Origin of the sequence: Ancylobacter sp. VNQ12 (genome assembly GCF_049445835.1) — a bacterium.
GTDB lineage: Bacteria > Pseudomonadota > Alphaproteobacteria > Rhizobiales > Xanthobacteraceae > Ancylobacter.
Map to the genome: position 1 here is coordinate 1 of NZ_JBMSDU010000009.1, position 56,771 is coordinate 56,771.

A 56,771-nucleotide genomic window follows, 5' to 3' on the forward strand; every position below is an offset into this window, starting at 1 on the left:
GGCTTTCCGGCAGCAGCGCCGCCCCGGCAATGTCGGCAACGACGGCCGAGAGGTCGCGAAGAACCCCCGCCCCATCAACCAGCCCGGGCTTCTCCGAACCGAAAGACCCATAGCGCACGAGTTTCATTCCAGTCTCCTTCGAGGCGCCCTCGTGGGCCTCGGCATTCCGCACTCCCTGGCCGGGTGGGGAGGCCGCGAGGCGCCGCCAAATGCGATTTATAAAATATGATTTATTGTGCTAGGTCTGTCCATATCGTTCTTCACGGTGGATGTAAAACGGTTTAAAAATATGATTTATATGGGTATAGCGTAGAGCTGATGGCGACCGGATCGCGCGCCGCGGGGCGCTTTGCGCGGACTCGAGCGTCAAGTGCCTGTGCCCGGACGCGAATGGTGAGATCATCTCGCCCGTTCGGCCCGACCGAGAGATCGATCGGGTGGTGCGGGTGACCGATGTCGTGGAGAGGGAGATCAGCTTGGTGGAACGCTCATCTACGCCGCGCCGGCGCGCGGAGGAGGCGGATTCTCCCTCCGCGGTTGCGGAGGAGCGGGCCGCGCGCCAGATGCGCCCCTCGGGCTACCGGATCAGCGGCCTTCAGGGCCATGTGATCACCGAGCTCGGCCGCGCCATCGTCTCCGGACGCTTTGCGCCGGGAGAGCTGCTGCCGCGCGAGCCGGAACTCATGGCCGAATTCTCCGCGAGCCGTCCTTCGCTGCGCGAGGCGCTCAAGGTGTTGGCGGCCAAGGGTCTCATCGAGATGCGCCAGAAGGTGGGCACCAGGGTCCGTCCGCGCGATCTGTGGAACACGTTCGACAGCGATGTGCTGGGCTGGCACCTCGGCGAGGAGGGCACCAGCCCGGCGCAGCGCGACGGCATGCTGCGCGATCTCATCGAGCTGCGGCAGGTGATCGAGCCCAATGCCGCCCAGCTCGCCGCCGGCCGCGCGACCATGGAGGACCTGCGCCGCATCCGCACCGCTCTCCAGGCGATGGAGGCTGCGACGAGGGACATGGCGAGCTATGCCCGCGCCGATGTCGAGTTCCATATGGCCGTGTTCACGGCGAGCCACAATGTGCTGCTCGCCCGCTTCGCGCATCTCGTCGCCGATTTCCTGCGGGTGAGCTTCTCGATCCAGCAGGAAGCCCTCAACGAGCGCGACAACCGCATCGAGGACGATGTCGCCCAGCACCGGCTGGTGTTCGAGGCGATCAATAGCGGCGAAGGCGAGAGCGCCGCGCGGGCGATGCGCAACGTGATCCTCAACGGCAAGAACTCGCTGCTCGCGGCACTCGACTGAGCCTTGAGTGGCGCCTCCGCGCGTCCTTCCGCGCCGGCGGCGCGCCCTAGAAGGTCGCGGAGAGGCCGCCGTCGACGGGCAGGATCTGCCCCGTGACGTAGCGGGCATCGTCCGAGCACAGGAAGAAGGCCGGCCCGGCAATGTCGACGGGCTTGCCGGGCCGGCGCAGCGGAATGCGGCCGTGCTCGATATAGATGTCGCGAAACCAGGCGGCGTCATGCTCATGGCCGGCGCCGTCCGGCAGCTGCGCCATCCGCGTGTCGATGTAGCCGGGCGCCAGCGCGTTCACCACGATGCCCTCATCGGCGAGATCGCAGGCGAGCGCGCGGGTGAAATTGACCAGCGCACCCTTGGCCGTGGCGTAGGCGAGGGAATCGCGCGTGCCGCGCAAGCCCTGGATGGAGGCGATGTTGAGGATGCGCCGTCCCGGCCCCGCCTTGCGAATGAGCGGCAGCAGCGCCAGCGTCATGCGGATCGCGCCATCCTGGTTGATGTCGAGGATGGAGCGATAATGCGTGAAGGTCATTGTGGCGATGCCGGCGACGTCAAGGATCGCCGCATTGTTCACCAGGATCTCGCAGCGGCCATGGCGCGCCTCGATGGCGTTGGCGAGGGCGGCGACCGACGCCGGATCGGCGATGTCGACGCGCGCGGCCGTGGCGCCGTTGCCGAGGTCGGCGGCGACCTTGCCGGCGCCCGCCTCGTCGATGTCGGCGATCACCACATGTGCGCCCTCGGCGGCGAGCCGCTCCGCAATGCCGCGACCGATGCCATGGGCGGCTCCGGTGACGACGGCGACGCGTCCCTCAAGGCGACGGGCGAGCGGCGCGGGGGCAGTGGCATGGGTGTTCATGGGGATTCCGATGGGTGGAGACGTGTGGGTGGAGACGTGGGCGGGAGGAGCGACGACCGTGCGATTGCAGGGGCGAGTTGCGCCCCGTGCCGGCGGAAGGCCGGCGATCGACTTCAGTGCGCCATTATAAAATATGATGTTTTTGTCGGTCAATCGGCGGGCAACCACCAGAGGCGCCGGAGCCGTTGGAATGCAACGAAAATATGTCCTCCAAACGTCCGCGGGGCGTCGCGTTGCGATTGACGTAAAATATAAAATATGATTTTTTAATCGCAACGACAAAAACGGCTCTGACCGGCACCAGACGGAGAACGGACGATGAATTGGACGTCGAAGGCAGTCGCGGCATCGCTGGCCGCAGTCACTCTTCTCGCATCGGCGGCGGCATTTGCCGGGCCGAAGGGGGAGGTGCGTCTTCTTGCCTATGAAGGCTATGCCGACCCCGCCTGGACGGAAGAGTTCGAGAAGGAGACCGGCATCACCGTGAAGGTGACCTATGTCGGCGGCGTCGACGAACAGATCGCCAAGATGAAGGCGTCGAACGGCAAGGACTACGACGTCGTCACGGTCGACACGGCGAGCCTCAAGGCCTTCGCCGACCAGAAGCTCATCGCCCCGATCGACAAGGACAAGCTGACCAGCGCCAAGAACCTGCTCCCCGAGTTTCGCGAGATGAGCAACGCCACCTTCGGCGGCGCCACCTATGGCGTGCCGTGGGCCTGGGGCTCGCTCGGCATGGTCTATGACAAGAAGACCTTCCCGACGGCGCCCGACAGCTGGGAGGTGCTGTGGGACCCGAAGTTCAAGGGCAAGGTCATCGCCCTCGATGACGCCAATAACGACATCAATTTCGGCGCCATCGCGCTCGGCATCAAGGATCCCTTCAATCTCACGGACGCGCAGTTCGCCGAGGTGAAGGCCAAGCTCATCGCGCTCAAGAAGAACCTGCTGACCTATTTCGCCGGCTTCGACGAAGGCACCACCATCTGGAGCGAGAACGATGTGGTGCTCATGTTCTCCATGGGCGAACTCGCGGCGATCAATCTCCAGAAGAAGGGGTTCGATGTCGGCTATGTCATTCCCAAGGAGGGCGCGGTCGGCTGGCTCGACAACCTGACGGTGAGCGCCGGCACGGCCAACACCGACGCCGCCTATGCCTGGATGAATTTCGCGCTGCAGAAGAAGATCGGCGCCGACATGGCCAAGAAGTTCGGCTATGGCGCGACCACGGACGCGGCGCAGGGCATGGACTACGCCAATCGCCTGATCTGGGCGCAGAATCCGGAAGATTACACGCGCCGCCAGGCCATCTGGAACGAGGTCAAGGCCGCGAACTGAGCCGGCCTGCTCCAGCTTCCGACGGGATGCTCCCAAGCTGAGGCGCGGGGCATCCCGCCTACCTCCGGCGGCAATGATGGCTGCCGCCCCTTTTGGACCATTCGGCGGGACGACACGCGTGCAGCCTCTTCTCCATCTCGAGAACATCTCGAAGCGCTATGGCAGCGTGCGTGTGCTCGACGGCATCGACATCACCGTTGCCGACAATGAGTTCCTCACCATCCTCGGCCCCTCGGGTTCCGGCAAGACGACGATCCTGCGCATCATCGGCGGGTTCGAGAGGCTGGACGGCGGCCGGCTCATGTTCGAGGGGCGTGATCTGGCCTCGGTGCCGATCAACCGGCGGCCCTTCAACACCGTGTTCCAGGACTACGCGCTGTTCCACCACATGAACGTGGCGGAGAATGTCGGCTACGGCCTCAAGGTCCGTGGCCGGCCGCGTGCGGAGATCGCCGCCAGGGTCGCCGAGGTGCTGGAGACTGTCGGCCTCGGCGCCTTCGGCGCGCGCTACCCCGCGCAGCTCTCCGGCGGCCAGCGCCAGCGCGTGGCGCTCGCCCGCGCCATCGTCTGCGAACCTCGCCTCATCCTGCTCGACGAGCCGCTTTCCGCGCTCGACGTGGAGTTGCGCGGGCAGATGCAGCGCTTCCTGAAGTCGCTTCAGCGCCGGCTCGGCATCGCTTTCGTGTTCATCACCCATGATCAGGAAGAGGCGATCGCGCTGTCCGACCGCATCATCGTGGTCAATCGCGGCCGGATCGAGCAGGAGGGGCCGCCGGAACAGCTCTATCGCCGCCCGCGCACGCCGTTCACCGCCGGCTTTCTGGGCGAGAACAACCTGATCGCCGGCACGCTGGCCGGAGCGGATGAAGCGCTGTGCCACGTCGACACCGCCGTCGGACGTCTCGCCGCGACGGTGGACGGTGCCGCGCCGCCGACCGGCAGCATGGTGCTAGTCGCGGTGCGGCCCGAGCACATCACCCTCGCGCCCGTGGGGGATACGACCTCGGGGGCACTGGAAGCCGAAGTGGCGGACATACGTTTCCTCGGCGCCAACATCGTCATCGAGTTCCGCCATCCGGCGCTGCCGGGCACCTTGCTGAAGGTGCGCCGGCTGGCGGACGGCTCCACTACCGGCCTTCGGGTCGGCCAGCGCCTCGCGCTCGGCTGGCCGGCGGCCGATGCCGCGCTCATCGCGGCGAATGTCGAGGGGGCGAGGGAATGAGTACCCGCCAGCCGACCGCCTCCGATGTCCCGCGCCGGCGCGGTGCCGCGGCGACGGCCGTGCTGTGGCACGGGCTCAATCTCGGCCTGCCGCTGATCTTCGTGGTGATCCCGATCCTGTCCTTCGTGCTGGTCAGCTTCTGGACGCTCGAGGACGGGCAGATCGTCCATACGCTGACCCTGGCGAATTATCGCGCCTTCTTCACCGAGGGCAGCTACCTCCCGGTCTATCTGGCGACCGTCGGGCTGTCGCTGCAGGTGACGCTGGTCAATGTGGTGCTGGCCACCGCCATCGCGGTGTTCATCTTCCGCCGGACGCCGCGCGTGCGCTTCCTCATCCTGATGAGCTTCATGCTGCCGCTGTTCATGAGCTACATCATCAAGGTCTATTCGATCCGCAGCATTCTCGGCCAGCGCGGCCTCCTGAACGAGGGGCTGATGGCGCTGGGCCTGGTGGACCAGCCGATCGAGGCGCTGCTGTTCTCGCGCACCGCCATCTTCATCGCGCTCGCGGTGCTCTATCTGCCCTACGCGATCCTGCCGATCTATCTGGCGCTCGACCGTATCCCGGCGAACTACCTCGCCGCTTCCGCCGACCTCGGCGCCACCTCCTACCAGGCGCTGCGCGATATCGTGCTGCCGCTCGGCCGGCCCGGCATCGCGGCGGCGACGGTCTTCACCTTCATCCTCACCTTCGGCGACTTCGTCACCCCGCAAATGGTCGGCGGTACGCAGGGCTTCACCTTCGGCCGCATCGTGTTCAGCCAGTTCGGGCTGGCGCTCAACTGGCCGCTCGGCTCGGCGCTGGCCGTCATCCTGCTCGCCACCACGCTGCTCGCGGTGGCGCTCGCCGGCCTCACCCTCAGGCGGGAGCATGTGCGATGAAACAGCGGGCGCCGTTTATCGACACGCTGCTCGGCCTCACCGCCCTCACCGGCCTCATCGCGCTCTACGCCCCCCTCCTCGCCGCCACCGTGCTGTCGTTTTTCCAGATCGTGCGGGTGCGGGGGAAGCTGGGCTTCGCGCCCTTCTCGCTCGAGCCCTACACCGCGCTGCTCACCAATGGTGAGATCCTCTCGGCGCTCGGCACCTCGCTCATCGTCGCCGTGGTGGCGAGCTTCGCCTCGCTGGTGCTGGCGCTGATGTTCGCGTTCTATTTCGTCTCGGCGCGGCGCGGGCTGGGTACGCTGATGCAGGTCATGGTGTTCCTGCCCTTCCTGCTGCCGCCGATCATCACTGGCCTGTCGCTGCTGATCGCCTTCCGCGAGGCGGAGTTCGCTCGAGGGCTCGCCACCATCATCATCGGCCACATCGTGTTCATCGTGCCGGTGGTCTACCGCACCGTGCTGGTCCGCCTGCAACTGCTTGGCGGCAGCCTGACCGAGGCGTCGCTCGATCTCGGGGCCTCCCATGTGCAGACGCTGTTCCACGTGATCCTGCCGCAGATGCGGCCGGCGCTGATTTCCGGCGTGCTGCTCGCCTTCGCCATCTCCTTCGATGAGACGCTGATCACGCTGTTCGTCGCCGGGTCCGAGACGACGCTGCCGATCCGCCTGTGGGCGATGATGCGCGTCGGCTTCGTGCCGGAAATCAACGCGCTGGCGACCCTCATCCTGCTGTTCACCGCCGCCATCACCTTCGCCATCGGGCTGATCCAGCGCGGCCAGGCGGAGCGTGCCTGAACGCTCCGCCGCCGGACTGCCGACGATCCAGTTCCAAACCCCCTTTCGGGAGAAGACGCGTTCCCATGAAAATCGAGACCGTCGATTTTTTCTATCTGGCCATGCCCGAGATCACGACCGCAGCCGATGGCAGCCAGGATGCGCTTATCGTGCGCGTCACGGCCGGCGGCTTCAGCGGCTGGGGTGAGTGCGAAGCCGCGCCGCTGCCCTCCATCGCCGCCTTCATCTGCCCGATGTCGCACGGTGCCTGCCAACCGGTGCAGAATGCCGTGCTCGGTCAGCGGCTCGATACGCCGGCCGACATCGCCCGCATCGCCCATCAGGTGGAATATGACTGCATGGACCTGCTGCAGGCGGCACACACCTGGTCCGGCATCGAGATGGCCTTGTGGGATCTGCTGGGCAAGGCGCGGGGCGAGCCGACCTGGAAGCTGCTCGGCTATGACCGCTCGTTCCGCAAGACGCCCTACGCCTCGCAGTTGTTCGGTGACACGCCGCAGGGGACGCTGGAGCGCGGGCGTCGTGCCCGTGCCGACGGCTTTCGCGCGGTGAAGTTCGGCTGGGGTCCGATCGGTCGCGGCGCGCTCCGGATCGATGTCGACCATTTCGTCGCCGCTCGCGAGGGGCTCGGCCCCGACGGCATCCTGCTGGTCGATGTCGGGCAGATCTTCGGTGAGGATGTCGAGGCCGCCGCGCAGCGCGTGCCGGCGCTGGAGGCGGCGCGGACGACCTGGCTCGAGGAGCCCTTCGTTGCCAACGCCTATGGCGAATATGCCGCTCTGGCCGGGCGCACCCGCGTGAAGATGGCCGGCGGGGAGGGCGCGCACAATTTCCACATGGCGCGCAACCTCATCGACTATGGCAATATCGGCTTCGTGCAGATCGACTGCGGGAGGATCGGCGGCATCGGTCCGGCCAAGCGGGTCGCCGACCACGCGCGGGCGAAGGGCGTCACCTATGTGAACCACACCTTCACCTCCAATCTGGCGCTCAGCGCCTCGCTGCAGCCCTTCGCCGGCGTGGCGGAAGCGACGATCTGCGAGTATCCGGTGGCGCTACAGCCGCTCGCGGTGGAACTGACCGCCAATCACATCTTGCGTGACGCGGATGGCGAGATCGCCGCGCCGGAGGCGCCCGGCCTCGGCATCGAGATCAACCCCACCGCACTGGAGGTCTACCGGGTCGAGGTCGAAATCGCGGTCGGAGGACGCACCGTGTTCCGCTCGCCGGTTGCGGCGTGAACGAGCGGGCGTGGAGGCGCGAGTGAACACGGCCGAGCCATCGACTTCCGCATCCCTCCGGCCCGCCATTCGTGTGATTGCGCAGACCGATGATCTGCTGGGCGAGGCCCCGCTCTGGCATCCGCTGGATGGCTGCCTCTATTGGCTCGATCTTGCCGGGACCCGCCTGCACCGTATCAATGGTCATGGCGGCATCACAACACGCCGGATCGATCGCCCGGCCCCGCTGGGCGCCATCGTGGCCGGTCCTGCGGTGGGATGCCTCGTGCTCTGCGCCCTTGACGGGCTGTCGCTCTACGACTGGTCCAGCGACACGCTGTCGCCGCTGTGCCATCCCGAGGCGTCACGCAACGCCATCGGCTATAACGACGCCAAGGTGGATCGCTCCGGCCGGCTATGGATAGGTACGAGCGATCTCGCAGAGCAGGAGCCGCGCGGCGCCCTGTGGTGCTGGACGCCGGGCGCTGCGCCGGTACTGGCGGATGCCGGCTTCACGGTGGTCAACGGGCCCGCCTTCTCCCCGGACGGGGGTACGCTCTATCTGAGCGACAGCGTCGGCCGGCGCGTTCTGGCTTATGACGTTGCGCCCGGTGAGTCGGTGCTCACCAATCGCCGGGTCTTCGCCACAATGGCGGTCGACGAGGGCTATCCGGACGGCCTGACCGTCGATGCCGAGGGCGGGCTCTGGGTGGCGCATTGGGATGGCTGGCGCATCACCCGGTTTTCGCCGGAAGGCGAGCGCACGCTGGTGGTTCCGATGCCGGTGCCGCGCATCACCAGTCTGGCCTTTGGCGGGGAGGGGCTGGCGACGCTGTTCGCGACCAGCGCCCGGCTCGAACTCGCCGAGCCACTGCTGTCCGCCGCGCCGCTTTCGGGCGCGCTTTTCGCCGTCGATGCCGGGGTGCCCGGCGCGGCGGAGCGGGCGTTCGTTCCGGTGTAAATTCCACGCCGGCAGTAGCCGGCTCACTCCGCTGCAAGCGCGGTCTGAAGGGCGGCGCGTGCCGCCCTTATATGGCGGCGCATGAGGATCTCGGCGAGCTCGCCATCGCGCTGGCCGATCGCCTCGGTGATGCGCAGATGTTCCTTCCAGGCCTCGCGCCCGCGGCCCTGCACGGTACGGTGCAGCCGCCGGCACAGGCGCAGGCGGGGGTAGAACTGTTCGCAGAGCAGGTCGGCGAGAATGGGGTTGCCGCTGCCACGGGCGATGCGCCGGTGGAAATCGGTCTCCGGATCGTCCTGCAGATAGGCGCCGAGCGGGTTGCGCTCGATCTCGCCGCGATGACCGGCAACCAGCGCTTCCAGGGCGGCGACCTCACTCATTTCCATATGGGTCGCTGCCAGCCGCGCGGCCATGCCCTCCATCGCCTCGCGCACATCGAGCAAGGCGAGAAACTCGGCGGCGCTCGGCTGGGCGACGCGGGCGCCCTGATTAACCGCGTAGGTGACGAGCCCGCGCTCCTGCAGGCGGCGGATCGCCTCGCGCACTGGCGCCCGGCTGGCGCCGAAGGAGCGGGCGATGGCGGGCTCGGATAGCTTCTCGCCGGGCGCGAGCGTGCCGGCGAGAATGGCGCGCGTCAGGTCGTCATAGAGACGCGAGGCGAGGCCGCTGCTGCCGAGCGGATCCCCTGTCGCTTCCGTCTGATCCGCGTTCAACATGTCGACACCTTTTCGTCGTCGCTCCTGTGCCGGCGCGCAGCGGCCTTCCTTATAGCTGATTTGCCGCGCGGCGCGCGCTTGCTCGTGTCGCCGGGTGCTCGCTAGCGCCTCCACCTCCAGAGTGTCGACATAATATGGGAGTGATTGCAAATTTTGTTTGTGTTTTCCCGGCTGGCGACTAGAAATGTCGACATAACGAAGAATGAGGCGGCGAAAATCGCCTTGGAAGCGCGGCAAAAGGAGACGTCGGGAACGCCATGTCCAGCCACAACAACAATGAACGTCCCGCCCCCGATGGCGTCCTCGTCGATATCGCCGACTACGTTCTCAACTATCGTGTCGACAGTTCCCTCGCTTATGAGACCGCCCGCAACTGCCTGATCGATACGCTCGGCTGCGGGCTCGAGGCCCTGGAATATCCCGCCTGCACCAAGCTGCTCGGGCCGATCGTGCCCGGTACGGTGGTGCCGAACGGGGCAAGGGTGCCCGGCACGCCGTATCAGCTCGACCCGGTGCAGGCCGCGTTCAACATCGGCACGATGATCCGCTGGCTGGACTTCAACGATTGCTGGCTGGCCGCCGAATGGGGCCACCCCTCCGACAATCTCGGCGGCATCCTCGCCGTCGCCGACTGGCTGGCGCGCAACGCGGTGGCCACCGGCCGCACGCCGCCGACCATGCGCGACGTGCTGACCGCCATGATCAAGGCGCACGAGATCCAGGGCTGCATCGCGCTGGAGAACGCGTTCAACAAGGTCGGTATCGACCATGTCGTGCTGGTCAAGGTGGCCTCGACTGCCGTGGTTGCCGGCCTGCTCGGCCTGACGCGCGAGGAGATCATCAACGCGCTGTCGCTCGCCTTCGTCGACGGGCAGGCGCTGCGCACCTATCGCCACGCCCCGAATGCCGGCTCGCGCAAGAGCTGGGCGGCGGGTGACGCCACCAGCCGGGCCGTTCGTCTCGCCTTGATCGCGCAGACCGGCGAGATGGGCTACCCCTCGGTGCTGACCGCGCCGACCTGGGGCTTCTACGACGCCTCGTTCCGCGGCAAGCCGTTCTCCTTCCAGCGGCCTTACGGCTCCTATGTGATGGAGAATGTGCTGTTCAAGATTTCCTACCCGGCGGAGTTCCACGCCCAGACGGCGGTGGAGGCGGCGATGAGCCTTTATCGCACGCTGGCGGATTCCGGCCGCAGCGCCGCGGACATCGCCGCCGTCCGCATCCGCACCCATGAGGCGTGCATCCGCATCATCGACAAGAGCGGGCCGCTGCACAATCCGGCCGACCGCGACCACACCATCCAATACATGGTCGCCGTGCCCCTGCTGTTCGGCCGGCTCACCGCCTCGGATTACGAGGACGCGGTCGCCGCCGATCCGCGCATCGATGCGCTGCGGGCCAAGATCACCTGCGTCGAGGACCCGGCCTTCACCCGCGACTACCACGACCCGGAGAAGCGCTCGATCGCCAATGCCATGACCATCGAGCTCACCGACGGCACGGTGCTGCCGGAAGTGCTGGTGGAATATCCGATCGGCCACAAGCGCCGGCGCGCGGACGGCATTCCGCTGCTGGAGGCGAAGTTCCGCACCAACCTCGCCCGCCGCTTCGTGGAGAAGCGCCAGCGCGCCATCCTCGATGTCTCGCTCGACCAGGGGCGGCTCGAGGCGATGGCGGTCAACGACTATGTCGATCTGTACGCCAACTGAAGGCCGTGTCCCATGCCCTATCTGGTGAACACTGATCTTCCCACGGAGCCGGCCGGCCGCCGGTTCCGCGCGTTGGTGGAGGCGGGCGGCGTCGTCGAGCTTCCCGGCGCGCATAACGGCATGGCCTCATTGCAGGCCAAGGTTGCTGGCTTCAAGGGGTTGTATCTCTCCGGCGCGGCGATGACCGCATCGATGGGCCTGCCCGATCTCGGCATCATCACCGTCGACGAGGTGGCCTTCTTCATCCGACAGATCGCCCGGGCGAGCGGCCTGCCGCTGCTCGTAGATGGCGACACCGGCTATGGCGAAGCGCTCAACGTGATGCACATGGTGCGCACCTTCGAGGACGCCGGCGCCGGGGCGGTGCATATCGAGGACCAGCTGCTGCCGAAGAAGTGCGGCCATCTCAACGACAAGAAGCTGGCCGACGCCCACGACATGGCGGCCAAGGTCGCGGCCGCCGCCCGCGCCCGGCGCGACCTCTACATCATCGCCCGCACCGATGCCGCCGCCAGCGAGGGCATCGACGGGGCGTTGGCCCGCGCCCGGCTCTATATCGAGGCCGGAGCGGATGCGATCTTCCCGGAGGCGCTGACCACGGCGGAGATGTTCCGCACCTTCGCCGAGCGCATGCCGCGCGGCGTGCCGCTGCTGGCCAACATGACGGAGTTCGGCCGCACGCCCTTCTTCACCACCTCGGAATTCGGGGCGATGGGCTATCGCATGGTGATCTGGCCGGTCTCCGCCCTGCGCGTCGCCAACAAGGCGCAGGCGGCGCTTTATCAGGCGATCCGCAGGGATGGCGGTACCCACCGAATGCTCGACGCGATGCAGACCCGTGCCGAGCTCTATGACCTGATCGGGCTGCACGACTACGAGGCGCTCGACGCCTCCATCGTCCAGACGGTCATCCCCACCGGCGTGCCCCAGCGCGGAGGGGCGGCCTGAAGCGAGACGTGCCCGCACCATTGCTCCACCGCCACGGCGGAATCTGAAAGCCGGCAGCCCGGATCCTCCGGGCAAGACACGGCGAAACCGAACGAGGAAACGACATGTCCAACGCCAAGACGACTGACGCACCCATGAGGCGGCACCTACGCCGCGCCACCCTCGGACTGGCGGGCGGCCTCGCCCTTGCCCTGTCCGGCGGTCTCGCTCTCGCCGACCCGGCCAGGGTGCTGATCCCCGCCAATCCCGGCGGCGGCTGGGATGGCGCCGGCCGCCAGACCATGGCGGCGATGAACCAGGCGAAGATTTTCACCGATGGGGTGAGCTTCACCAACAAGGGCGGCGCGGCTGGCACGATCGGTCTTGCCGAATTTGTGCGCACCGCCAAGGGCGACGACAACGCCCTGCTGGTGACCGGTGTGATCATGGTCGCCGGCATCATCACCAACAAGACGCCGGTGTCGCTGAACGACACCACGCCGCTGGTGCGGCTCACCAACGAGTACAACGCCATCGCCGTGCCGGCGGATTCGCCGATCAAGACGCCGCAGGACTTCATCGCGGCGCTGAAGGCCGATCCGGGTGCGCTGTCGGTGGGCGGCGGCTCGGCGGGCGGCGCGGACCACGTAATGCTCGCCATGCTGGCCAAGCATGCCGGCGCGCCGGTGAACAAGATCAACTTCGTCGCCTTCTCCGGCGGCGAGATCCTGGCCGCGCTCGGCGGCGGCAAGATCAAGGCGGCGATCTCCGGCGCCTCGGAATTCCGCCAGTTCGCTCAGTCCGGCCGCATTCGCATCATCGCCGTGTCGGGCCCCACCCGGCTCGAAGGGCTCGACGTGCCCACGCTGAAGGAGTCCGGCATCCCGGTCGAAATCGGCAACTGGCGCGGCTTCGTCGGCGCGCCAGGCATGAGCGAGGCCGGCAAGAAGACCTGGCTCGATCGCTTCGCCAAGCTGCACACCAGTGACGTTTGGAAGACCACCCTGAAGAACCAGGGCTGGGAGGACGCCTATCTCGCCGGTCCCGACTTCGTCAGCTTCCTCAAGGCCGAAGAGACCAACTGGGCGCAGGCGCTCCGGGAAGTCGGCATCGTCCAGTGACGCCCGGCCTATGACCCCTTCCTCGACGGGGACAGGGGTGGGTTGAGGGGTCTTCAACGCCCCTCAACCGTGTAGTCGCTCATCGACCCGTTTCGCGGGCCGCCTCTCCGCCGAAGCCGGATTTGTCCGGCTTCGGCCTCGCCAGAACCGAATTCGGCGACAGCCGGGTTCGGGCGGGGAGAGGGAATGCCGACCCGCCACATCACGTCATGGAGCCAGCCCATGTCCCCCATTGACGAACCTCGCGCCGGCGGGCCACCCGCCCGGCCGTGGTGGATCGGCCTTGCCGTGCTCGCCATGGGCCTCGTCTGGATCTATGGCGCCACCAGCATCCAGTCGACCACGGCCTTTGTCGGCATGGGGCCGGAGATCATGGTTGCCGCCGTCGGGGCGGGCCTGGTCGTGCTCGGCGTGCTTCTCTTGGTGCAGATCGCCCGCGGCGAGACCTTCCGCCCGCAGGAGGAGGAAAACGCCGACGCCGACGCCCCGCCGTCGCGCCGCGCCTTCCTGCTGTCGCTGGCCGGCGTCGCGCTGCCGCTCGCCACCATACGCTGGCTGGGCTTTCCGCTGACGGCGGCGATCGGCTTCACGCTGGTGACGCACGCGTTCGGCTCGCGGCGCACCCTGTTCGATCTCGCGGTGGGCGCCGCTGTCGGCGTGGGGGCGTGGTTCATGTTCTCCAAGCTGGGCATCGACCTCGGCCCGTTCCTGCCGCTGATCCGGTGACATCATGGACACGCTGACCCAACTCGTCGCCGGCTTCGCCATCGCGTTGCAGCCGATCAACTTGTTCTGGGCGCTGGTGGGCTGCGCGCTCGGTACGGCGGTGGGCGTGCTGCCCGGCATCGGGCCGGCGCTGACCATCGCGCTGCTGATGCCGGTCACCGCGCAGGTGGCGCCGGAATCGGCGTTCATCATGTTCGCCGGCATTCTCTATGGCGCGCTCTATGGCGGCTCGACCACCTCGATCCTGCTCAACACGCCGGGCGAGAGCGGCTCGGTGATGACCGCGCTCGAGGGCAACCGCATGGCCCGCACGGGGCGCGGCGCGGCGGCACTGGCGACGGCGGCGATAGGCTCCTTCGTCGCAGGCACCTTCGGCACGCTTGCGCTGACCTTCCTGGCGCCGGCCATCGCCGAACTCGCCTTCATCTTCGGCCCGGAGGACTATTTCGCGCTGATGATCCTCTCCTTCACATCCGTTGCTGTGGTGATGGGGACCTCGCGCGTGCGTGGCTTCACCGCGCTGTTCTTCGGCCTTGCGCTCGGTACCATCGGCATCGACACGCAGACCGGGCAGAGCCGCATGGTGTTCGGCACGCTGGAACTGCTCGATGGCATCTCCTTCACCGTCGTCCTCGTCGCCTTGTTCGCCGTCGGCGAGACGCTCTATGTCGCCAGCCGCAGCTCACAGGTGCAGGCGGTGATCAACCCGCTGTCGGGCGGCATCTGGATGACGAGGGAGGACTGGGCACGCTCGTGGAAGCCGTGGCTGCGCGGCACCTTCATCGGCTTTCCCATAGGCTCGCTGCCGGCCGGCGGCACGGAGATCCCGACCTTTCTGTCCTACACGCTGGAGCGACGGCTGAGCCCGCATCCGGAACAGTTCGGCGAAGGGGCGATCGAGGGCGTCGCGGGGCCGGAAGCGGCGAACAATGCCGCCGCGGCCGGCATATTGGTGCCGCTGCTCACCCTCGGCCTGCCCTCGACCGCGACGGCGGCGGTGCTGCTGGCGGCCTTCCAGAATTACGGGCTACAGCCGGGGCCGCTGCTGTTCGCCACCAATCCCGGCCTGCTGTGGGGGCTCATCGCCTCGCTCTATATCGGCAATGTCATCCTCTTGGTGCTCAACCTACCGCTGGTCGGCATCTGGGTGCGGTTGCTGCTCATCCCGCGCCCTTACATCTATGCCGGCATCGTGGTGTTCGCGCTGGTCGGCGTGTGGGGGCTGTCGACCTCGTGGATGGATATCGCGCTGATGTGCGGGCTCGGCCTCATCGGCTACATGGCGCGGGTCTACGACTTCCCGATCGCCCCGGCGCTGATCGGCCTCATCCTTGGCCCGCAGGCGGAAATCCAGCTGCGCCGGGCACTGGCGGTGAGCCAGAATGACTGGACGGTGCTGGTCTCGACGCCGATCTCCGCCGGCCTGCTCGCGGTTGCCGCGCTGGTGCTGGTGCTGCCGCTGCTGCTCCGGCGCATGCGGCGGGCCGAGCGGAGGATCGAACAGGAAGTGGCGACGAAATAGCCGATCCTCCCGCCGGACGCGGGTCTCCGGCGGGGGCATTTCTGGCTTCTATACTTCCGAACGGCTCTGTCTTGGTCTTCTCCTTGGATATGGGAACGGCCGCATTCAGGCGATGCCGCGCTCGAACAGCCGGCCGGCGGCGGGCTGGGCGTCGTCGATGCCGGCGAGGCGCAAAGCGTGCCAGGCCATGGCGTGGTTGGACGAGGTGATGGGCAGTCCGGTGCGCTCCTCGATACGCGCGACGGCCTCCGCCACCCGCAGGCTGGTACAGGAGACGAAGATCGCTTCGATGCCAGGGGCCTGTTCGGCCAGCCGTTCCGCCGCCGCTACGATTGACTCCACCGAGATGCGTGCCGCCTCGCGATCATCCTGCCGGTTGAAGGTGGCGTAGGCGTCGACCTGCACGCCGCGGGAGACGAAATAATCCGCCATGCCCGCCGTGATCTCCGGCGTATAGGGCGTCAGCATGGCGATGCGCCCGACATTCAGTGCGTCGAGGGCGGCGAGCGTGGCGGTGACCGGCGTGGTGCAGGCGGCCCCCGGTCGGGCCTTTCTGATCTCGCCGAACACATACTCCTCGCCCAGCAGCATGGTCGCCGAGGTGCAGCCGAAGGCGACGACGTCGAGCGACAGGCCGGGCAGGATGAGGTCGGTCGCCGGCGCGATGCGCGGGCCGATGGCGCGCAACGTGCTGGGAGTAATGTCGAAATCGCTGTGCAGCCGCGACTCGTAAAGTGCCACGCCCGGTATCGTGAGCAGGTTGCGGAATTCGTACTCGATAGTCTGGTCGGTGCCGAGCACGACGAGGCCGATATTGGCCCGCTCGCCGATGCGCGGGGCGAGATCGGAGGGCAGCACGCCGAAATCGATGGGGGCGATGAGAGACTCGATTGGGGGCATTGAGGAACTCTCCCGAGATGCGTCAGGCGACAAGGCCGTCCATGGGAATGGCCGGTGTGCGGCCGGCGATGAGGTCGGCGGTGATGCGCGCCGATCCGTGCGACATGGTCCAGCCGATATGGCCGTGGCCGGTATTCAGATAGAGATTGTCGAGCTGCCGCCGCCCGAAGAAGGGCAGGTTGGTTGGTGTCATCGGACGCAGGCCCGCCCACATCTCGGCGCGGTCATAATCGGCGCCCTCTGGGTAAATCTCCTGCGTCACTTTCTTCATGAAGGCGAAGTCGGCCGGCTTGTGGCTCTTGTCGTAACCGGCGAATTCGGCGGTGGCGGTGACGCGCAGCCGGTCGCCGAAGCGCGAGATAGCGACGAGGTTGTGCTCGTCCACTGCCGCCACGCTCGGCGGTTTCGGTTGGTTGCCGACGGGAATGGTGAGCGAATAGCCCTTGATCGGATAGATCGGCAGCGAGATGCCGACCGTGCGGGCGAGCCCGGCACTGGAGGTGCCGAGCGCCAGCACATAGGCGTCGCCCGTCACCATGCCCTTGTCGGTTGCTACGCCGGTGATGTGGTCGCCGGCGGTCTCCAGCCCGATGATGGCCGTACCGGTGCGGACGTCGCCGCCGCGCCGGGCGACGATGCCGGCCAGCGCGTGGGTGAATTTGGCGGGATCGCCGGTCTCGTCGGTCGGGCACCAGATGGCGCCGACGATCTTCTCGCGCGCATGGGCCAGCGCCGGATCGAGCGCCATCACCTCGTCGCGGCCGAGCACCTTGATGAACTGCCCGTCGGATTCCAGCAGCCGCATATTGGCGATGCCGGCGTCGAGCGCCTGCTGGCTGCGGTGGAAATAGAGGATGCCGCGGTCGTTGCGGTCATAGGAAAGGTCTTCCTCGCCGATCACCTCCTGAAGCACGGCTTGCGAATAGGCGGCGAGCCGGTGCTTGAGCAGCGTGTTGCGCCTCGCCTTGTCCGCCGTGCACTCCATCAGGAACTGCCACGACCAGGTATAGAGCCGAGGGTCGGCCGAGAGCTTGAAGCGCAGCGCCTGATCCTTCAGCACCAGCGACTTCAAGAGCGTCATCGGCGCCTTGGGCGAGGACCACACGAAGGAGTGGCCGGGCGCGATCATGCCGGCATTGCCCCAGCTGGTCTCGTCCGCCACCTGCGCATTCTTTTCCAGCAGCACGACCTCGTGGCCGTCCTTCTGCAGTTGATAGGCGGTGGTGACGCCGACGACGCCGCCACCGAGAACGATGATCCTCATGCCAGCCCCGCATTTCCGCTTTACCCGGCGACAAAGTGAATACACTTTAGAATTCAGATGGAGCCGCGCAATCTCGAATATTGGGCAGGCGGCGCACACGCGATAAGCAGGCTCAGGAGAAGGTGCGGCGGATCAGCGATGACGAAGCAGGAATTCATGGAGACCGAAGGCCGGCGCGGGCGCGCCGCCGACAGCGTCGAGCGCATCTACGCCACGCTCAAGGAACTCGCCGCCGAATACGCATTTCGTCCGGGCGAGAAGATCAACGAGGCCGAGCTTGCCTCCCGCCTGTCGGTCAGCCGCACGCCGGTGCGCGCGGCGCTCAACCGGCTGGAGCGCGACGGTTTTGTCGTCACCGTGCCGAACAAGGGCTTTTATGCGCGCGAAATCAGCCCGGATGGAGTGCGCGAGCTGTACGAATTGCGCGCCGCCATCGAGCGTGCGGCCTTCGCGCTGGCCTGCCGGCGCGCCGGCGATGGGGAGATCGAAGCCACCATCGCCACGTGGGAGCGGCACAATGACCTCGCCGGGGAAGGCTCATGGACGCGGATCGCGCTGGCGGACGAAGCCTTCCACATGGCTCTGACGCGGCTGTCGGGCAACGGGCAGATGGCGCTTGCGCTGGAATCGGTGTCGTCGCGACTTCGCTTCTTCCGCCGCATTGCGCTGGAAGTGCTGACACAGCGCGCGCAGAGCTATCAGGAACACGCCGCCATCATCGACGCGCTGCGCCGGCGCGACGCCGCCGGCGGGGCGGAACTGGTGGAGCGGCACATCACGCTGTCTTCCGAGCATGCGGTCGAGGTCGCGACGCGCGGGCTCGCGCGCATCTTCTTCGGCGACGCGGCCTGAGGACGACCGCCTACCCCAGCGGCGCCGGCCCCTTCGGCCCGCCGACATATTCGGAAAAGCCGCGCGAGACGTAACCGCCGAGCGGGCGAGTGCCGACCATCTCTCCCTCGCGCATGACGATCTGCCCGCGTACCAGCGTCATGACCGGCCAGCCGGTGATCTGCATCCCCTCGTAAGGGGTGTAGTCGCAGCCATCGTGCAGCAGATCATGCGTCAGGGTAAGCCTGCGCGCTGGGTCCCAAAGCGCGATGTCGGCGTCCGAGCCGATGGCGATGGTGCCCTTGCGCGGGTGCAGGCCATAGATGCGCGCATGGTTGGTGGAGGTGAGCGCCACGAAGCGCTGCAGCGAGATGCGCCCCTTCACCACGCCTTCGGAGAAGAGGATCGGCAGCCGCGCGGCGATGCCGGGAATGCCGTTGGGAATCCAGCGGAACGAGGTTCGCCCGCGCGGGGTGAGCTTGCCGGCGGCATCGTCATAGCGGAACGGGCAGTGGTCGGAGGAGAACACGTCGAACGCGCCGTCCTCGATGCCCTGCCAGCATTCCTTCTGGCTGGCGACATCGCGCGGCGGCGGGGAGCAGACATATTTCGCCCCCTCCATGTTCAGCCCGTCGAGGTCGTCCGCGGTGAGGGTGAGATATTGCGGGCAGGTCTCCGACAGGATCTTTAGCCCGGCGCGGCGGCCGCGGCGGATCTCGTCCAGCGCCTCGCCATTGGAGACATGCACCACCATCAGCGGCACGTCGGTGATCTGGGCGAGCGAAATGGCGCGGTGCGTCGCCTCGCGCTCCACCGCGATCGGCCGCGAGGTGGCGTGGTGGCGCGGCGCGGTGCGGCCCTCGCGTTCCAGCCGCTCGGTGAGGAAGCGGATGGCGTCGTAATTCTCCGCGTGGATCATCACCAGCGCGCCAGTCTGCCGCGCGACTTCCATCACCTTCAGGATTTCGAGGTCGGTGAGACGCAGATCCTCATAGGTCATGAACACCTTGAAGGAGGTGTAGCCGTCGTCGATCAGCGCCGGCAGTTCCTGCCCGAGCACGCTCTCGGTGGGGTCGCTGACGATGAGGTGGAAGGACACGTCGACATGGCAGTTGCCTTCCGCCAGCGCGTGATAGGCGTTGAGCGCCTCGCGCAGCGACTGGCCCTTCTGCTGCAGGCAGAACGGCAGCACCAGCGTGTTGCCGCCGATCGCCGCCGAGCGGGTGCCGCTGGCGAAATCGTCGGCCATGACGATGCCGGGGCCGGAAGGCTGGGAGAGATGCACGTGGCTGTCGATGCCGCCCGGCAGCACATAGAGGCCGGCGGCGTCGATGACCTCCGAAGCATCCGTGCCGAGGTCCTCGGCCAGCGCCACGACACGGCCGCCGCGTATCCCGACATCGCAGCGGGCGACGTCGGAAGCGTTGGCGACGGTGCCGTTCTTGATCAGCAGATCGAAGCCGCTCATTCCACCTTTTCTCCCTGCCGTGCCGGCTCCAGCGCGAAGGGGCCGCCCCAGGCGCGCAATTCCCCAGGGTCGCGGCCGGCCAGAAGCAGGCTCTTCCACAGTGTGACCGAGATGGAATCGAGCACGGGGATGCCGATCTCCCGCTCCAGCACCGGCGCGATGGCCGAGCCCTTGAGGTTGGTGCAGACGATGGCGACGGCGTCGCAGCCTTCCGCCACCACCGCGCGTACCATGTCGGCGATTTCGCTTTCCGTCACCTCGGCGAAGGAGAAGTTCACGGAAAGCCCGAGATGGCGCTCGGCTGTGCAGGCGAAGTCCGACGTGTTCCAGTTGGAGCAGATGGCCGCCTGCACGTCGTCGAGATAGGGCGTAACCAGCCCGATGCGGCGGAAGCCGTGGGCGAGGAACAGTTCGCGATAGGCGAGGATGGAGGTCGAGGCGGGGATGCCGGTGCGCGCGGTGATTGCCGTGCACAGGGCCTCGTCCTGCTCGAAGCCCATCCACGCTGCCGAGGTGCCGTTCCAGGCGATGACGTCGACCTTGGCGTCGGCGAGCAGGTCGGCGGCGGCCAGCAGGCCCTCCGGCGCGAACTGCCCGAGGGCGGTCGGCGACAGGCCGATCTGGGTGACGCGGAAGCGCGCGAAATGCGCGCTCACATTGGTCATGCCGGCCACCATGGCGCAGGTGAGCGGTTCCAGCGCGGTATTCGAGGAGGGGGTGAGCATGCCCAGCCGGGCGGAGGAAGTTGCCGTCATGGCGTCAATCCCGTGCGGAGGCAGCGTAGAACGGGCTCGGTGGCGCGTCAGGCAGGTAACCCTCATAGAATTTCTTCACGTGCGGGAATACGGCGAGGCCGAGTTCGCGGCGCGCGACCTCGTCCGGGCTGCGGGGCTTGCCGAGCGCGTCGGCGATCTCGGCCAGCACGGCGTCGCGGTCGACCCTGGTGAAGCGGCCATCCTCATAGACCACCTCGCCATTGATGAAGACCGCATCGACTGCCCCGGTCTTGGCGCGCTGCACCAGCGCGTCGAGCATCGGAATGTCGGGATCTTGATAGGGGTAAGTGGATTTGGTCCAGTTGATCAGCACCGCGTCGAAGAAACGGCCCTCGTCGAGCCGGCCGATAGTGGCGCCGAAGGCAGTGGTCATGGCGCCGGCCTCCGTCGCCATTTTCACCACTTGCGGGCACGTGGGCACGTCCGCCTCGTCCATGCCGGGCTCGCGGTGGACACGCAAGGCGAGGCGCAGTTCCGAGAGCATGTCGCGGTCGTCATTGATGCCTGCCTCGTCGAGGCCCATGCCGACAGTGATGCCCTTGGCCTCCCAGCGGTTGAGCGGGGCAAGGCCCGAGCGCAGGCGGAAATTCGACGAGCAGTTGTGGCAGATGCAGGTGCCGGTGTCGGCGACGATGTCGATGTCTTCCTCGTTCAGCCACACGCCATGGCCAAGCGTCATGTGCGGGCCGAGCACGCCGAGGTCGTGCAGGTGGCGCAGCGCGGTCTTGCCGGTGCGGCGGCGGGCATATTCCTTCTGGTAGATGGTCTCCAGCAGATGCATGTGCATCGGCACGCCGGCCGCGCGGGACTTTCGGTTGAGCTCAATCAGCCCATCATCCGTGCACCAGTGCAGGTTGGCGGGGGCGAGCTGCACGCGGGTCAGGGCATGGCCGGAATTCTCCGCCGTGAGTTGGTCGAACAGCCTCAGAAAATCCTCGAACGGCATGGCCTGCGACTTGAAATGGGCCATCAGTTTCTCGCCGAGCGCGGCGGGCAAGCGGGCGCAAAAATCCTCGTCCGCCTCATAGACCAGCCGGTTCTGCTCGCGCACCGCATAGCAATAGGAGGCGCGCATGCCGAGCGAGCGGTAGGCGCCGAGTACCTTGCTGGCGCCGCCATGGATCGCCTCATAGCCGCCAGGCATCCAGCCATGGATGTGCTGCACCGTGGTGATGCCGGAGGCGATCATCTCGAAGGCGGAATAGAGCGTGTCGAGCGTCAGGTCGACGCGCCGCGCCGGCATGCGGCTGGCAAACCAGAGTTCCAGCGCATGGTCGGGCGAGCCGAGCTGGAGCGGGGTCATGCCGACGTGATGGTGGCTGTTGACGAAGCCCGGCAGCATGGCGTGGTCCGGATACTTGCGCAGCTCGGCGGCGGGCGCGAGCTTGCGCATCTCTTCCAGCGGGCCGGCGGCGACGATGACGCCGTCGCGCGAGAGTACCGCGCCTTGGTCGAGGACGACCGGGGTGAAGCGGTCATTGATGCCGGTGACGACCCAGCGGGCCTGGACGATCAGTTCAGCCATGATGCTTCCTTCACTGTCAGCAACGGCAAGCGCAGGCGCCGTGCCGTGGCATTGTTGTCTCGTGCATGGGCCAGCCGGTCGGGTTCCACCGCGACGAGGAACGGGCCGGTGTGCTGGTGTATTTTCATACCGTTCGGATCGAAGGCGATGGTCTCGCCGTCATGGCGAACGTCCTGGCCCGTAACGGTTTCCGTGCCGTAGCGCGCGGCGGCGAGCGCGTAGACCGCGTTGGCGCGCGCGCTCGCCTGTAGCTCGGCGGCGTACAGGCCCTCCGGGTCGTCCGGCGCCGGGCCGCCGACTAGCACGGCGACAAGGTCGGCGCCGGCGGCGGCCGCCGCGCGCCAGCATTCGGGGAAGCGGCGGTCGTAGCAGATCAGAGCCGCGACCTTGCAGCCGGCGATATCGACGGCCTGGACGATGGGCGCGCCAGGGATGAAATGGTGTTCCTCGCCAAAGGCGTCGCCGGCCGGGGGGAGGTGAATCTTCCGTGCTGCCACCTCGATCCGCCCGTCCGGGCGGGCGAGCAGGGCGGTGTTGAAGGGCAGGCCGGCGGCCTCGCGCAGCGCCATGCCGAAAAGTACGTATATACCATTAGCCATGGCTGCGGCGCGCATGCGCGTGGTGGTCGGGCCCTCGATCGGTTCCGCCAGATGCGCCCAGCCAGCCGGGCTCTCCGCTGCGACATAGGGCGTGGCGAACAACTCCGGCAGCACCACCAGCGAGGCTCCGGCATCGGCTGCAATACGGATGCCGGCGTCGGCTGCGAGCCACATCGGCACGGGATCACTGCCGGCCGGGCCGATCGGCACGGCGGCGGCGAGGAAGGGAGCGGCCATGATGGGCTACACCGCTTCCTGTTCGGCGAAGGCGCGGTCGACCTCGTCGGCCAGCAGTTCGGTGAACATGTCGCGATAGGCGTGGTAGCGCGGGTCGCGGCTCTCGCGCGGGCGCGGCAGGTCGATGGGCACGATGGTCTTCACCCGGCCCGGCCGCGAGGTGAACACCACCACGCGGTCGGCCAGCGAGATCGCCTCGTCGATGGAATGGGTGACCAGCAGGATGGAGGCGCCGCTGTCGCGCCAGATCTGCAGCAGGAAGTCCTGCATGCGGGCTCGCGTCTGCACGTCGAGCGCGGCGAAGGGCTCATCCATCATCAGCACCTTGGGGCGCATGGCGAGCGCGCGGGCGCAGGCGGCGCGCTGGCGCATGCCGCCGGACAATTCGTCCGGCTTCTTGTCCAGCATATCGCCGAGGCCGACGCGCCGGAGCGTCTCTATGGCGATCTCGCGCCGCTTGACCGGCTGCACATGCTGCACGGCGAGGCCGAAGGCGACGTTGTCGGTGATGGTGAGCCAGGGAAACAGCGAGGCTTCCTGGAAGATCAGCCCGCGCTCGGCGGAAGGTTCGGTGACGGTCTCGCCGTCGCAGGCGATGGTGCCGCCCGAGACCTCTTCCAGCCCGGCGATCATGTAGAGCAGGGTGGACTTGCCGCAACCGGAGGGGCCGAGCAGCACGATGAACTCGCCCGGCGCGACATCGAAGGTGAGGTCGTCGAGCGCCTGCACCGGGGCGCGGCCTTCGGGCGTCCAGCGCTTGGAGACGGACTGGATCGAGACGGCGGGGCGGCTCATCGCGCGCCTCCCTGGTTCGGGGTGATCCACCAGAGCATCCTGTGCTGCACCTGACGGAGAGCGAAGTCCGAGAGGAAGCCGAGCAGGCCGATGATCGCCATGGTGAAGAAGACGAGCTTGGCGTTGAAAGTCGAGCGCGCCATGGAGGTGATCTGGCCGAGCCCGGTGCCGACGCCGACCGTCTCGGCGATGAGCACCACCATCCAGGCGGCGAACAGGTTGAGCCGCAGTGTCATGAACAGGCTGGGCAGGATCGAGGGAAGGATGACCTTCCAGAAGGTCTGGCGCTGGCTGGCGCCCATGATGCGGGCGACATGGATGTAGTTCTTCGGCACGCTCTCGATCTGCGCGCCGGTGGAGAGCACTATGGCGAAGAACACGGTGATGAAGACGAGGAACACCGCCGGCACGTCGCCAATGCCGAAGACGAAGATGGCGACCGGCAGCCACGCCACCGGCGAGATCGGCGCCAGCAGGAGGATGGTGGGAAGCAACAGGTTGCGCAGCAGTTTCACGTAATGGATCAACGCGCCGACGGCGACACCGAGGCTGAAGCCGAGGGCGAGGCCGACGACCACGCGCAGGGTGGTGGAGGCCATGGTGAACAGCAGCGCACCGACCCCGCCGCCGGTGGCGACCGAGCCGATGCGGTTGGAGCGGTCGAAGAATTGCAGCGTGCCCGGAATGTCGGCGAGGAACAGATGCGGCGGCGGCAGCAGCAAGGGGTTCAGCATGCCGAGCGCGTACAACCCCTCCCATACGCTGGCGAACAACCCAACCGAGACGATGCTCCAGCCAATGGCGCCGAGGCGGCGGCGCCAGGCGGGCGTCAGCAGGGAACGGGTGGCGCGTGGCGCGGGCGGCGGCGCCGGGCGCGCGGGCTCAGCCTTGCCGAGGCCCGTATGTCCGGCATCTGCGGTCATCGTCATGGCGTCCTTCCATTAAATCGGGCGAGGGGACGCCCGGCCGGGCAGGTGGCGCGACCGGGCGGCGAGGCGCGCCCTCAGGCGGACTTCAGCTTCAGGCCGTCATAGAGCGGCTTGTTCTCGGCGATGACGGCCTCGAGCAGGCTCCAGTTGAAGGCGCCCTGATCCGGCTGCTTCTTGACGTAGCCGAGTTCCTTCATCGACTGGCCGCGATCGATGATGAACTGGGTCTGGTTGCGCTGGTCGACGACGATGGGCTGCTTGCTGGAGGCATCGACGGCCGCTTCCATGCTGGTCTTGTAGTATTTGCCGACGGTGTCCTTCAGAGCGGCGGTCTTGTCGGCCTCGGCCTGCGACTGGGCGACGAACAGCGCCTTGATCACCGCTTTGACGGCGGCCGGGTTGCTCTCCAGCAGCGGCGTGCGCACGGCCAGCACGCAGTCCGAATAACCCTTGCCGTAGACATCCGTGCCATTGGACAGCACGGTGGCGCCCTTGCGTCCGATCACGCATTGCGAGGCGTAGGGCTCGATGTGGCAGATGGCGTCGATGGCGCCGGCCATGAAGGCCTGGGCGAGCTCGGGCGAGGTGTCGAGATACTTGATCTCGACATCCCTGAAGGAGAGACCAGCCTTCTTGAGATAGTCGTAGGGCAGCACTTCCAGCGTGTCGGCCTGGAAGGTGCCGAAGGTCTTGCCCTTGAGGTCCGTGGCGGAGGTGATGCCCTCTTTGGCGACGATGATGCAGCCCTCGACGCCGCCGCCGGCGACGATCTTCACCGGCGCGCCGGCGTCGTAGAGGGTCATGAAATTCGAGTAGGGAATCATCGACATGTCGACGAGGCCGGCGCCGAACATGGTGGTGATTTCGGTGTTGGAGGGCGTGACCACGAATTCGAGGTCGACGCCGTCTGCCTTGGTCAGCTCCCGCTCCTTGGCGAGGAAGATGCCCATGTTGCAGAAGCCGGAGCCGTGCGTCGCCTTGATGGTGGTGCCGGCGGCGCGCGCCGCGTTCGGCGCCAGCAGGCTGGCGAGCGAGGCGGGCAGGGCGATGCTCGCCGCGGCGCCGACCACGGACGATTTCAGGAAGTTGCGGCGCGAGAAATTGCGAAAGAAGGTGCCGTCACGATCACACATGATCCCCTCCGGATCTTGAGAACCGATATGACCCCGCCCTGACGTCCCATTGTCACCAGGTCGTCCGATCGCGCGCGTCCCGGCACGCATGCCGCGACCAGCGCGATCCCGGAACAGGATCACGATGATGGGCACGCCAACCCGGAAGAGCATTTTCGCCCTGCGCTACACTAACGGTGCGACGAAAACAGTCGTATCATAGACGATTAATACTTATTGCGAAGCGCAAAAAGCGTTCATGTCAGCGTTTCAATGATAAAAATATTCGCAGAACTATTTCAATCTACTTAAATCGTCGATTTCCCGACCCGGGTGACCCGGCTCGCGAAGGTCGTCCGCGGGCGCTTCCCCGTGCGGCTGAGCCGGCTGAGATGGCGTCGCGGCTGACAGCAGCGATGGCTCATGGCGAAAGTAAAAGCCTCCTCCGAGCGAGGTGCAACTATTTTTTGTATGTTGAATACAATTTACTCTAAATGGCTATGAACAGGGCAGAATGTGACTATGATTGCAGCGTTCGAGGGGCTGGCGCCGCCCGGCGCTCGTGCTAGGATTCCGACGTGGCGGAAGAAATCGACATTCCCAGGAAGCGGGGGCGGCCGCGCAAGGTCCGTCCGGTCGAGGGCGCCGGCGGCGAGCGTCTCGCGCGCACCGGGCTGCATGAGCGCGCGGCGCAGCAACTGCGGCATATGATCGTCGTCGGAAAGATTCCGCCGGGCGCGCCAGTAGTAGAGGCCGAGTTGTGCGAGCTTCTCGGCATTTCCCGCACGCCGCTGCGCGAGGCGGTGAAGATGCTGGCGGCTCAGGGGCTGATCGAACTGCGCCCCAACCGCAGCGCGCGCGTCGCGCCGATGGACGCGGGCCATATCGGCGATCTGTTCGAGGGGCTGAGCAGCGTCGAGCGTATGGCCGCCGAATTCGCCGCCGACCGGCTGACATCCGCCGAGCTCGACGCGTTGCGTGCGATGCAGGCGACGATGGAGCGCCATTATGAGGCCGGTGATCTCGCCGCCTATTTCGAGGTCAACCAGGCCATCCACGGCGCCATTCTCGCTGGCGCGCACAATGCGACGTTGGTCGAGATGCACCGCTGGCTGTTGGCGCGGGCGGAGCGGGCGCGCTTCTTCGCGCTGGGCGCGCGCGGGCGCTGGGTCGAATCGATCCAGGAGCACCGCGATATTCTCGCCGCGCTGGAAGCGCGCGACGGCGCGCGCGCCGGACGCCTGCTCGCCGCCCATGTGCGGCACACCGGCACCGGCGTGCTGGCGATGCTGGCCAGCGGCGGTGTTGACGACGCGGCCTGAGCCGATCATCGCTGCACCGACGAGGCCCAGTCGGCCATGCCGGGGAAGTGGATCAGCAGCGCCATCATGAGCACCATGGCGGCGACGAAGGGGATGGTGCCGGCGAACACCGTGCCGATATTGCCCTCGCGCCGCACGGTCTGGATGACATAGAGAGTCATGCCGACCGGCGGGCTGAGCAACGACATCTCGCACATCAGCACGATGAACACGCCGAACCAGACCGGATCGATGCCGGCCGCGACGATGACCGGGAACAGCACCGGCACCGTGCCGACCATCATCGGCAGCGTCTCGAAGAAGATGCCGAGCAGCACGTAGAAGATCGCCAGCGCCCATTTCAGCAGCAGCGGGCCGGTGCCGAGGCCGGCGACCCAGGTGCTGAGCGTCTGGGTGATCTGCAGCATGCCGAGCGCGTAGTTGAGATAGAACGCGACCGCCAGGATCAGCATGGTGATGGCGGTGAGGCTGGCCGTCGCGACGAAGGAATCGTGCAGCATTTTTAGCGAGATGCGGCGCTCGATGCCGGCGATGATCAGGGTGGCCACTACCGCCAGAGCCGCCGATTCCGTCACCGTTGCCCAGCCGGTATAGACCGAGCCCATGATGATGGTGAAGACGACCAGCGGGCCGGTGAGGTCGACCAGCCGGCGCAAGCGCTCGCCATAGCCGATGGAGGGCTCCTTGCCCGCGAGGTCCGGCCGCCACAGGCACAGGCCGGCGATGACCGCCATGAACAGCGCGGTGAGGATGATGCTCGGCAACAGCGCCGCGGCATAGAGCTGGGCGACCGAGGTGTTGGTCAGCGAGGCATAGACGATGAAGGCGATGCCGGGCGGGATGAGATTGCCGAGCGAGGCGCCCGCCGCGATGGAGCCGAGCACGAGGCGCTCGTCATATCTGCGCTTCCTGAACGAGGGCAAAGCGACGGTGGTGATGGTGGCGGCGGTGGAGACCGAGGAGCCCGACACCGCCGAGAAGATCGCCGACGCGCCGATATTGGTGTGCAGCAGCCCGCCCGGCAGCCGGTTCAGCCAAGGCGCAAGGGCGGCGTACATCTTGTCGGTCATGCCGCTGCGCACGAGGATCTCGCCGAGCAGAATGTACATGGGGATGGCGAGGAGGATGTAGTCCTCCATCGAGCTCCATAGCTGGCTGCCGTAGACCCTCAGATGCACGCCGTCGAAATAGACCACGACGGCGGTGACGGCGGTAAGGAACAGCGCGGTGGCGACATGCAGGCCCAGAAACAGCAGGGCCACCATGACGCAGAAGCCGGCGACGACGATGCCGATGCTGATCATGACAGGGCCTTTCCGTCGTGCAACGCGCCCTCGTGAAGCGTGCCTTGCGTCTCGATCTCGATCTGCTCCTCCAGCGAGGGTGGCCCATAGAAGCGGTCAAGCCGGCGGCGGTCGCGGACGAACAGGATCGCGGCATGGGTCGCCAGCGCCACGGCGACGCCGGCGAACACGACGAGGCCGAACAGCCAGAGCGATTGCGGAATCCACAAAGGTGTCTGCAGCGGCGTGGAAGCGCGCGCCTGCCAGCGCAGCGTGTCGCGCAGCACGCTCCAGGCCTCCCAGGCCGAGAACACGGCGAGCCCCGCTAGCGTGAGCGCGGCCAGCAGATTCAGCACGTTGCGTAGCAAGCGAGGAAAGTGCGGGAACAGGAAGTCCACCCGCGAATGCGCCCGCTGCAGCAGCGCCATGGAGAAGCCCCAGGTGCTGCCGATGGCGAGCATGTAGCCGCCGATCTCGTTCACCCCTTGCAGCGAGATGTCGAACAGGCGGCGGCCGATCACCTCATAGGTGGTGGCGAAGCAAAGTGCGAGCAGCGCCCAGCCGGTGGCCAACTGCATGGCGCGGATCGGTCGCTCGAAGGCACGCGCGACGGGGTTCTCGGGCGACGGCGTGGCGACGCTGTTCGTCATGCGAGCGGCTCCGGTGCGGAGAGGGACGTGGCTGGCTTTCTTCCCTCTCCCCGTCGGGGAGAGGGAGAACAACCTACCGTGCTCAGGGCGCAGCGATCTTCACGCCCAGCGCCTTGCCGACGCTGTCGTTCCAGACGCCGGTGCAGCCGGGATAGGTCGCCTCGCAGCGCTTTGCCCAGTCGGTGAGGATCTTGTCCTGCGAGATTGACTTGACCTTCGCCTTGTCGGCGTCGGACACCGGCACGAGCTTCATGTCGTATTTGGTGTAGATGCCGCCGGCGCAGTCGCCGCCGGTCGAACAGGCGAGCGCCTGGCCATTGGTCTTGTTAGCCAGAGCCCACAGATTGTCTTCCATCGCCTTGAAGTCGGCCTCCAGCGCCGCCCGCTTGTCGGCCGGCAGACTGTTCCACCAGTCGAGATTGACGATGTGCGCCTGCACCGAGCCGGACACCGAAAGCGGCAGCAGGAATTTGGTCACCTCCGGCCATTTGCCGGTATTGGCCGAGGTCGGCGAGGTGACGCCGCAGCTGGCGACGCCGCGCTCCAGCGCCGGATAGACTTCCGGGAAGCTGAGCGTCACCGGGGTGGCGCCGAGATCGGTCAGCAGGGTCGACATGGAGGCGGTGAAGGAGCGCACCTTCTTGCCCTTCATGTCGGCGAGGGATTCGATCGGCTGGTTGCAGAAGAACACCTGCGGCCCGAACGGCCAGATCGCCACCGCCTTGACGCCGAAGCGTTCGGCAAGACGCTTGTTGAAGGGCTCGCGATAGGCGTCGACGGCGGTCTTCAGTTCGCCCATGTCGGTGGAAACGCCGACGAGGTCGATGCCTTCCAGGAAGGCGTCGTCCTTGGCCGCGCTGCCGACCTGGGTGGAAACGACCTGGAAGGTGCCGGAACTGGCGAGGCGCAGCGCGTCCGCGAGATTGAGCCCGAGCACTTGGAATTCGTTGCGCGTCACCGGCACGCCGTCGGCGGTGATCTTCTGGATCGCCTCCATTTCCACGGGGTATTGCGCCTGCTGCTGCTGGCTCTGGGTCAGCCAGCTAGCGGTCTGGGTGCTCGCGGGGAGAGCGGCGCCGAGGAGGCCCGCCGTGGCGAGCAGGGTGGGCAGGATGCGGGTGAGCATGGTTCGGGATCCTGTGTCCTGATGTGAAACGGCTGGGCGGCACTTAGCGGGGGTTGTGCAGAAGCAAGCCGAGGGCCGCGCCGATGCCTCTGGGCGGGGCATCGCTGGCGAGGCGTTGCGGCGGCGTGGGGGCGCGTGGCTTCAGGCGCGCCAGCGTCTCGGCTTGCGCCAGCGCCGGGGCGACGCCGTCGAGCAGCGGCAGTGAGGCGTGCGCGGCAAGCCGATGGGCGACGCCGGCCACCGCCGCGCCGCAGATCACCACGACATCGATGCCGCCGCGCGCGGCGAGGCGTTGCACCGCGTCGAGGATGGCGCGGTCCATCAGCGCGCGGTCGAGATACTGGCTGCGCGAGACGACTGCGACCGGCTCTATGGCGCCGAGACGCCCGCGCAGGCCGATGCGGTCGATCAGATCCTCATAGAGCGGGATGCTCGTCGTCCCCAGCACCACGAGCCCGTAGCGCCGGCCGATCAGGCAGGCGGTGTGCAGCGCCGCCTCGGTGATGCCGACCACCGGGATGGGCAGCAGGCTGCGCGCGGCGGACACGCCGCTGTCGAAGGAGATGGCGGCGATCGCCGCGTCGAAGCCAGTGTGATGGGCCGCGAGCAACTCCAGCATGGCGTGGGCGGCGATGACGTTTTCGCTTTCGGTCGAGACGATGCTGGCACCGAACTCCGACGTTACCGCTTCAAGCTCCACCGAGGGACCGGCGGTGCGCCGCGCCTCGGCAAGGACGACGTCGGTGACCGCCTGCGTGGTGTTGGGATTGACGAAGAGGATGCGGGTCATGGGGTTGAAACCCTTTCCTGCTGCACGGCGGCTTGCGCGATGGCGCCGGGCGTGGCGAGCCACACGCCCTCGCGCCGGGCGGCGATGTGGTCGAGCGCCCGGCGCAGCGCGCGCAGGCGGAAGGGCTGGCCGGAGATGAAGGAATGCAGCACCACGCTCATGACCAGCGGCCGGCTTGTGCTGGCCTCCAACAGCTCGTCGAACTCGTCGATAATCATCTCGGCGAAGTCGCGGGCGCTGTGCTGGCGGCCGATAATGGTGGAGCTGTCGTTCAGCTCCAGCGCATAGGGCATGGCTATGAGGTTGCCGCTGCGCGTGTTCAGCCGTATTGGCCGGTCGTCGAGGCGCAGATCGGCGAGATAGGCGAAGCCTTGCTCGGCCAGCAGGTCGAGCGTGCGCGGGCTGTGCGCCAGCCACGGGCTCGACCAGCCCTGGGGCGGGGCGCCTTCCTCGCACTCGATGCGCGCGCGCACCGCGGCGATATAGGCGGCTTCGTCCTGTGGGCTCATCTCGGCGAGGCAGTCGGAATTCGACCAGCCATGGGCGATGAATTCCGCGCCGGCCGCGCGCGCCGCCGCGATGACCGCCGGGGCGGTGTCGTAGACGGCGGTGTTGAGCAGCACCGCCGGGCGTATGCCTTGGGCGGCGAGCAGGTCGAACAGCGCGAAGGCGCCGACGCGGTTGCCATAGTCGCGCCAGGAGGCGTTGACGAGGTCGGGCTGCGGTGTGCCGGGCAATATGTCCTCGGTGCGGCCCGCGCCGAAGGCATAGTCTTCGATGCCGACCGCGACATAGAGCGCGAGGCGGGCGCCGTTCGGCCAGGTCCAGTCCGCTGCGTCGGGCAGAGGGGCGAGGTCGTAGCGGCCGTGGCGGGCGAGCCCGCTATGATCGTTCATGCGGACACCCATCGGTTCATGCCGACATCGCGCGCGGCGGCCCTGCCGACCATCGCCTCGTACCAGGGGCGCAGGCGTCCGGCCTCGCTCGCCGCCAGCTCCAGCGCCGGTCGGCGGCGGGCGAAAAGCTCCCTGGCTTCCGCGATCAGCGCCGCCTCGTCGATCCGCGTGCAGCGGCCGGCTTCGAAGACGAAGTCGCCGGCGACCATGGTGGCGACGACCGAGCGGCCATCCTCGCAATAGACCAGCTGACGCGCGGTATCGTTCAGCGGGGTGAAGGGCAGGGTTTCGAGGTCGACCAGCGTGAGGTCGGCGAGGCGGCCAGGCTCGACGGCGCCGAGATCGTCCGCGAGGCCCATGGCGCGGGCGCCCCCGGTGAACAGGCAGTCCAGCACTTCCCACGCCTTCGGCCATTCGTTCGGGTCGGGCGTCGTGATGTTGTGGATCAGTCCGGCCATCTTGGCGACGGCCCACATGTTCACCGCGTCGTCGGCGATGGCCTCGTCAGTACCGAGACAGATCGGGATGCCGCGAGCGCGAATGGCGCGGAACGGCATGACACCGCTGCCGAGGCGCAGATTGCTGATCGGGTTGTGGGCGATGGTACTGCCGGCCGACGCGACGAGGTCGAGATCGGCCCCATCCACCCAGATGGCGTGGATGATGTTCAGTCGCGCCGACAGCAGCCCCTCGTCGGCGGCGTAGCGGATGAGCGAACGCCCGCCAAGGCGTTCCTCGCCGAGCACCCGTTGCAGCTTGGTCTCCAGCATGTGCGCGAAATAGGGAACGTCCAGCGCACGGCTGATGTCGTCCAGCGCGCGCATGTAGCGCGGCGAGACGCGCTGCGGTGCCGAGCAGGAGACGGCGGCGCGCAGCCGCCCGCCCTGCGTGCCGTGCCAACGGGAAATGAGGTGCTGATAGGCTTCCATGAGGAAGCCGGTGTCGCGGGCGGTCTCCAGTCCCGCGCGCGCTGCGGCCGGCATCAGTTCGCGCAGGAAGGGCAGCTTGTCGAGTTCGGCAAGCTCGGGCTCGTCGAGGGCGAGATTCACCCGCATGCCGCTGTCGGCATAGGCTTGCATCACCGCGTCGATGATGTCGGGGGTCGGGTCGGGCAGGAAGAAGGCGTCGTCCTGCACGGAGGTGACGCCGCCGCGCAGCATCTCGGCGCAAGCCAGAAGCGTGCGGATATAGGCCTCACGCGGGCCGGGGCGCAGCGTCTCCAGCGCCGGGCTCTCATAGAGCATGAAGAGCTCCAGCGGCAGGCTGTCGAGCCGACCCTTCATGTGGTTCACCGGCGAATGGAAATGCGCGTTGATCAGCCCCGGCAGCAGCAGCTTGCCGTGTCCCTCGACGAGGCGCGCGCCCTTGGCGGCAAGCTCGGTGCCCACTGCCGCGATGCGCGGGCCCTCGACGTGGACGTCGCACGGGGGCGAGAGCCCTTCCGCTGCCGCGCGGTCGAGGAGGCGCACTTGCCGGAACAGCACGCTCACGACGCCCTCCTGTGACGAAGGCGCGTCTGGACATGGGACGTCGGGCGCCGGGCGTGAGCCGACGCTTCCGTCCCGCGTGGCGGGGCGAATTGCAAGGCGACCTCTAGGATAGGTTGCACGATGGCGTTGCATCGCGATGTGGATAATCGTATCCAAGATTGTCGACAAAACAACCGCTTATGGTGCACATAAATATCGCGGTTTGTGACGCATAAATGAGCATTCCGCTCGACACCAACGTGCGGCGTGGCTACTGATCCGGTGTCGGACGAGGTGAGGCGCATGGCAAAGACGGCCCCGGACAAGGATGATGCCGGCGAGGCGGAAGCCGCGTGGACGTCGTCGGCATCGGACGATGCGATCTATGACAAGGTGCATGCCGCCATCGCCGCGCAGGACCTGCCGCCGGGCACGCGGCTGCGCGAGGAGGAGTTGCGGGAGATCTTCGGCGTCAGCCGCGCCCGTGTCCGCAAGGTGCTGACCCGTCTCGCCTATGCCGGCCTCGTTACCATCGAGCCGAACAAGGGTGCTTCGGTGTTCCGCCCGAGCCCGCGCGATGCGCGCGAGATCTTTGCCGCGCGGCGCGGCATCGAGGAAACCATACTGCGCCTGCTGGCCGGTCGGCTCGTCCCCACCGACCGGGCGGCGCTGGAGGCGCATGTCGCCGCCGAGGCGGCAGCGGAGGCGCGGCGCGACTGGGCGGAGATGGTGCGGCTTTCCGGTGAGTTCCACCTGCGGCTGGCGGAGATTTCCGATAATGCCATCCTTTTGCGCTTCCTGCGCGAACTGATCACCCGTGAGGCGCTGGTGATCCTGGTTTACGAGAAGCCGGGCCAGCCGAGCTGCTCGCATCATGAGCACCAACTGATCCTCGAAGCGATTGCCGCCGGCGATGCCGCGCGTGCTGTCGCGCTGATGGACGAGCATCTCGCCAATGTGGAAGACCGGCTCGACCTCGACCGCGAGACCCGCAAGGGCATCGACCTAGCGGCGCTGCTCTCGGCACGCTGAGGCTCAGGCGGCGTCCATCGCATCGAGCTCGGCGACGGCGCGTTTGAGGCGGTCGAGATTCTCGGCGGTGTAGGCAGCATAGTCGAAGTCGATGGCCGAGTGCAGCTCGGAGACCATGCTCCACAGCGATTCACGCAGGAGCGAGGCGACCAGCATGGCCTGCAGCTTGAGGCGCAGCGCGTCGTCCGGCGTGCGGCCATAATAGAGGGCGAGCATCTCGTCGCGCTGGGCGGCATCAAGGCCATTATTGGAGGCGAGGCCGCCAAGGTCGAACAGCGGTGTGTTGAAGCCGCCATAGTCCCAGTCGATCAGCCAGAGCCGGTTTCCGTCATCGATGAAATTGGCCGGCAGCAGGTCATTATGGCCGAATACGATTTCGGTGGTCCCGACCAGCGCCTCCACCCGCTCGGCCAGCGCGCCATAGATGGGCAGGTCCGCCTTGAGGCGGTGGTCGCCGTCGTTCAGCGCGTGGATATAGGAGCGCAGCACGTGGAAGGTCCAGAACGCCAGCGCCGGCCCGCGCAGCTGGCGCGTCACCTCCACATGGGCGCGGCGCACCAGCTCGACTACGGGCGCCAGATTCGCCCGTACATCCGCTTCGTCGAAGGTCTTGCCCTCGATGAAGTCGATGACGAGGAGGCCGGGCTCGGCATGGCGTAGTGCCGGGGAGATGCCGGCGGCTTCCGCCGCCCTCGCCGCCGCCAGCTCGTTGAAGCGCATGACATTGTGCAGCGGAATGTCGTCGCCGAGACGCACGACATATTTCGCCCCGCCATCTTCCACCACGAAATTGGTGTTGGTGATGCCGCCACCGAGTGGGCGCGGCTCCACCTTCGAGCGCCAGAGCGGCAAGGCGCGGATGCGGTCGGCGGGTGAGGGCGGCATGGGCGGCATTCCGGTGGGACGAGAGGATGCGTGTTGCCGGCAGGCGAGGCAATGGGCGTGCCGAAGCACCAGCAGGGCCGGGCTTTCCCTCGTTCAGCTCCTCACCCGAAGATGCGCGCATTCTCCGGATCGTACAGCGCGCCGAGATGCAGCTTCGCCGGCACGCGCTCCATGGCGACGTCGAGCTCGTAGGTGCCTGACAGCAGGAAGGCGTCGTCGAGCCCGCCCTCGGCGCGGCGCACATAGCCATAGCCGATCGGCTTGCCGACCGTGGGGCCGAAGCCGGCGGAGGCCAGCCAGCCCACGCGCTCGCCATTGCGGTAGATGGTCTCTCGGCCGAGCAGGATGATGTTCGGATCCTCCACCGTGAAGCCGGCGAGGCGCTTGACCAGCGGCAGACCCGCCTTGGCTTCCAGCGCGTCGCGGCCGATGAAGGGCGTGTCGGTGCCGAGCTTCACCGCCCAGCCAAGTCCCGCCTCGAAGGGGCTATGGTCCGGCCCGACATCTGAGCCCGAGGCCCAGAACGCCTTCTCCAGCCGCAGTGTTTCCAGCGCGCGGTAGCCGACATTGGCGATGGCGAATTTTTCGCCCGCCGCCATCAGCGCGTCATAGACGGTGAGGGCGAATTCGGTCGGCATGTGCAGCTCGTAGCCGAGCTCGCCGGCATAGGTGAGACGCAGCGCCCTGACCGGCGCGCCGGCAAGGCGGATGTCGCGCAGGGACGCATAGGGGAAGGCGGCGCCCGACACGTCGTCGCGCGTGAGCTTTTCCAGGAGCGCGCGCGCATTCGGGCCGATGAGCGTCAGCACCGCATGGGCCGAGGTGATGTCGACGAGATGGGCGTCGAGGCCGTCCGGGATATTTCGGCCGATCCAGTCGAAATCATGCGTCGCCGCGCCGGTACTGGCGATGAGGTAGTAGGAGGTCGGCGAGAGGCGGGCGACGGTGATGTCGCATTCGATGCCGCCGCGCCGGTTCAGCATCGGTGCATAGGTGATGCTGCCGGCCGGGCCGGAGACATCCGCCGCGCTGATCCACGACAGTGCCGCCTCGGCGTCCTTTCCAATGAGCAGGAACTTGGCGAAGGAACTCTGGTCGAGAATGGCGAGCGAGGCGCGCGCCGCCGCATTCTCGCGGGCGACCGCGTCGGTCCAGTTCGGCCGTCCATAGGTGTAGCGATCCTTCGCCTCCTCGCCGGCGCCGGCGAACCAGTTCGGCCGTTCCCAGCCGAGCTTCTCGCCGAACACCGCGCCCTGGCTTTTAAGCCGGTCATAGAGCGAGGAGCGGCGCAGCGGGCGCCCACTGGCGTGCTCCTCATGCGGCCAGGCGATGGTGTAGTGCTTGCCATAGGCTTCCAGCGTGCGGGCCCGCACCCAGGCGACATCCTGATGGTTGCGGCCGAAGCGCAATATGTCGACCGGGGAGAGGTCGTAGGGCGGGCGGCCATTGCCGGCGATCCATTCCGCTAGCGCCTTGCCGGCGCCGCCGCCCGAGGCGATGCCGAAGGCGTTGAAGCCGGCGCCGACATAAAAGCCGGTCAGCTCGGGTGCCTGGCCGAGGATGAAGTTGCCATCCGGCGTGAAACTCTCCGGGCCGTTGATCAGCTCCTTGATGCCGGCGGTCTCCAGCGCCGGCACGCGGCCGAGCGCCAGCTCCATGATCGGCTCGAAATGATCGAAATTCGACGGCAGCAGCTGAAAGTTGAAGCCGGCGGGGATGCCGTCTTCCGCCCAGGCGATGGGGTTCGGCTCATAGCCGCCCATGACGAGGCCGCCGACCTCCTCCTTGTAATAGGTCAGCCGGTCGGGATCGCGCAGGGTCGGCAGATTGGGCAGCACGCCGGGGATCGCCTCGGTGATCATGTACTGGTGCTGCACCGAGACCAGCGGGACATTGACGCCGGCCATGGCACCGACCTCGTGCGCCCATTGCCCGGCACAATTCACCACGATTTCGCAGGCGATGGGGCCGCGATCGGTTTCCACGCTCGTCACCCGCCCGTTCTCCACTTTGAGGCCGGTGACCAGCGTGTCCTCAATGATGGTGACGCCATTCATCCGCGCGCCCTTGGCGAGCGATGAGGTGATGTCGGAGGGGTTGGCCTGCCCGTCGGTCGGCAGGAAGGCGGCACCGACGACATCGGCGACGTCCATCAGCGGCCACAGCTCCTGCGCCTCCTTCGGGCTCAGCAGGTGCATTTCGAGGCCGAAGGAGCGGGCCGTGGTGGCTTGACGCTTCACCTCGGTCCAGCGCTCGGCATTGCAGGCGAGGCGCAGGCCGCCATTCATCTTCCAGCCCGTCGCGAGGCCGGTCTCGGCCTCCAGCGTACGGTAGAGCTTCACGGATTCGCCGAGCAGCTGGGTGATGCCGGCATTGGAGCGCAGCTGGCCGACCAGACCGGCGGCGTGGAAGGTCGAGCCCGAGGTGAGCTTGTGCTTCTCGATCAGCACCGTGTCCCTGAAGCCCAATTTGCCCAGGTGATAGGCGGTCGAGGTGCCGATGATGCCGCCGCCGATGATGACGATCTGGGCCTGGGTGGGGAAGGCGGACATCGGTGACTCCTGCGGGGCGAATGGTCACCTTCGAGGTCACCTTGCGCGGCGAGGGATGTCAACGATATTCCACGAAGAACAACATTTTTTGTGGCTATATGTGATCCGGCGAGGGAAGAATGAGCCGCACGCCGGCCTCCCGGCACTGCGCGGCGAAGGCGTCGGGCGGCGGGCCGTCGCTCACCACCGCATCGACCGCGGCGAGTGGGCAGACCGTGACGGAGGCTTCGCGGCCGAATTTCGAGCGGTCGGCGACGACCCAGCTCTCTTCCGCCTGTGCCATGGCGGCGCGGGAGAATTCCGCCTCGAACAGATGGAAGTCCGCCAATTCGCCGGCGCGGGTGATGGCGCCGACCGAGAGCAGGGCGTAGCGCACCTTGAACTGGCTGATGAAGGCCATAGCGGAGGCGCCGAAGGCGGCGGCATCCTCCCCGCCCAGCTCGCCGCCGGCCATGAACACGCGATTGCCGTTGCGCGAGGCCAGGCGGTAGGCGATCTGCGCGGAATGGGTGACGATGGTGAGCCGCGAGCGGCTGGCTAGCGCGTCCGCCACATAGGCCGAGGTGGTGCCGTTATCGAGGAACAGGCTGTCGCCATCCTCGATGCGCTCGCGCACCAGCGTGGCGATCGTCCACTTGGCCTCCTTGTTCACCTGCATGCGGCGCTGAAAGGGCGGTTCCTCCGCCTGTTCGGGCACCATGATGCCGCCATGGAAGCGCAGCAGCGCGCCGTCCTCGATCAGCGGCTGGATGTTGCGCCGGATCGTCTCGGTGGAGACAGCGAGGCGGGCGGCCAGCTCGGTGATGGAGCAGCTGCCGCTGGCGCGTACGGCCTGGAGAATATCGCTGCGGCGCTTGATGGACATTCAGGCTCTCCCGCCGCGCGACCGGCTGTTCGTGCAGAAATTCCACATGATCCCACATCATTAGCAGCAAATGCGGGATATGCGAGGCTTTCGCAGGCGCGTTATACACGACCCGGCACGCCGCTCCGGCCGGCGCGAGAGGCAAGCGCTGCTTCATGCGGAGAAAGCGTGTTTCTCTCAGAGAAATTTTATTGACAGGCCGGCGAGCCGATGTAAGCATTTCCACGTTGAGCGGACAGGGCCGCGACGCGCAAATGCGTCCGTCATCGCTCGATCATCCCTGCGCGCTCCGTCCATCCCGATGCAGACCTCGTAAAGCGAAGGTTTCCTCAGATATGACCGCTGCATTCCCTCGCAATTCCATTCTGAACGAGCGGCATATCGAGCTCGGAACCAAGTTCGAATCTTCGTGGAACGGCATGCCGCTTCCGCAATTCTATGCGACCGACCCTTATGAGGAGGTCGCGACCATCCGCTCCAAGGCGGGGCTGATCGACGTCTCCTCGCTCAATCTGGTCAATGTGACGGGCAGGGACGCGGCCACGCTGCTCAACGAGGTGCTGACGTCGGACATCGCCAGGATGAAGCCGGGCCAGTCCGCCATCAGCAACATCGTCGACGACAATGGCTGCCTGATCGACGACGTGCTGGTCTATTGCAATGCAGCCGACGATTTCCGCCTGTCGCACGGCTCCGGCAAGCTGGAGGAGGTGCTGGGCGAGTTCAGCCTGGGCAAGGACGTCACGGTGCAGAATGACGGCGACACCCATGTGCTGTCGCTACAGGGGCCGCTGGCGCTCGACATATTGAAGCCGCACGCTTCCATCGACCTGACGACGCTGAAATATTTCGAGCACGCCCCGGCGACCCTGTTCGGCCGGCCGGTGACGCTGGCGCGCGGCGGCTATTCGGCCGAGCGCGGCTATGAGGTGTTCAGCGCGGCCGCCGACACCGTGTTTATCTGGGACAAGATCCTCGAGGCCGGCAAGCCGTTTGGCGCCATGCCGGTGTCGTGGCAGAGCCTTGATATCGTCCGCGTCGAGGGCGCGCTGCTGTTCTTCCCCTATGACATGCCCAAGGGCGACGAGACGCCGTGGGAAGTCGGTGCCGACTGGACGGTCGACCTCGACAAGCCGGCCTTCCGCGGCAAGGAGGCGCTGGTGCGCCGCAAGGCCGAGCAGCGCGTCGTGCAGCGTGGCATGGAGATCGACCATCACGAGCAGATCGAGCCCGGCGCCAAGCTGGTCAAGGACGGCAAGGAGGTGGGTTCGCTCAACTCGTCGATCTACAGCCGGCACCTGATGCGCTCCATCGCGCTGGTGCATGTGGTGCCGGAGTTCGGCGCCTTCGGCACAGAGTTTGAGGTGGTCGGGCCGCAGGGCACCTTCATCGGCCGACTGGTGAAGACGCCGTTCTATGACCCGCTGCGCCTGCGCACCCATCCGCTGGAGGAGCGGAGCTGAGGTTTCGCGGTCGTCATCCAGGATCGGCCTTCGGTCGTCCGGGATGACCTGGGTGAATGGAAAAAGGGCCGGAGCGTACCGCTCCGGCCCTTTCTAATTCAGCAGGCTGGCCGTTCACGCCCGCACGCGGCTCTTGGTCGGGTCGTAATGCGGGAAGCCGGTGGTCGTCGCGGCGATGCGCTTGGCGTGGCCGTCGAGCTTGCCGATCTCCACGCTCGCCCCGGTCTCGGCCATGCTCACATCGAGCCGGGCCAGCGCGATGATGTGGCCCAGCGTCGGCGAGCGCGTGGCGCTGGTGACGACGCCGATCTGCGCCCGCCCGTTATAGATCGGGTCGCCGTGATGCACCGGCTCGTTCTCCGCGACGGTGAGGCCGACCAGCTTCTTCGAGGGGTGGGCGCGGCGGCGGGCCAGCGCCTCCTTGCCAATGAAGTCGTCGGTCTTGGATTCCGGTACGGTGAAGCCGATGCCGGCCTCGAACGGGTCGGTCTGGTCGCAGAACTCGTAGCCTGAGAAGGCGAGGCCCGCCTCGATGCGCACCATGTCGAGCGCGAGCAATCCGAGCGGTTCCAGCCCGTAGGGCGTGCCGGCGGCAAAGAGCGCGTCCCAAACCTCGGCGCCGCGGCTCGGATGGCACCAGATCTCATAGCCGAGTTCGCCGGTATAGCCGGTGCGCGAAACCATGACCGGCACGTCGCCGATCTTGCCGATGGTGAAGCGGAACCATTTCAGCTCGTCGGCGCTCGGCTGGTGCGCCGGGGTGACGAGTATCTCGCGAAGGATGTCGCGCGACTTCGGCCCCTGTAGCGCGAGATTGTGCAACTGGTCGGTGGAGGATTTCACGAAGGCATTCAGCCCGTGCTTGGCCGCCAGTTCGCGCAGCCAGACGCCGCAGTAATCGTCGCCGCAGACGAGGCGGAAATTGTTCTCGGCGAGGCGGAACACGGTGCCGTCGTCGAGCATGCCGCCATGCTCATATGTGAGCGCGGTGTAGACCACCTGGCCGACGGCGAGCTTGCGGATGTCGCGGGTGACCGCGAGCTGCACCAGCTTCTCGGCATCCGGCCCGAGGATTTCGAACTTGCGCAGCGCCGAGAGGTCCATCACCACGGCGCGCTCGCGGCAGGCCCAGTATTCCTCAATCGGCCCGCCCGCATTGAAGCAGTCCGGCAGCCAGAAGCCGCGATAATCGGTGAACTTGCGGGTGAGCGCGGAGGTGCGCGCGTGGAAGGCGGTCTCGCGCGTCAGCCGCGGGGCGGAGTCGGGCGTCATGCGGTGGGCGATCCCTCTGGAGAAATTATTCGTGCCGTCATAGACGCGCACATGGATGTCGGTGGGGTGCCAGGCATTGGAGGCGTCGACGTCGTCGGCGCAGGAGGAGGAGGCGCAGACGAGATCGGTGAGCGCGCGCAGCAGCACATAGTCGCCCGGCCGCGACCACGGCTCGTCCATGCCGATGCGGTCGCCGGGGGCGACGAACGTATTGTAGAAGAAGTTGACCGCCGGCCAGCCCATTTTCGGCTCGATGCCATAGGGCGCCAGGGCACGGTTGAAATTGTCCGTGCAGTTGTCGTGGCCGGGATAGCCCATGTCGTCGTAATATTTGGCATTGCACGCCAGCATGAAGGTGTCGTGCCGGCCGACCGTGTCGCGGATCACCTCGACCAGGGCGGTCTGGTCTTCGTCGAAATATTTCGAGTGCAGGCCCGGCCCTGGACTTGCCGAGCCCATTAGCGTGCGGGTGGTGGTCGGGTCGAGCCCCTTCTCGCGGCCCGACGCCAGCTTGGCGGCGTCGAAGGCGAGGAAGTCGGAGCATTGCTGGCCGTCGACATCAATGATCTGGATGTAGTCGCCGGCCTTCACCTCATAGGCGCTCGCGGATGCCGCACGGATGCGCAGGTCGAGCTTCGCTTCGGCGAGCGGCGGCGGCAGCGTGCCGGCGGAGGGCGCGGCCGGCTCGATCTCGACGATGAGGTCGGTCGGCGCGTCCTGCGCACCGGGATCCATCGGGCCGCCGGGCGCGGCGAGCACACAGGCGAGGTGTTCCGGCGCGGTGAAGCTGACGCTGGCGCCCGATGGCTGCGAGGCGCCGAACAGTTCGGCGCCTTCCACCACCCCGCCAAGGAAGGCACGGGCCGTCTCGGGCAGGGCGTCGCCGGTGAGCTGCACCCCGCCGAGGAGGTCCATGAGGCTGCCGGAAAGCCCCGAGACGAACAACGCGCCGGGCTGCCCGCCTTCCGGATCGACAATGTGCACGCGGTCGCCCGGCTTCAGCTCGAAGCTGGCAAAGCCGCCGCCCGGCGCGACATGGCGCAGCCGCGCTGGATTGAGGCGGCGCACGCCCGACGTCGTGCCGAGCTGGATGTTCATGGCGTCTCTCCCGATGACGTGTGGCGGCCTATTCGGCAGCCACGGCCGCTGGATTGATGAAGGCCTCGAACGAATCGTCCAGCGCCTCCAGCCACTTGGTGTGGTGGCCGGGCGCCTTGTTGCCGGTCATGATCGAGACATAGGAATTGTCGCGATAACCCATGATGTCACGCTCCTTGTCGTGTTCCCACACCTTGAACAGGGCGGCGACGGCGTCGAGGTCGAACATCGGGTAGTCGGTGGCCGGGATCAGTTCCTTCATGTAGTCGGTCTGGAAATCGATGGCGTCGAACGCGGTCTCGATCGTGCCTTCCTTCTCCAGCCATTTGGCGATGTCGGCGGCGATCGCCTCGTCCGAGGGCAGCGCGATGCGGCCGAGGATGATGTCGCGCACGTACCAGGCCTGCGCGTCGAACATGTTGAACGTGTAGTACTGGTCCTGCATGCCGAGATAGAACAGCTTGTGGTTGTTCTCCCACACCACGCCCTTGTAGAGATCGGGCGGGTTCATGCGGTTGGCGCTCTTGAGCCGCATGTCGTCCGGCAGGAACGGGTAGTTGTGGAGGTAGCCGGTGCACAGGATCACCGCATCGACTTCCGTGCTCGTGCCGTCGATGAAATGGGCGACGCGTCCGTCCAGCTTTTCCAGCAGCGGCTTCTCGGTGAAGCAGCTCGGCCATTTGAAGTTGGAGCGGCGGGTGCGGTAGCTGAAGGTGATCGACTTGGCGCCGTATTTGTAGCACTGGCTGGCGATGTCCTCCGCCGAATAGGACGAGCCGACCACCAGCAGATCCTTGCCGACGAATTCGTCGGCGGCGCGGAAGTCGTGGGCGTGCATCACCCGGCCGGGGAACATCTCGATGCCGGGGAAATACGGCACGTTCGGCGTCGAGAAGTGGCCGGAGGCGACGACCACATAGTCGAACACCTCGGAATAGAGCTCGTCCTTGACCAGGTCCTTCACCGAGACGGTGAATGTTTCTGTCTCCGGCGAATACTCGATCCACTTCACCGCGGTGTTGAAGCGCACGCTCGGCTTGAGGCCCGCCTTCTCGACCCGGCCCATGATGTAGTCGTGCAGTACGGCGCGGGGAGGATAGGACGGAATGGGCCGGCCGAAGTGCTCCTCGAAGGTGTAGTCGGAGAACTCCAGGCACTCCTTCGGGCCGTTCGACCAGAGGTAGCGGTACATGGAGCCATGCACCGGCTCGCCATACTGGTCGAGGCCGGTGCGCCAGGTGTAGTTCCAGATGCCGCCCCAATCCGACTGCTTTTCGAAGCAGACGAATTCCGGGATCTCGGCTCCCTTCTTCTGTGCAGACTGGAAAGCCCGAAGCATGGCCATGCCCGACGGGCCGGCACCGATGATGGCGACGCGGATGCTCATTTGCGTGTTCCCGTAGTCCTCATTGGAAGGTTGCCGGATCGCTGCCTCCTCGACGGGAAACCTGTTCGTCCGGCCTTTGATGAAAGCCTCGTCTATATTTCTTGTTTGTCAAGATAGTTTCCTGGAAAGAATTCGATCCTTGTGCGCTGCCAAATTCGGCAGCCCGCCTAAACAATGGGCGATGGGGGTTCTTGACGGAAAAAGTTTCCTGCTGAACACTTCATTTTATCGCAGAGAAACATTTCGGCACGGTCAGCCCCGTTTCTCCACGAGCAGTCTTCATGCCAATCCGCCCGAGAGAACGGCCTTCCAGAGACCGCCATCATGCTGATTTCGGACATCAAGAGCCGGCCTGTCTATGAGCGCCTGAGCCTCGACGGCAGCGGGCGCCGTCATCTCGTGCTCAGCGACGCGCCGCGTCCGCTCGCCGAGGTGATAGACGGCACGGAGGACGCCGCCGCGCCGCTCGGCTACTGGATCGTGGCGGCGACCAGCGCGGTCGATGGCCAGCCCCGGATCGAGCCGGCCCCCGGCAATGCGGCGGAGCTGGAGGAGCGCGCCTTCCGGGCGGTGCCGCATCTGCTCGACCGCCTGTCGCATCGGCTGGCGCAGGAGACCGTCGGCTTCCGGCTCTATGCCGTGGGCGAGGAAGGCTTCATCTGGGACGTCGCCCGGCTGGCCCGCGAGGCGGGGCTGGAGGGCGCCGAGTGCCGGACCGCCCATGCCGGTTCGCTGCGCCGCAAGGTGTTCTGCGTCCACTGCAAGACCGTCACCGGCGACGTCACCACCAGCATCGTCGTGTGCGCGGGCTGCGGCGCGCATCTGGTGGTCCGCGATCACTTTTCCCGCTTCCATTCCGCCTTTATGGGGGTGCAGGCGGATGCCGAGGCGCCGGGCGAGCTGCCCCCCGTCGAGGAGGTGTTTCCATGAGCCACCGCGCCACCACCCTTCCGCTGCGCGTCGCCACCATCGTGCCGCTGTCGCCGACGCTGAAGGCGTTCACCCTCCTGCCCGCCGATGGTGGGCTGGTGGCGCCTTCCGGGCCCGGCGCGCATCTGCGGTTGTTCCTGAAAGATGGCGAGCGGCTGCACCGCAACGCCTATTCGCTGATCGCAAATCCGGCGGATCGCAGCCACCTCTCCATCATCGTGCGGCGCGTCGCCGACTCGAAGGGCGGCTCGGCCTTCCTGCATGAGCAGGTAAGCGAGGGTGACGTGATCGAGGCCGGACTGCCGGCCAATCTCTTCCCCGTGATGCGTACCGCGCGCCGGCACCTGATGGTGTCGGGCGGCATCGGACTGACGCCGTTCCTCGCCTATATCGCCGCCTTCGAGGCGGCGAGCACGCCGTGGGAGCTGCACCATTTCTGCCGGCCGGCCGAGCGCGCCGTGTTCGAACAACTGCTCGCCCGCTATCCCGCGTCCAAGGTGCACTTCCATTGCGATGTCGATCTCGGCGGGCTGGAGCAGGCGCTCATCCGCCAGCCGCTCGGCACGCATTTCTATACCTGCGGGCCGGCGCTGCTGATGGAGGCGGCGATGGAACTGGCCGCGTCCCTCGGCTGGCCCAGGGCTCGGCTGCATTCGGAATCCTTCGGCGGCGTGGCGGCGGGCGGTGAGCCCTTCATAGCCGTGCTGCGCCGCTCGGGGCTGGAGATCGCGGTCGGGGCGGAGACCAGCCTGCTCGACGCCATCGAGGCCGCCGGCGTCGAGGCGCCGTGTCTGTGCCGGGGCGGGGCCTGCGGGCAGTGCGTCACCGAAGTGGCGGAGGGCGAGCCCGAGCATCGCGATCATTTCCTCGACGCGGAGGAGCGCGCCTCCAATCGCCTGATCATGACCTGCGTGTCGCGCGCCCGCACCGCGCGCCTCGTGCTCGAACTCTGACCGGACAGGGGACCGCCGTGACCATCCAGTTCAAGCCGGAAGAGACGTTCCGCGACGAGTTCACCTACGCGAACTCCGACGCCGCGGTACTGCGCTTTCCGTTCCCCTTCCCGGAAGACGCCTACATGTACTCGGTGAACATCGAGCCGCATGTGCCGGGCGGGCCGACGCCGGCCTTCGACAACCCGTTCGATGTCGACGAACACTATGTCGCGGAGTGCCGCGAGCGCGCCAGGGTGCTGGAGCAGGACCCCGGCCGCTGCAAGGTGCTGCCTCACATGATGGCGGCGCAGTGGGACACGCTGGAGCTCATCATGGAGAGCTTCGCCGCGTCCTATCCCGAGCATTTCACGCTGACCCGCGAGGGGACGAACTGGACCTGGGAGAACCGCCCGCTCGGCATATGCGACAGCTTCGTCTTCGGCGACGCTTCGAGCCTGCCGCTGCCTCCTTTTGAGTACATCACCCGGCAGGCGCAGGGCGATTTCACCCTGCAGGACCAGCGCGACGACAACCTGTTCATCGACGGCGGCATGGTGACGACGCAGGCCGACTGGTCGCTCGATTTCGATGTCGGCATGAGCTTCCACCAGTGGCACGGCCCGGTGCCGCTCGCCCATCAGAAGGGCGTGTTCGACCGCGCGCTGAAATTCCTGCTGCGGCTGCAATATGGCCAGCCGGTGCGCCGGCTGAACTGGACCATGACCATCAATCCGCGGCTCGACACCAGCCCGGAAAACTATCCGCAATGGGGGCCGGACCGGCTGACGATCACGCCGGAGAATGTCGGCGCCAAGCTGCATCTGCGGGTCGAGTTGCAGTCGCTGTTCCGGTTGCCGCGCTCCAACGCCATTCTTTTCGGCATTCGCTGCTATCTGTGCAGCATCGAGGACCTCGCTCGCGTCGACATCTGGGGCAAGCGCCTGCACCGTGTGCTGCGCGACCTGCATCCGGAGATCGCCGACTACAAGGGCACGACGCGCTATCGCGAGATGGCGGTTGACTATCTGTCGCGCTTCGACGACGGCGCCGACCTTCCCGTCGGGACGGCGCCGCGCCAGTCCGTCCTGCCGGCCAAGCGCTGAGGCCGGCATGCGCATGCCGTTGCGTACGCTTAACCGGCCCCCGGAACTCGCCGGGGTGATCGAGGCCGAGCCGAACCAAGCGGCCCCTGTCGCGCTGAAGAACGGTCAGCATGTCGCGCCGCCGCCCGTGGTGACGGAGGAGGCCATTGCCACCGGCTCGGGCGCGCCGCGCGCGTCCAGTGTGACGGTCGAGCAGGCGATCGGCGCGCAGATCCGCCAGCAGCGCAAGAAGCTGGACATCACCAGCGCCGAGCTGGCGGCGACGGCGAAGATCTCGCCCGGCATGATCTCGAAGATCGAGAACGGGCAGATTTCGTCCTCGCTTTCCACGCTCACCGCCCTGGCGAGCGCGCTGAACGTGCCGATCGCGGCGCTGTTCGCCGGCTATGACGACCGCAGCGACTGTTCCTTCGTCAAGGCGGGGCAGGGCACTGTCGTCGACCGGCGCGGCACCAAGTCCGGCCACATCTACGAGCTGCTCGGGCATTCGCTTGGCTCGGGCATGGTGGTGGAGCCGTTCCTCATCACCCTCACCGGGGAGGCGACGGCCTATTCGGCCTTCCGCCATGCCGGTGTGGAGCTGATCTACATGCTCTCCGGCTCCGTCGGCTACCGCCACGCCGACAAGGTCTACGAGTTGCAGCCCGGCGATACGCTGTTCTTCGATGCCTCCGCCCAGCATGGGCCGGAGGAGCTGATTTCCGTGCCCATGACCTATCTGTCGATCATCGTCTATCCGAAGGAATGAGCGTCCGCGTGACGCGTCTTCCCAGCCGCGACAGGGGCGCTCCCTCAGCGGACTAGTGGCCTGCAATTTGCCTGTGAAGAAAGAGATGTTCCTGAAAGGACACCTCACTCGCCACGCATGCCCCCAGCGAACCATCCAAGGGAAAGATCCGATGCGCGTTCAAAGTCTCATGAAAGCACTTGCGGTGTGCGCGGCTGTGGGCGGTATGCCCGCGCTCGCCCAGGCCGAGGAATCCAAGGCCCCGATCATCATCGCGCTGCATGACTGGACGGGCCAGCACATCACCTCGCACATCGCCGGCGACCTGCTGAAGGCGAAGGGCTACAAGGTGGAGTACGTCACCATCGATTATCTCACCGGCCTCACCGCCATGGAGAATGGCGACGTGACCGTGATGACGGAGCTGTGGGCGACCACGGCCGGCGACGCGATGAAGGCTTCCGATGCCACCGGCAAGACCGAGAATCTCGGGCCCCTCGGCCCGGCGGCGAAGGAAGAGTGGTGGTACCCGATCTACATGAAGGAGAAGTGCCCGGGCCTGCCGGACTGGAAGGCGCTGCTGAAGTGCGGCGAGGCCTTCTCCGCGCCGGAGACCGCGCCCAAGGGCCGCTATCTCGGCATGGAAGCCACTTGGGGCGGCCATGATCCCGAGCGTATCGAGGCGCTGGGCCTGCCCTTCGTCGCCGTCGACGCCGGTACCGAGTCGGCAATGTTCGCCGAGCTGAAGTCCGCCTATGAGCGCAAGGCGCCCATCATGCTGTGGGTCTACTCGCCGCACTGGGTGCCCTCGGTGTTCGAAGGCGAGTGGGTGCAATTCCCCGAATATGACGCGGCCTGCTACACCGACCCGAAATGGGGCACCAACCCCGACAAGGCATTCGACTGCGGCAAGCCGCATGGCGAGATCTTTAAGTACACTTCCGCCGATACCAAGACCAAGTGGCCCGGCGCCTATGCCGTGCTGAAGAAGCTCAAGGTAGACGGGCCGGAGCTGAACCTCATGGTCAAGGAAGTGGACGTCGACGGCAAGAACCTCGACGAGGTCGTCGCCGCCTATGTCGCCAAGCACAAGGGCGAGTACTGATCCGGCCCCGCGTAGGACCGGCGCTTGCCGCCGGTCTTGCCGTTTCCGGGCGCCGCCCTCTCTGGCGGCGCCCGTCTTGCCCAACCTCCGACAGCTGAAGGGCCCGCCTCATGGCCATGGTTTCGATCGCGCCCGTTCCGGCCACGGCCCCCGCCAAGGCTTCGCCCGCCACCGACGCGCCGCCGGCCCTCATCTGCCGCAACCTCTGGAAGGTGTATGGCGCCAATGCCGACGCCTTCATGCGCGATAACCCGATTCCGACGCCCGCCGAGGTGCGCGCCGCCGGGCTGTTCGCCGCCGTGCGCGATGCCTCGCTGGAGATCCGTCAGGGCGAGATCTTCATCATCATGGGCCTGTCGGGTTCGGGCAAGTCGACGCTCGTGCGCTGTCTTTCGCGCCTCGTCGAGCCCACGGCCGGCTCGGTGTTCTACGAGCACCAGAATCTGCTGCGCATGACGCCGGGCGAGCTCATCGAGGTGCGCCGGCACAAGATGGGCATGGTGTTCCAGAACTTCGCCCTGCTGCCGCACCGCACCGTACTGGGCAATGTTGCCTTCCCGCTGGAGGTGCAGGGCGTGCCGAAGCCCGAGCGCGAGGAACGTGCGCTCAAGGTGATCGAGCTGGTCGGCCTTGCCGAGCGCGCCGGCTACTACCCGCGCGAACTCTCCGGCGGCCAGCAGCAGCGCGTGGGCATCGCCCGTTCGCTCGCCGCCGAGCCGGCGCTGTGGTTCCTCGACGAGCCGTTCTCCGCGCTCGACCCGCTGATCCGCCACGAAATGCAGAACGAGTTCCTGCGCCTACAGCGGATGCTGTCGAAGACCATCGTCTTCATCACCCATGATTTCGACGAGGCGATCCGCCTCGCCGACCGCATCGCCATCATGAAGGATGGCGTCATCATCCAGGTCGGCACGGCGGAGGAACTGGTGCTCCACCCGGCCTCCGACTATGTCTCCGAATTCACCCGGCACGTCACGCGAGCCAAGGTGCTGACCGCCGGTGGGGTGTGCGTGCCGGTTCTTCCCGGCGAGGCGCTGGGCCCGGCCGTGCCGGCGCGGGCGCTGGTCGCCGAGGTGGCGGAAGTCGTGCTTTCCGCCGACGCGCCGGCCGCCGTGGTCGACGCTGGCGGCGCCGTGCTCGGCAAGCTGGAGAAGGCGGCGGTGATCGCCAATCTGGTCGGGGGAGCCCAATGAGCGATGTCGCCCTGCAACGCGCCGCCGCGCAGTGGCGGGTGCCGGCCGGCTGGCTCGTCGCCGGCCTCGTCGCGCTCGCGGTGCTTGTGCCCTATGCCGCGCCGGAGACCTTCGGCTGGGCGAAGGCCTATCCCTCGAAGTGGATCGTGCCAATCAGCGATTGGCTGAAGGCGCTCCTCTACTGGCTGGCGCGCGACGCGACCTTCGGGCTGTTCACCTTCAAGGACATGACGCGCTTCATTTCCGGCCTGTTCGGCTATGCGCTGGACGTGCCGAAGGCGCTGTTCTCCTCCGGCATAAGCCTCGGCGACGAGGACGGCGCCTTCCACATTCCGCGGCTGTCCTGGGCCGGCATCATCGCGGCGGTGACGATCTGGAGCTATGTGCTCGGCGGCGCTCGGCTCGCGGCGCTCGGCTTCATCGGCTTCGGTTACATCCTCGTCTTCGGCCAGTGGGACAGCGCGATGGTGACGTTATCGCAGGTCGTCCTCGCGGTGGCGACGGGCGTGGCCGGCGGCATCGGGCTCGGCATCCTCGCCTACCGCGTGCCGCGCATCGAGAGCGGGGTGGTGGCAGCGCTCGACTTCATGCAGACGGTGCCGACCTTCGCCTATCTGGTGCCGCTGGTGTTCCTGGTCGGCGTCGGCCCGGTCTCGGGCATGCTGGCGACCATCCTCTACGCCATGCCGCCCATGGTGCGCGTCACCATGATGGCGCTGAAGCGCGTGCCACCGGAACTGGACGAACTCGCCCGCATGACCGGCTGCCTGCCGCGCCAGCAACTGTGGAAGGTGCTTGTGCCTTCTGCGCGCGACGACCTGCTGGTCGGCGTCAACCAGGTGATCATGCTGACCCTAAACATGATCATCATCGCCGCGATGATCGGCGCCGGCGGCCTCGGCTTCGACGTGCTGAACGCGCTCAGACAAGCCAACGGCCTCGGCAAGGGGCTGGAAGCCGGCCTCGCCGTCGTGGCGCTCGCCATCGTGCTCGACCGGATGAGCCGCGCGCTGGTGGAGATGCGCCCGGTGCACGGGGCTGCCGCACAACGGCGCCGCCAGCTGTTCTGGCTCGGCTTCATCGCGCTGATGGGCTTCACCGTGCTGTCGCTCGCCTTCCCAGCGCTGGAGAAGCTGCCGACGGAATACCGCATCTCCACCGGCAACATGTGGTCGGATGTGGTGTCCTGGGTGAACGTCAACCTGTTCGCCACTACCGATGCCCTGCGTACCTTCCTGCTGCTCTACCTGCTGGTGCCGGTGAAGACCTTCCTGATCGGCTTTCCCTGGGTCGGCCTGCTGGCGGTGGTGGCGGGCGGGGCGTGGGCGCTGGGCGGCTGGCGCTTCGCGCTGGGCATGGCCGCGCTGATCGCCTTCATCCCCGTGGCGGGGTTGTGGGAGCGCGGCATGACCACGATCTATCTGTGTTCGATCTCGGTGATCATCGCCACGCTGATCGGCCTGCCGCTCGGCTTCCTCGGCAGCCGCTCGCAGCGCATGCACGATTTCCTCGGGGCGATGTGCGACACGCTGCAGACGCTGCCGTCCTTCGTTTATCTGCTGCCCGTGGTCATGCTGTTCCGCATTGGCGATGTGTCGGCGCTGGTGGCGATCGTGCTCTATGCCATGGTGCCGGCGATCCGCTTCACCGACCATGGCCTCAGGCGCGTGCCGCCGAGCCTGCAGGAGGCGGGCACCATGGCCGGTTGCACCGGCATGCAGCGGCTCGCCAAGGTCGAGCTGCCCTATGCGCTGCCGGAAATCATGCTCGGCGTGAACCAGGTGATCATGATGGCGCTGTCGATGCTGGTGGTGTCGTCCTTCGTCGGCACCAATGATCTCGGCAAGCAGATTCAGGTGGCGATCTCGCAGGCCGATCCGGGCAAGGGCCTCTCCGCTGGCCTTGCTATCGCCTTTCTGGGCATCATCGCCGACCGGATGATCGGCCGCTGGGTCGCGGCCCGCCGCGCGCGCATGGGGCTGTGAGAAGCGTCAGGCGCCGCGCGAGGCAGGCACGGGCGAGTGCCGCGGTGCCTCCCGATAGCCATTCCGCGCGATGATGGTGAGGGGGCGGCCGGCCTGATCCTCAGTCGATGATGTGGTAGCCGCCGTCGATATAGAGCACCTGTCCCGTCATCAGCCGGGCGGCGTCATGGGCGAGGAAGGCGGTGGCGACGCCGACATCGTCGATCGACACCAGTTCGCGCGCGGGCGCCTTGGTCTTCGCCTTCTCCAAGAGCGCGTCGAATTCGGGAATGCCGGAGGCCGCGCGCGTCGCCAGCGGGCCGGGCGAGATGGCATGCACGCGGATGCCCTTGGGGCCAAGCTCGGCCGCCATGTAGCGCACCGCGCTCTCCAGCGCCGCCTTGGCGACGCCCATGATGTTGTAGTTCTCCACCACCCGCTCCGAGCCGTAATAGGTCATGGTGAACAGCGTGCCGCCGTCCTTCATCAACGGTTCGGCGAGGTGCGCCATGCGGATGAAGGACCAGCAGGAGATTTCCATCGTCTTCAGGAAGCCGTCGAGCGGGGCGTCGGTGACGCGGCCGGCCAGCGTGTCGCGCGGGGAGAAGGCGATGGAGTGGACCACGAAGTCGAGCTTGCCCCATTCCTCGCCGATGCGCGCGAACACGGCTTCCAACTCGCCGGGCACGCTCATGTCGAGCGGCATCAGGATCGGCGCCTCGAGCTCGCGCGCCAGCGGCTCGACATGCGGGCGCGCCCTCTCGTTGAGATAGGTCACGGCGATCTCGGCGCCGAAGGCGCGGAAGGCGCGAGCGCAACCCCAGGCGATGGACTTGTCGTTGGCGATGCCGACGATCAGGCCCTTCTTGCCCTCGAGCAGCTTGGCCTTCGCGGCGGGAATGGGCATCTGGCGGCTCCGTTCGGTGTGCAGGCGGAGGGAACGGCGCTATTCGGCTGCCACGGTGGCGGCGTTGCGGCGGGCGGCGGCATAGAGCGTGGCGACGGCGCAGGAGGCGAGGCGGGTGCGCACCGAATCCGCGCGCGAGGTCAGGATGATCGGCACGCGCGCGCCGAGCACGATGCCGGCGGCATCGGCATGGGCGAGGAAGGTCAGGTTCTTCGCCAGCATGTTGCCGGCCTCAAGATCGGGCACGACGAGGATCTGCGCATGGCCCGCGACCGGAGAGACGATGCCCTTGATGCGCGCCGCTTCGGGATCGATGGCGTTGTCGAAAGCCAGTGGCCCCTCGACGAGGCCGCCGGTGATCTGGCCGCGCTCGGCCATCTTGCACAGGGCCGCCGCCTCGATAGTGGAGGGTATCTTGGTGGTCACCGTCTCCACCGCCGAGAGGATGGCGACCTTCGGCGTGCCGAGGCCGACGCCAGTCCACAGGTCGATGGCGTTCTGGATGATGTCGCGCTTAGCGTCGAGGTCGGGGAAGATGTTGATCGCTGCATCGGTGATGAACAGCGTCTCGGCATGGCCGGGCACGTCCATGACGAAGACATGGCTGATGCGCCGGGCGGTGCGCAGCCCGGTGGCGGAGGCGGCCACCTCCTTCATCAATTCGTCGGTGTGCAGGCTGCCCTTCATGAGTAGCTCGCCGCGTCCCTCGCGCACCAGTTCCACGGCCTTCGCCGCCGCCGCATGGCTGTGCGGAGCGTCGATGATCTCGATGCCATCGAGGTTCAGCCCGTACTGGCCCGCGACCGCACGTATCTTGGCGTCCGGCCCCACCAGGATCGGCACGATCAGCCCGGCTTCGCCCGCTTCCAGCGCGCCGCGCAGCGAGGTCTCGTCGCAGGGATGCGCGACGATGGTAGTGGCGGGACCGCTGGTGTGGGCCTTGGCGATCAGGCGATCATATTTGGAGGGCGCTGCGTCCGGCGGAAGCGGGGGGATATCGGCCATCAGGTCTCAGTTCTCCTTGCGCGCGGCCACGGAAAGTCGGGGACGTGAGGGGGCGGAAGGCGCGAACAGACGCCGGACCTCTTCCATCCGCTCGGCCGCTTCCCCGGCGAGCGGGCCGCGGGCGCTCAATATCTCCTCAAGCAAGGTGAGGACGGACTTCCGCTGCTCGACATCGTCCGGAAGCAGAGCGGGGATCGCCTGCAACGCCGCTCTGCTGTCGATGAGCAGCATGAAGAACTGCTCCCGCACCAGCGCCTTGAAGCCTTCCAGGGTGAGCTGCGAGCTTCGCTCGCCATCCCGGCGCAGCCGCCGGATTGCCTCGAAGCCGCGCTCGTCGGCGCCGCCGCGCGCCAGGCCGACATAGACCAGCGCCCGCACGCCGGCCTCCAGCAGGCCGCCGCTGGTGAAGCCCTCGCGCAGCTCTGCAATCCGCTTGGCCAGGAGTTCGTCATGCAGCTGGCTCTTGGCCGCGCGGCGCGGCCATTGCTGCGAGGTGGTATCGACGCCGACCGCCGCCTGTAGCAGGGGGGAGCCGTAGATGGCGCGGAACAGCGTCTCCGACTGGTGCTCGACCGCCTTGCGCCAGCCTTCCAGCCCCTCGACGATCTGGCGCGAGGCCTGCTCCTGCGCCTTGAGGAACGGATTGTCCGGCGCGACCGGGTGGCGATCCTCGCGGACCTTGCGGGCGGCATCGTCGAGCCAGGCGAGGGCCGGGTTCTGCGCGCCGAACATCTCATAGCTCAGCCGCAACGGGTGCAGCTTGCGGGCGGCCTCGGCCATGGCCGGGTTGACCAGCGCCTTTACCCAGGGCTGCACCAGCGCGCGATAGAGCGAGAGGTTGATCTCCGATACCCGCGCCGCCGCGGCGAAGCGGCGCTCGTCCTCCAGCGTGTTGCCGCCGAGCGCGCGGATGTCGTCGAGGTCACGGGCCTCGCAGCGCATGAACCACTCGCCCGATGGCAGATTCGGGTCGGTGCCGGGCTTGGGCTCGAACACCGCCTCATAGAGGCCGGGCGGCAGCACATCGATGAAATCGATGTTGGAGGCGAATTCCTGGTGCTCCTTCCGCGCGACGCTCGCCGAGACGAAGATGCCGAGATGGCCGATCTTGTCGTGCACCGTGTAGACGATGGTCTGGCCGTAGGAGCGGATCTCGTCGACACTGTCATAGAGGTCGAGGATCCAGTCGAGCGCCTGCTGCGGCGGGGTGATGTTGTCGCCATGCGAGCAGAACACCACGATCGGCGAGCGGATGCTGCGCAGGTCGATCTCCTTGCCGTCGGAGGTGCGGATGTCGCCGCAGGCGAGGTGGTTGCCGACGAACAGCTCGTCGACGATGAACTGGATTTCCTCGCCATTGAGCAGGACGTGGCCGCCCCACCATTTCTCGAAGCCGAGATAGCGCTCCACTTCGGTGTCGACCTTGGAATAGAGGTTGTACTGCTTGCTCCACAGCGTGTTGGCCGGGTTCTGGTTCTCGAAGTTCTGCACCAGCCAGGCGCCGTCGAAGATGCCGGCGCCGAGATCGCTGGTCAGTGCGGTGAGCCACGAGCCCCCGAGCAGGCCGCCGGAATAGCGCATGGGATTCTGTCCCGTTACGCCGGCCCAGTAGGAAAGCGGCGAGCCGGCGATGATGATCGGGCCGAACAGTTCCGGGCGCACCGCCGCAAGCATCATCACCGCCCAACCGGCCTGGCAGTTGCCGACCACGCAGGGCTTGCCCTCGGCATGCGGATGGCGGGCCGCGACGGCTTCCAGGAAGGTCGCCTCGGCGCGGCCGATATCCTCGATGGTCTGGCCGGCGACAGGATCGGGAAGGAAGCCGATGAAATAGCAGGGATGCCCGGCATGGAGTGCCACGCCGATCTCGCTGTCGGCCTTGAACCCGCCGATGCCGGGCCCGTGGCCAGCGCGCGGATCGACGATGACGAAGGGGCGCATTGTCTCGTCGACCGCGACCCCTTCGGGTGGCACGATGCGCACCAACAGATAGTTCACGGGCCGGGGCAATGTGCGCCCGTCGACGATGAGTTCCGGCTGATAGTCGAGCACGTTGGGCGCCGTCTGCGCCATGTGCTCCTCGTACTGGAGGCCGCGCTGGCGCATGGCCTCAAGATAGAGAATCCAGCGCTGGCTGGCGTCGACCAGATAGGAATTGGCGGCAGATACGAAGTCGGTGGCGCTTTCGCTCACGGCCATGCTCCCAGCTGGTTGTGTCACGATAGCTGCTGTCCGAAGTCTTTCCCATGACGTTCGTCGCCGCCTTGACGATGATCAACGCGCGGGACGATCGGCACGTCGAGGTCTTCGCGTCCCAGTCTCGCGACAGCCCTTGCGATGCCGGGTCAGTTGCCGCAGAGTTGTCTGGATCGGTTCCAGGGAACCTCGTTCGTTGAGCCAGATCAAGGGCGCCGTTCGGGCCATGGTGCCATATGAACGCAGTGTTGCATGTGCCGTCGCCCGACATGCGGGAAGCCATATCCGCAGGGCGGGTTCGTTCTTCAGTAGTGTCGCGACCGTGCGGGCGGTCGGAGGCGGGTCTTTGTGCGACGGGGTCGCACTCCTCTTCAGGCTACGGACGTATTCAGTGACGGCCCGGCAAAGGGCCGCCGGGAGGTGACGCATGGGCGACAAGAAAAAGCACAACAAGACATCGGCTCCCGAGGGCGAGCCGCTTTCGCGCAAGCTCTATGAGGAAGAACTGAAGCGCCTGCATGGCGAGCTGGTGAGCCTGCAGGAATGGACGAAGCACACCGGCGCCAAGGTCTGCGTCGTGTTTGAAGGCCGTGACACGGCGGGCAAGGGCGGCGCGATCAAGGCACTGACCGAGCGGGTGAGCCCGCGGGTGTTCCGCGTCGTCGCGCTGCCGCCGCCCACCGAGCGCGAGAAGTCGCAGATGTATGCGCAGCGCTACGTGCCGCATCTGCCGGCGGCCGGCGAGATCGTGATCTTCGACCGCAGCTGGTACAACCGCGCCGGCGTCGAGCGCGTCATGGGGTTCTGCACCGAGGAACAGGCGACCAAGTTCCTCGAGACCATTGCCGGGATCGAGAAGGCGATGATCGAATCCGGTATCATCCTG

Annotated in this window: 49 protein-coding genes (1 of these 49 running past the window's edge); 24 read left to right on the forward strand and 25 right to left on the reverse strand. The window is 66.9% G+C overall.

What is annotated here, in order from left to right; translation table 11 throughout:
* The first annotated feature begins 479 nt into the window (after nt 1-479).
* Nucleotides 480-1,298: a FadR/GntR family transcriptional regulator gene (locus ACO2RV_RS13540; protein ID WP_423293779.1), complete on the forward strand. Its 819-nt coding sequence runs from the start codon at nt 480-482 to the stop codon at nt 1,296-1,298.
* Between the two features lie 46 nt (nt 1,299-1,344).
* Here ACO2RV_RS13540 and ACO2RV_RS13545 read toward each other — a convergent pair whose 3' ends face one another.
* The gene (locus ACO2RV_RS13545) at nt 1,345-2,151 is read right to left on the reverse strand and encodes an SDR family NAD(P)-dependent oxidoreductase (RefSeq protein WP_423293781.1); all 807 of its coding nucleotides are present in this window, start codon (nt 2,149-2,151) and stop codon (nt 1,345-1,347) included.
* 318 nt (nt 2,152-2,469) lie between these two features.
* Here ACO2RV_RS13545 and ACO2RV_RS13550 point away from each other — a divergent pair, with 318 nt between their 5' ends.
* The 6 genes from ACO2RV_RS13550 to ACO2RV_RS13575 all read left to right on the forward strand — a co-directional run bounded on the left by ACO2RV_RS13550 (nt 2,470) and on the right by ACO2RV_RS13575 (nt 8,573).
* Nucleotides 2,470-3,489, forward strand: coding sequence for an ABC transporter substrate-binding protein (locus ACO2RV_RS13550; RefSeq protein WP_423293783.1), 1,020 nt, complete (start codon nt 2,470-2,472; stop codon nt 3,487-3,489).
* Between the two features lie 118 nt (nt 3,490-3,607).
* A complete protein-coding gene (locus ACO2RV_RS13555; RefSeq protein ID WP_423293785.1) occupies nt 3,608-4,711 on the forward strand; it encodes an ABC transporter ATP-binding protein in 1,104 nt (367 codons plus the stop codon).
* A complete protein-coding gene (locus tag ACO2RV_RS13560) occupies nt 4,708-5,595 on the forward strand; it encodes an ABC transporter permease (protein ID WP_423293787.1) in 888 nt (295 codons plus the stop codon). Before ACO2RV_RS13555 ends, ACO2RV_RS13560 begins: the two co-directional genes overlap by 4 nt.
* Entirely contained in the window at nt 5,592-6,392 is an 801-nt protein-coding gene (locus ACO2RV_RS13565) for an ABC transporter permease (RefSeq protein WP_423293789.1), read from the forward strand. Before ACO2RV_RS13560 ends, ACO2RV_RS13565 begins: the two co-directional genes overlap by 4 nt.
* A gap of 65 nt (nt 6,393-6,457) precedes the next feature.
* On the forward strand, nt 6,458-7,633 hold the full coding sequence (locus tag ACO2RV_RS13570) for a mandelate racemase/muconate lactonizing enzyme family protein (RefSeq protein ID WP_423293791.1): 1,176 nt from the start codon (nt 6,458-6,460) through the stop codon (nt 7,631-7,633).
* A 73-nt stretch (nt 7,634-7,706) separates the two neighbouring features.
* Entirely contained in the window at nt 7,707-8,573 is an 867-nt protein-coding gene (locus ACO2RV_RS13575; protein ID WP_423293793.1) for an SMP-30/gluconolactonase/LRE family protein, read from the forward strand.
* Between the two features lie 23 nt (nt 8,574-8,596).
* On the opposite strand, the gene ACO2RV_RS13580 is transcribed toward ACO2RV_RS13575, so the two are convergent.
* Nucleotides 8,597-9,289, reverse strand: coding sequence for a GntR family transcriptional regulator (locus tag ACO2RV_RS13580; RefSeq protein WP_423293795.1), 693 nt, complete (start codon nt 9,287-9,289; stop codon nt 8,597-8,599).
* Nucleotides 9,290-9,546: 257 nt separating this feature from the next.
* On the opposite strand from ACO2RV_RS13580, the gene ACO2RV_RS13585 reads away from it, so the two are divergent.
* The 5 genes from ACO2RV_RS13585 to ACO2RV_RS13605 all read left to right on the forward strand — a co-directional run bounded on the left by ACO2RV_RS13585 (nt 9,547) and on the right by ACO2RV_RS13605 (nt 15,294).
* Nucleotides 9,547-10,998 carry a bifunctional 2-methylcitrate dehydratase/aconitate hydratase gene (locus ACO2RV_RS13585; RefSeq protein WP_423293798.1) on the forward strand — a complete coding sequence of 484 codons (1,452 nt, stop codon included), beginning with the start codon at nt 9,547-9,549 and terminating at the stop codon, nt 10,996-10,998.
* 12 nt (nt 10,999-11,010) lie between these two features.
* A complete protein-coding gene (gene prpB, locus ACO2RV_RS13590) occupies nt 11,011-11,946 on the forward strand; it encodes a methylisocitrate lyase (RefSeq protein WP_423293800.1) in 936 nt (311 codons plus the stop codon).
* Between the two features lie 104 nt (nt 11,947-12,050).
* Nucleotides 12,051-13,046 carry a Bug family tripartite tricarboxylate transporter substrate binding protein gene (locus ACO2RV_RS13595; RefSeq protein WP_423293802.1) on the forward strand — a complete coding sequence of 332 codons (996 nt, stop codon included), beginning with the start codon at nt 12,051-12,053 and terminating at the stop codon, nt 13,044-13,046.
* Between the two features lie 222 nt (nt 13,047-13,268).
* Nucleotides 13,269-13,772 (forward strand): tripartite tricarboxylate transporter TctB family protein, encoded by a 504-nt coding sequence (locus ACO2RV_RS13600; RefSeq protein ID WP_423293804.1) that lies wholly within the window; start codon nt 13,269-13,271, stop codon nt 13,770-13,772.
* Nucleotides 13,773-13,776: 4 nt separating this feature from the next.
* Nucleotides 13,777-15,294, forward strand: coding sequence for a tripartite tricarboxylate transporter permease (locus ACO2RV_RS13605; protein WP_423293806.1), 1,518 nt, complete (start codon nt 13,777-13,779; stop codon nt 15,292-15,294).
* Nucleotides 15,295-15,399: 105 nt separating this feature from the next.
* Here the strand turns inward: ACO2RV_RS13605 and ACO2RV_RS13610 are convergent, their stop codons facing one another.
* The gene (locus ACO2RV_RS13610; protein ID WP_423293808.1) at nt 15,400-16,194 is read right to left on the reverse strand and encodes a maleate cis-trans isomerase family protein; all 795 of its coding nucleotides are present in this window, start codon (nt 16,192-16,194) and stop codon (nt 15,400-15,402) included.
* Between the two features lie 22 nt (nt 16,195-16,216).
* On the reverse strand, nt 16,217-17,458 hold the full coding sequence (locus ACO2RV_RS13615; RefSeq protein WP_423293810.1) for a D-amino acid dehydrogenase: 1,242 nt from the start codon (nt 17,456-17,458) through the stop codon (nt 16,217-16,219).
* A 138-nt stretch (nt 17,459-17,596) separates the two neighbouring features.
* Here ACO2RV_RS13615 and ACO2RV_RS13620 point away from each other — a divergent pair, with 138 nt between their 5' ends.
* Nucleotides 17,597-18,310, forward strand: coding sequence for a GntR family transcriptional regulator (locus tag ACO2RV_RS13620; protein WP_423293812.1), 714 nt, complete (start codon nt 17,597-17,599; stop codon nt 18,308-18,310).
* Between the two features lie 10 nt (nt 18,311-18,320).
* Here the strand turns inward: ACO2RV_RS13620 and hydA are convergent, their stop codons facing one another.
* From hydA to ACO2RV_RS13655, 7 genes are all read right to left on the reverse strand, one after another.
* Nucleotides 18,321-19,757, reverse strand: a complete 1,437-nt coding sequence (hydA, locus tag ACO2RV_RS13625) for a dihydropyrimidinase (RefSeq protein WP_423293814.1) — start codon at nt 19,755-19,757, stop codon at nt 18,321-18,323.
* Nucleotides 19,754-20,512: a maleate cis-trans isomerase family protein gene (locus ACO2RV_RS13630; RefSeq protein WP_423293816.1), complete on the reverse strand. Its 759-nt coding sequence runs from the start codon at nt 20,510-20,512 to the stop codon at nt 19,754-19,756. The genes hydA and ACO2RV_RS13630 overlap by 4 nt, the downstream gene beginning before the upstream one ends.
* Nucleotides 20,513-20,516: 4 nt before the next feature.
* Nucleotides 20,517-22,058, reverse strand: a complete 1,542-nt coding sequence (locus tag ACO2RV_RS13635) for an amidohydrolase family protein (RefSeq protein ID WP_423293818.1) — start codon at nt 22,056-22,058, stop codon at nt 20,517-20,519.
* On the reverse strand, nt 22,046-22,894 hold the full coding sequence (locus ACO2RV_RS13640) for a carbon-nitrogen hydrolase family protein (RefSeq protein ID WP_423293820.1): 849 nt from the start codon (nt 22,892-22,894) through the stop codon (nt 22,046-22,048). Before ACO2RV_RS13640 ends, ACO2RV_RS13635 begins: the two co-directional genes overlap by 13 nt.
* A 6-nt stretch (nt 22,895-22,900) precedes the next feature.
* On the reverse strand, nt 22,901-23,689 hold the full coding sequence (locus ACO2RV_RS13645; protein WP_423293822.1) for an ABC transporter ATP-binding protein: 789 nt from the start codon (nt 23,687-23,689) through the stop codon (nt 22,901-22,903).
* Nucleotides 23,686-24,618, reverse strand: a complete 933-nt coding sequence (locus ACO2RV_RS13650; RefSeq protein WP_423293824.1) for an ABC transporter permease — start codon at nt 24,616-24,618, stop codon at nt 23,686-23,688. Before ACO2RV_RS13650 ends, ACO2RV_RS13645 begins: the two co-directional genes overlap by 4 nt.
* A 74-nt stretch (nt 24,619-24,692) precedes the next feature.
* Entirely contained in the window at nt 24,693-25,751 is a 1,059-nt protein-coding gene (locus ACO2RV_RS13655) for an ABC transporter substrate-binding protein (RefSeq protein WP_423293826.1), read from the reverse strand.
* Between the two features lie 557 nt (nt 25,752-26,308).
* On the opposite strand from ACO2RV_RS13655, the gene ACO2RV_RS13660 reads away from it, so the two are divergent.
* Entirely contained in the window at nt 26,309-27,052 is a 744-nt protein-coding gene (locus tag ACO2RV_RS13660) for a GntR family transcriptional regulator (protein ID WP_423293828.1), read from the forward strand.
* Between the two features lie 5 nt (nt 27,053-27,057).
* Here ACO2RV_RS13660 and ACO2RV_RS13665 read toward each other — a convergent pair whose 3' ends face one another.
* From ACO2RV_RS13665 to ACO2RV_RS13690, 6 genes are all read right to left on the reverse strand, one after another.
* Nucleotides 27,058-28,356 (reverse strand): TRAP transporter large permease, encoded by a 1,299-nt coding sequence (locus ACO2RV_RS13665; protein WP_423293830.1) that lies wholly within the window; start codon nt 28,354-28,356, stop codon nt 27,058-27,060.
* Nucleotides 28,353-28,985, reverse strand: coding sequence for a TRAP transporter small permease subunit (locus ACO2RV_RS13670; RefSeq protein ID WP_423293832.1), 633 nt, complete (start codon nt 28,983-28,985; stop codon nt 28,353-28,355). The genes ACO2RV_RS13665 and ACO2RV_RS13670 overlap by 4 nt, the downstream gene beginning before the upstream one ends.
* Nucleotides 28,986-29,067: 82 nt before the next feature.
* A complete protein-coding gene (locus ACO2RV_RS13675) occupies nt 29,068-30,111 on the reverse strand; it encodes a TRAP transporter substrate-binding protein (RefSeq protein WP_423293834.1) in 1,044 nt (347 codons plus the stop codon).
* Nucleotides 30,112-30,154: 43 nt separating this feature from the next.
* The gene (locus ACO2RV_RS13680; protein WP_423293836.1) at nt 30,155-30,901 is read right to left on the reverse strand and encodes an aspartate/glutamate racemase family protein; all 747 of its coding nucleotides are present in this window, start codon (nt 30,899-30,901) and stop codon (nt 30,155-30,157) included.
* Nucleotides 30,898-31,797: a polysaccharide deacetylase family protein gene (locus ACO2RV_RS13685; RefSeq protein WP_423293838.1), complete on the reverse strand. Its 900-nt coding sequence runs from the start codon at nt 31,795-31,797 to the stop codon at nt 30,898-30,900. Before ACO2RV_RS13685 ends, ACO2RV_RS13680 begins: the two co-directional genes overlap by 4 nt.
* Nucleotides 31,794-33,287 carry an amidohydrolase family protein gene (locus ACO2RV_RS13690; RefSeq protein WP_423293840.1) on the reverse strand — a complete coding sequence of 498 codons (1,494 nt, stop codon included), beginning with the start codon at nt 33,285-33,287 and terminating at the stop codon, nt 31,794-31,796. The genes ACO2RV_RS13685 and ACO2RV_RS13690 overlap by 4 nt, the downstream gene beginning before the upstream one ends.
* A gap of 282 nt (nt 33,288-33,569) precedes the next feature.
* Here ACO2RV_RS13690 and ACO2RV_RS13695 point away from each other — a divergent pair, with 282 nt between their 5' ends.
* Nucleotides 33,570-34,298, forward strand: coding sequence for a GntR family transcriptional regulator (locus tag ACO2RV_RS13695; RefSeq protein WP_423293842.1), 729 nt, complete (start codon nt 33,570-33,572; stop codon nt 34,296-34,298).
* Between the two features lie 3 nt (nt 34,299-34,301).
* On the opposite strand, the gene ACO2RV_RS13700 is transcribed toward ACO2RV_RS13695, so the two are convergent.
* The 3 genes from ACO2RV_RS13700 to ACO2RV_RS13710 form a co-directional block, all read right to left on the reverse strand.
* Nucleotides 34,302-35,183, reverse strand: a complete 882-nt coding sequence (locus ACO2RV_RS13700; protein WP_423293844.1) for a phosphotransferase — start codon at nt 35,181-35,183, stop codon at nt 34,302-34,304.
* A gap of 101 nt (nt 35,184-35,284) precedes the next feature.
* Nucleotides 35,285-37,735 carry a GcvT family protein gene (locus ACO2RV_RS13705; RefSeq protein WP_423293846.1) on the reverse strand — a complete coding sequence of 817 codons (2,451 nt, stop codon included), beginning with the start codon at nt 37,733-37,735 and terminating at the stop codon, nt 35,285-35,287.
* 94 nt (nt 37,736-37,829) lie between these two features.
* Nucleotides 37,830-38,600: a DeoR/GlpR family DNA-binding transcription regulator gene (locus ACO2RV_RS13710; RefSeq protein ID WP_423293848.1), complete on the reverse strand. Its 771-nt coding sequence runs from the start codon at nt 38,598-38,600 to the stop codon at nt 37,830-37,832.
* A gap of 335 nt (nt 38,601-38,935) precedes the next feature.
* Between ACO2RV_RS13710 and ACO2RV_RS13715 the strand changes: the two genes are divergently transcribed.
* Nucleotides 38,936-40,063: an aminomethyltransferase family protein gene (locus tag ACO2RV_RS13715; protein WP_423293850.1), complete on the forward strand. Its 1,128-nt coding sequence runs from the start codon at nt 38,936-38,938 to the stop codon at nt 40,061-40,063.
* Nucleotides 40,064-40,177: 114 nt separating this feature from the next.
* Here ACO2RV_RS13715 and ACO2RV_RS13720 read toward each other — a convergent pair whose 3' ends face one another.
* Together ACO2RV_RS13720 and ACO2RV_RS13725 are read right to left on the reverse strand one after the other, a co-directional pair.
* A complete protein-coding gene (locus ACO2RV_RS13720) occupies nt 40,178-42,433 on the reverse strand; it encodes a DUF1989 domain-containing protein (protein ID WP_423293852.1) in 2,256 nt (751 codons plus the stop codon).
* A gap of 28 nt (nt 42,434-42,461) precedes the next feature.
* The gene (locus ACO2RV_RS13725; RefSeq protein ID WP_423293854.1) at nt 42,462-43,820 is read right to left on the reverse strand and encodes an NAD(P)-binding domain-containing protein; all 1,359 of its coding nucleotides are present in this window, start codon (nt 43,818-43,820) and stop codon (nt 42,462-42,464) included.
* Nucleotides 43,821-44,144: 324 nt separating this feature from the next.
* On the opposite strand from ACO2RV_RS13725, the gene ACO2RV_RS13730 reads away from it, so the two are divergent.
* The 7 genes from ACO2RV_RS13730 to ACO2RV_RS13760 all read left to right on the forward strand — a co-directional run bounded on the left by ACO2RV_RS13730 (nt 44,145) and on the right by ACO2RV_RS13760 (nt 51,798).
* Nucleotides 44,145-44,750: a dimethylamine monooxygenase subunit DmmA family protein gene (locus ACO2RV_RS13730; protein ID WP_423293856.1), complete on the forward strand. Its 606-nt coding sequence runs from the start codon at nt 44,145-44,147 to the stop codon at nt 44,748-44,750.
* The gene (locus ACO2RV_RS13735; RefSeq protein WP_423293858.1) at nt 44,747-45,703 is read left to right on the forward strand and encodes a PDR/VanB family oxidoreductase; all 957 of its coding nucleotides are present in this window, start codon (nt 44,747-44,749) and stop codon (nt 45,701-45,703) included. Before ACO2RV_RS13730 ends, ACO2RV_RS13735 begins: the two co-directional genes overlap by 4 nt.
* 17 nt (nt 45,704-45,720) lie before the next feature.
* Nucleotides 45,721-46,788 (forward strand): heme-dependent oxidative N-demethylase family protein, encoded by a 1,068-nt coding sequence (locus tag ACO2RV_RS13740; RefSeq protein WP_423293860.1) that lies wholly within the window; start codon nt 45,721-45,723, stop codon nt 46,786-46,788.
* A gap of 7 nt (nt 46,789-46,795) precedes the next feature.
* A complete protein-coding gene (locus ACO2RV_RS13745) occupies nt 46,796-47,536 on the forward strand; it encodes a helix-turn-helix domain-containing protein (protein WP_423293862.1) in 741 nt (246 codons plus the stop codon).
* 205 nt (nt 47,537-47,741) lie between these two features.
* Complete coding sequence (locus ACO2RV_RS13750) at nt 47,742-48,620, forward strand: ABC transporter substrate-binding protein (protein WP_423293863.1); 879 nt, start codon at nt 47,742-47,744, stop codon at nt 48,618-48,620.
* 116 nt (nt 48,621-48,736) lie between these two features.
* Nucleotides 48,737-49,813: a quaternary amine ABC transporter ATP-binding protein gene (locus ACO2RV_RS13755; RefSeq protein WP_423294089.1), complete on the forward strand. Its 1,077-nt coding sequence runs from the start codon at nt 48,737-48,739 to the stop codon at nt 49,811-49,813.
* Nucleotides 49,810-51,798 carry an ABC transporter permease gene (locus tag ACO2RV_RS13760; RefSeq protein WP_423293865.1) on the forward strand — a complete coding sequence of 663 codons (1,989 nt, stop codon included), beginning with the start codon at nt 49,810-49,812 and terminating at the stop codon, nt 51,796-51,798. The genes ACO2RV_RS13755 and ACO2RV_RS13760 overlap by 4 nt, the downstream gene beginning before the upstream one ends.
* Before the next feature lie 100 nt (nt 51,799-51,898).
* Here the strand turns inward: ACO2RV_RS13760 and fabI are convergent, their stop codons facing one another.
* Genes fabI through ACO2RV_RS13775 form a run of 3 tightly spaced genes read right to left on the reverse strand, consistent with a single transcriptional unit; the run spans nt 51,899 to nt 55,888 of the window.
* The gene (gene fabI / locus ACO2RV_RS13765; protein WP_423293867.1) at nt 51,899-52,684 is read right to left on the reverse strand and encodes an enoyl-ACP reductase FabI; all 786 of its coding nucleotides are present in this window, start codon (nt 52,682-52,684) and stop codon (nt 51,899-51,901) included.
* A gap of 39 nt (nt 52,685-52,723) precedes the next feature.
* Complete coding sequence (locus tag ACO2RV_RS13770) at nt 52,724-53,689, reverse strand: phosphate acetyltransferase (RefSeq protein ID WP_423293869.1); 966 nt, start codon at nt 53,687-53,689, stop codon at nt 52,724-52,726.
* Between the two features lie 6 nt (nt 53,690-53,695).
* Complete coding sequence (locus ACO2RV_RS13775; protein ID WP_423293871.1) at nt 53,696-55,888, reverse strand: DUF3141 domain-containing protein; 2,193 nt, start codon at nt 55,886-55,888, stop codon at nt 53,696-53,698.
* Nucleotides 55,889-56,312: 424 nt separating this feature from the next.
* Between ACO2RV_RS13775 and ppk2 the strand changes: the two genes are divergently transcribed.
* Nucleotides 56,313-56,771, forward strand: partial view of a polyphosphate kinase 2 gene (gene ppk2 / locus ACO2RV_RS13780; protein WP_423293873.1) — the 5' portion only. It continues 360 nt past the right edge of the window; only the first 459 of its 819 coding nucleotides appear in the window; it begins with the start codon at nt 56,313-56,315; its stop codon lies beyond the right edge, outside the window.

Coding starts and splice junctions, on each gene's coding strand:
- ACO2RV_RS13770 (WP_423293869.1), bottom strand. CDS start 53,689: ATGGCCGATATCCCCCCGCTTCCGCCGGACGCAGCGCCCTCCAAATAT.
- ACO2RV_RS13565 (WP_423293789.1), top strand. CDS start 5,592: ATGAAACAGCGGGCGCCGTTTATCGACACGCTGCTCGGCCTCACCGCC.
- ACO2RV_RS13735 (WP_423293858.1), top strand. CDS start 44,747: ATGAGCCACCGCGCCACCACCCTTCCGCTGCGCGTCGCCACCATCGTG.
- ACO2RV_RS13635 (WP_423293818.1), bottom strand. CDS start 22,058: ATGGCTGAACTGATCGTCCAGGCCCGCTGGGTCGTCACCGGCATCAAT.
- ACO2RV_RS13695 (WP_423293842.1), top strand. CDS start 33,570: ATGGCAAAGACGGCCCCGGACAAGGATGATGCCGGCGAGGCGGAAGCC.
- ACO2RV_RS13745 (WP_423293862.1), top strand. CDS start 46,796: ATGCGCATGCCGTTGCGTACGCTTAACCGGCCCCCGGAACTCGCCGGG.
- ACO2RV_RS13750 (WP_423293863.1), top strand. CDS start 47,742: ATGCCCGCGCTCGCCCAGGCCGAGGAATCCAAGGCCCCGATCATCATC.
- ACO2RV_RS13645 (WP_423293822.1), bottom strand. CDS start 23,689: ATGAGCCGCCCCGCCGTCTCGATCCAGTCCGTCTCCAAGCGCTGGACG.
- ACO2RV_RS13730 (WP_423293856.1), top strand. CDS start 44,145: ATGCTGATTTCGGACATCAAGAGCCGGCCTGTCTATGAGCGCCTGAGC.
- ACO2RV_RS13775 (WP_423293871.1), bottom strand. CDS start 55,888: ATGGCCGTGAGCGAAAGCGCCACCGACTTCGTATCTGCCGCCAATTCC.
- ACO2RV_RS13710 (WP_423293848.1), bottom strand. CDS start 38,600: ATGTCCATCAAGCGCCGCAGCGATATTCTCCAGGCCGTACGCGCCAGC.
- ACO2RV_RS13610 (WP_423293808.1), bottom strand. CDS start 16,194: ATGCCCCCAATCGAGTCTCTCATCGCCCCCATCGATTTCGGCGTGCTG.
- ACO2RV_RS13600 (WP_423293804.1), top strand. CDS start 13,269: ATGTCCCCCATTGACGAACCTCGCGCCGGCGGGCCACCCGCCCGGCCG.
- hydA (WP_423293814.1), bottom strand. CDS start 19,757: ATGAGCGGCTTCGATCTGCTGATCAAGAACGGCACCGTCGCCAACGCT.
- ACO2RV_RS13580 (WP_423293795.1), bottom strand. CDS start 9,289: ATGTTGAACGCGGATCAGACGGAAGCGACAGGGGATCCGCTCGGCAGC.
- ACO2RV_RS13550 (WP_423293783.1), top strand. CDS start 2,470: ATGAATTGGACGTCGAAGGCAGTCGCGGCATCGCTGGCCGCAGTCACT.
- ACO2RV_RS13570 (WP_423293791.1), top strand. CDS start 6,458: ATGAAAATCGAGACCGTCGATTTTTTCTATCTGGCCATGCCCGAGATC.
- prpB (WP_423293800.1), top strand. CDS start 11,011: ATGCCCTATCTGGTGAACACTGATCTTCCCACGGAGCCGGCCGGCCGC.
- ACO2RV_RS13675 (WP_423293834.1), bottom strand. CDS start 30,111: ATGCTCACCCGCATCCTGCCCACCCTGCTCGCCACGGCGGGCCTCCTC.
- ACO2RV_RS13685 (WP_423293838.1), bottom strand. CDS start 31,797: ATGAACGATCATAGCGGGCTCGCCCGCCACGGCCGCTACGACCTCGCC.
- fabI (WP_423293867.1), bottom strand. CDS start 52,684: ATGCCCATTCCCGCCGCGAAGGCCAAGCTGCTCGAGGGCAAGAAGGGC.
- ACO2RV_RS13640 (WP_423293820.1), bottom strand. CDS start 22,894: ATGGCCGCTCCCTTCCTCGCCGCCGCCGTGCCGATCGGCCCGGCCGGC.
- ACO2RV_RS13655 (WP_423293826.1), bottom strand. CDS start 25,751: ATGTGTGATCGTGACGGCACCTTCTTTCGCAATTTCTCGCGCCGCAAC.
- ACO2RV_RS13665 (WP_423293830.1), bottom strand. CDS start 28,356: ATGATCAGCATCGGCATCGTCGTCGCCGGCTTCTGCGTCATGGTGGCC.
- ACO2RV_RS13545 (WP_423293781.1), bottom strand. CDS start 2,151: ATGAACACCCATGCCACTGCCCCCGCGCCGCTCGCCCGTCGCCTTGAG.
- ACO2RV_RS13595 (WP_423293802.1), top strand. CDS start 12,051: ATGTCCAACGCCAAGACGACTGACGCACCCATGAGGCGGCACCTACGC.
- ACO2RV_RS13585 (WP_423293798.1), top strand. CDS start 9,547: ATGTCCAGCCACAACAACAATGAACGTCCCGCCCCCGATGGCGTCCTC.
- ACO2RV_RS13605 (WP_423293806.1), top strand. CDS start 13,777: ATGGACACGCTGACCCAACTCGTCGCCGGCTTCGCCATCGCGTTGCAG.
- ACO2RV_RS13715 (WP_423293850.1), top strand. CDS start 38,936: ATGACCGCTGCATTCCCTCGCAATTCCATTCTGAACGAGCGGCATATC.
- ACO2RV_RS13560 (WP_423293787.1), top strand. CDS start 4,708: ATGAGTACCCGCCAGCCGACCGCCTCCGATGTCCCGCGCCGGCGCGGT.
- ACO2RV_RS13760 (WP_423293865.1), top strand. CDS start 49,810: ATGAGCGATGTCGCCCTGCAACGCGCCGCCGCGCAGTGGCGGGTGCCG.
- ACO2RV_RS13650 (WP_423293824.1), bottom strand. CDS start 24,618: ATGACGATGACCGCAGATGCCGGACATACGGGCCTCGGCAAGGCTGAG.
- ACO2RV_RS13755 (WP_423294089.1), top strand. CDS start 48,737: ATGGTTTCGATCGCGCCCGTTCCGGCCACGGCCCCCGCCAAGGCTTCG.
- ACO2RV_RS13725 (WP_423293854.1), bottom strand. CDS start 43,820: ATGAGCATCCGCGTCGCCATCATCGGTGCCGGCCCGTCGGGCATGGCC.
- ACO2RV_RS13720 (WP_423293852.1), bottom strand. CDS start 42,433: ATGAACATCCAGCTCGGCACGACGTCGGGCGTGCGCCGCCTCAATCCA.
- ACO2RV_RS13705 (WP_423293846.1), bottom strand. CDS start 37,735: ATGTCCGCCTTCCCCACCCAGGCCCAGATCGTCATCATCGGCGGCGGC.
- ACO2RV_RS13700 (WP_423293844.1), bottom strand. CDS start 35,183: ATGCCGCCCTCACCCGCCGACCGCATCCGCGCCTTGCCGCTCTGGCGC.
- ACO2RV_RS13680 (WP_423293836.1), bottom strand. CDS start 30,901: ATGACCCGCATCCTCTTCGTCAATCCCAACACCACGCAGGCGGTCACC.
- ACO2RV_RS13630 (WP_423293816.1), bottom strand. CDS start 20,512: ATGACGGCAACTTCCTCCGCCCGGCTGGGCATGCTCACCCCCTCCTCG.
- ACO2RV_RS13615 (WP_423293810.1), bottom strand. CDS start 17,458: ATGAGGATCATCGTTCTCGGTGGCGGCGTCGTCGGCGTCACCACCGCC.
- ACO2RV_RS13670 (WP_423293832.1), bottom strand. CDS start 28,985: ATGACGAACAGCGTCGCCACGCCGTCGCCCGAGAACCCCGTCGCGCGT.
- ACO2RV_RS13620 (WP_423293812.1), top strand. CDS start 17,597: ATGACGAAGCAGGAATTCATGGAGACCGAAGGCCGGCGCGGGCGCGCC.